General features: G+C 66.3%; 49 protein-coding genes and 1 riboswitch (1 of these 50 running past the window's edge). Of the genes, 22 read left to right on the top strand and 27 right to left on the bottom strand.

The features are described 5' to 3' along the window. The coding region (locus VGV37_RS11790) for a hypothetical protein (RefSeq protein WP_414637979.1) at window positions 1–375 on the bottom strand (375 nt) is incomplete at its 3' end. 312 nt (window positions 376–687) lie between these two features. Between VGV37_RS11790 and VGV37_RS11795 the strand changes: the two genes are divergently transcribed. Both VGV37_RS11795 and VGV37_RS11800 read left to right on the top strand, forming a co-directional pair. Then, window positions 688–1584: a metal ABC transporter solute-binding protein, Zn/Mn family gene (locus VGV37_RS11795; RefSeq protein ID WP_326879871.1), complete on the top strand. Its 897-nt coding sequence runs from the start codon at window positions 688–690 to the stop codon at window positions 1582–1584. 229 nt (window positions 1585–1813) lie between these two features. Further along, on the top strand, window positions 1814–3913 hold the full coding sequence (locus tag VGV37_RS11800) for a TonB-dependent receptor (protein WP_326879872.1): 2100 nt from the start codon (window positions 1814–1816) through the stop codon (window positions 3911–3913). Window positions 3914–3925: 12 nt separating this feature from the next. On the opposite strand, the gene VGV37_RS11805 is transcribed toward VGV37_RS11800, so the two are convergent. From VGV37_RS11805 to VGV37_RS11855, 11 genes are all read right to left on the bottom strand, one after another. Beyond that, complete coding sequence (locus tag VGV37_RS11805) at window positions 3926–4315, bottom strand: hypothetical protein (RefSeq protein WP_326879873.1); 390 nt, start codon at window positions 4313–4315, stop codon at window positions 3926–3928. Between the two features lie 252 nt (window positions 4316–4567). Next, on the bottom strand, window positions 4568–4957 hold the full coding sequence (locus VGV37_RS11810; protein ID WP_326879874.1) for a hypothetical protein: 390 nt from the start codon (window positions 4955–4957) through the stop codon (window positions 4568–4570). A 281-nt stretch (window positions 4958–5238) separates the two neighbouring features. Further along, window positions 5239–5706: a CHAP domain-containing protein gene (locus tag VGV37_RS11815; RefSeq protein ID WP_326879875.1), complete on the bottom strand. Its 468-nt coding sequence runs from the start codon at window positions 5704–5706 to the stop codon at window positions 5239–5241. A gap of 355 nt (window positions 5707–6061) precedes the next feature. Beyond that, complete coding sequence (locus VGV37_RS11820) at window positions 6062–7018, bottom strand: ABC transporter ATP-binding protein (RefSeq protein ID WP_326879876.1); 957 nt, start codon at window positions 7016–7018, stop codon at window positions 6062–6064. After that, the gene (locus VGV37_RS11825; RefSeq protein ID WP_326879877.1) at window positions 7015–8010 is read right to left on the bottom strand and encodes an ABC transporter ATP-binding protein; all 996 of its coding nucleotides are present in this window, start codon (window positions 8008–8010) and stop codon (window positions 7015–7017) included. The genes VGV37_RS11820 and VGV37_RS11825 overlap by 4 nt, the downstream gene beginning before the upstream one ends. After that, entirely contained in the window at window positions 8007–9065 is a 1059-nt protein-coding gene (locus VGV37_RS11830; RefSeq protein ID WP_326879878.1) for an alanine racemase, read from the bottom strand. The genes VGV37_RS11825 and VGV37_RS11830 overlap by 4 nt, the downstream gene beginning before the upstream one ends. A gap of 85 nt (window positions 9066–9150) precedes the next feature. After that, window positions 9151–9528, bottom strand: coding sequence for a RidA family protein (locus VGV37_RS11835; protein WP_326879879.1), 378 nt, complete (start codon window positions 9526–9528; stop codon window positions 9151–9153). Window positions 9529–9547: 19 nt separating this feature from the next. Beyond that, window positions 9548–11149 carry a D-aminoacylase gene (locus VGV37_RS11840; RefSeq protein WP_326879880.1) on the bottom strand — a complete coding sequence of 534 codons (1602 nt, stop codon included), beginning with the start codon at window positions 11147–11149 and terminating at the stop codon, window positions 9548–9550. Between the two features lie 7 nt (window positions 11150–11156). Next, window positions 11157–12011 (bottom strand): ABC transporter permease, encoded by an 855-nt coding sequence (locus tag VGV37_RS11845; RefSeq protein WP_326879881.1) that lies wholly within the window; start codon window positions 12009–12011, stop codon window positions 11157–11159. A gap of 160 nt (window positions 12012–12171) precedes the next feature. Further along, a complete protein-coding gene (locus VGV37_RS11850; RefSeq protein WP_326879882.1) occupies window positions 12172–13113 on the bottom strand; it encodes an ABC transporter permease in 942 nt (313 codons plus the stop codon). A gap of 56 nt (window positions 13114–13169) precedes the next feature. Then, window positions 13170–14705, bottom strand: coding sequence for an ABC transporter substrate-binding protein (locus VGV37_RS11855; protein ID WP_326879883.1), 1536 nt, complete (start codon window positions 14703–14705; stop codon window positions 13170–13172). A gap of 180 nt (window positions 14706–14885) precedes the next feature. Here VGV37_RS11855 and VGV37_RS11860 point away from each other — a divergent pair, with 180 nt between their 5' ends. Continuing rightward, window positions 14886–15689, top strand: a complete 804-nt coding sequence (locus tag VGV37_RS11860; protein WP_326879884.1) for an IclR family transcriptional regulator — start codon at window positions 14886–14888, stop codon at window positions 15687–15689. An 87-nt stretch (window positions 15690–15776) separates the two neighbouring features. Here VGV37_RS11860 and VGV37_RS11865 read toward each other — a convergent pair whose 3' ends face one another. The 3 genes from VGV37_RS11865 to VGV37_RS11875 all read right to left on the bottom strand — a co-directional run bounded on the left by VGV37_RS11865 (window position 15777) and on the right by VGV37_RS11875 (window position 19092). Further along, complete coding sequence (locus VGV37_RS11865) at window positions 15777–17018, bottom strand: Zn-dependent hydrolase (RefSeq protein ID WP_326879885.1); 1242 nt, start codon at window positions 17016–17018, stop codon at window positions 15777–15779. 5 nt (window positions 17019–17023) lie between these two features. Further along, window positions 17024–17677 (bottom strand): CC0125/CC1285 family lipoprotein, encoded by a 654-nt coding sequence (locus VGV37_RS11870; RefSeq protein ID WP_326879886.1) that lies wholly within the window; start codon window positions 17675–17677, stop codon window positions 17024–17026. 68 nt (window positions 17678–17745) lie between these two features. Further along, window positions 17746–19092 (bottom strand): MATE family efflux transporter, encoded by a 1347-nt coding sequence (locus VGV37_RS11875; protein ID WP_326879887.1) that lies wholly within the window; start codon window positions 19090–19092, stop codon window positions 17746–17748. Window positions 19093–19342: 250 nt separating this feature from the next. On the opposite strand from VGV37_RS11875, the gene VGV37_RS11880 reads away from it, so the two are divergent. The 7 genes from VGV37_RS11880 (at window position 19343) to VGV37_RS11910 (ending at window position 29517) form a co-directional block, all read left to right on the top strand. Further along, entirely contained in the window at window positions 19343–21337 is a 1995-nt protein-coding gene (locus tag VGV37_RS11880; protein ID WP_326879888.1) for an APC family permease, read from the top strand. Between the two features lie 179 nt (window positions 21338–21516). Further along, window positions 21517–23166: an MFS transporter gene (locus tag VGV37_RS11885; RefSeq protein ID WP_326879889.1), complete on the top strand. Its 1650-nt coding sequence runs from the start codon at window positions 21517–21519 to the stop codon at window positions 23164–23166. Window positions 23167–23260: 94 nt separating this feature from the next. Continuing rightward, entirely contained in the window at window positions 23261–24484 is a 1224-nt protein-coding gene (locus VGV37_RS11890) for an ABC transporter substrate-binding protein (RefSeq protein WP_326879890.1), read from the top strand. Window positions 24485–24580: 96 nt separating this feature from the next. Then, entirely contained in the window at window positions 24581–25453 is an 873-nt protein-coding gene (locus VGV37_RS11895; protein ID WP_326879891.1) for a branched-chain amino acid ABC transporter permease, read from the top strand. Between the two features lie 8 nt (window positions 25454–25461). After that, window positions 25462–27396, top strand: coding sequence for a branched-chain amino acid ABC transporter ATP-binding protein/permease (locus VGV37_RS11900; protein ID WP_326879892.1), 1935 nt, complete (start codon window positions 25462–25464; stop codon window positions 27394–27396). Between the two features lie 14 nt (window positions 27397–27410). Next, complete coding sequence (locus tag VGV37_RS11905; protein WP_326879893.1) at window positions 27411–28133, top strand: ABC transporter ATP-binding protein; 723 nt, start codon at window positions 27411–27413, stop codon at window positions 28131–28133. A gap of 31 nt (window positions 28134–28164) precedes the next feature. Continuing rightward, window positions 28165–29517, top strand: a complete 1353-nt coding sequence (locus tag VGV37_RS11910) for an OFA family MFS transporter (protein WP_326879894.1) — start codon at window positions 28165–28167, stop codon at window positions 29515–29517. Here the strand turns inward: VGV37_RS11910 and VGV37_RS11915 are convergent. Genes VGV37_RS11915 through VGV37_RS11925 form a run of 3 tightly spaced genes read right to left on the bottom strand, consistent with a single transcriptional unit; the run spans window position 29514 to window position 33099 of the window. Further along, the gene (locus VGV37_RS11915) at window positions 29514–30530 is read right to left on the bottom strand and encodes an ABC transporter ATP-binding protein (protein WP_326879895.1); all 1017 of its coding nucleotides are present in this window, start codon (window positions 30528–30530) and stop codon (window positions 29514–29516) included. The genes VGV37_RS11910 and VGV37_RS11915 overlap by 4 nt on opposite strands. After that, a complete protein-coding gene (locus tag VGV37_RS11920) occupies window positions 30527–32065 on the bottom strand; it encodes an iron ABC transporter permease (protein ID WP_326879896.1) in 1539 nt (512 codons plus the stop codon). Before VGV37_RS11920 ends, VGV37_RS11915 begins: the two co-directional genes overlap by 4 nt. Before the next feature lie 14 nt (window positions 32066–32079). Next, window positions 32080–33099 (bottom strand): extracellular solute-binding protein, encoded by a 1020-nt coding sequence (locus VGV37_RS11925; RefSeq protein WP_326879897.1) that lies wholly within the window; start codon window positions 33097–33099, stop codon window positions 32080–32082. Between the two features lie 204 nt (window positions 33100–33303). Between VGV37_RS11925 and VGV37_RS11930 the strand changes: the two genes are divergently transcribed. Both VGV37_RS11930 and VGV37_RS11935 read left to right on the top strand, forming a co-directional pair. Further along, window positions 33304–34233, top strand: a complete 930-nt coding sequence (locus tag VGV37_RS11930) for an NAD(P)-dependent oxidoreductase (protein WP_326879898.1) — start codon at window positions 33304–33306, stop codon at window positions 34231–34233. Then, a complete protein-coding gene (locus tag VGV37_RS11935; protein ID WP_326879899.1) occupies window positions 34230–34613 on the top strand; it encodes a VOC family protein in 384 nt (127 codons plus the stop codon). The genes VGV37_RS11930 and VGV37_RS11935 overlap by 4 nt, the downstream gene beginning before the upstream one ends. 6 nt (window positions 34614–34619) lie before the next feature. Here VGV37_RS11935 and VGV37_RS11940 read toward each other — a convergent pair whose 3' ends face one another. Beyond that, complete coding sequence (locus tag VGV37_RS11940) at window positions 34620–35393, bottom strand: 5-oxoprolinase subunit PxpA (RefSeq protein WP_326879900.1); 774 nt, start codon at window positions 35391–35393, stop codon at window positions 34620–34622. A 144-nt stretch (window positions 35394–35537) separates the two neighbouring features. On the opposite strand from VGV37_RS11940, the gene VGV37_RS11945 reads away from it, so the two are divergent. Genes VGV37_RS11945 through VGV37_RS11955 form a run of 3 tightly spaced genes read left to right on the top strand, consistent with a single transcriptional unit; the run spans window position 35538 to window position 37779 of the window. Further along, a complete protein-coding gene (locus VGV37_RS11945) occupies window positions 35538–36044 on the top strand; it encodes a winged helix DNA-binding protein (protein ID WP_326879901.1) in 507 nt (168 codons plus the stop codon). Next, window positions 36041–36778 (top strand): 5-oxoprolinase subunit PxpB, encoded by a 738-nt coding sequence (gene pxpB / locus VGV37_RS11950; RefSeq protein WP_326879902.1) that lies wholly within the window; start codon window positions 36041–36043, stop codon window positions 36776–36778. Before VGV37_RS11945 ends, pxpB begins: the two co-directional genes overlap by 4 nt. Continuing rightward, window positions 36775–37779 carry a biotin-dependent carboxyltransferase family protein gene (locus tag VGV37_RS11955; RefSeq protein ID WP_326879903.1) on the top strand — a complete coding sequence of 335 codons (1005 nt, stop codon included), beginning with the start codon at window positions 36775–36777 and terminating at the stop codon, window positions 37777–37779. Before pxpB ends, VGV37_RS11955 begins: the two co-directional genes overlap by 4 nt. Window positions 37780–37785: 6 nt before the next feature. Here the strand turns inward: VGV37_RS11955 and VGV37_RS11960 are convergent, their stop codons facing one another. Beyond that, window positions 37786–38694 (bottom strand): LysR family transcriptional regulator, encoded by a 909-nt coding sequence (locus VGV37_RS11960; protein WP_326879904.1) that lies wholly within the window; start codon window positions 38692–38694, stop codon window positions 37786–37788. Window positions 38695–38797: 103 nt separating this feature from the next. On the opposite strand from VGV37_RS11960, the gene VGV37_RS11965 reads away from it, so the two are divergent. Next, complete coding sequence (locus VGV37_RS11965; protein WP_326879905.1) at window positions 38798–40030, top strand: MFS transporter; 1233 nt, start codon at window positions 38798–38800, stop codon at window positions 40028–40030. 85 nt (window positions 40031–40115) lie between these two features. Here the strand turns inward: VGV37_RS11965 and VGV37_RS11970 are convergent, their stop codons facing one another. The 3 genes from VGV37_RS11970 to VGV37_RS11980 are packed head-to-tail and all read right to left on the bottom strand — an operon-like array spanning window position 40116 to window position 44963. Beyond that, on the bottom strand, window positions 40116–41666 hold the full coding sequence (locus VGV37_RS11970; protein ID WP_326879906.1) for a SpoVR family protein: 1551 nt from the start codon (window positions 41664–41666) through the stop codon (window positions 40116–40118). 11 nt (window positions 41667–41677) lie between these two features. Next, window positions 41678–42979, bottom strand: a complete 1302-nt coding sequence (locus VGV37_RS11975; RefSeq protein ID WP_326879907.1) for a YeaH/YhbH family protein — start codon at window positions 42977–42979, stop codon at window positions 41678–41680. 37 nt (window positions 42980–43016) lie between these two features. Continuing rightward, the gene (locus VGV37_RS11980; RefSeq protein ID WP_326879908.1) at window positions 43017–44963 is read right to left on the bottom strand and encodes a PrkA family serine protein kinase; all 1947 of its coding nucleotides are present in this window, start codon (window positions 44961–44963) and stop codon (window positions 43017–43019) included. A 721-nt stretch (window positions 44964–45684) separates the two neighbouring features. Continuing rightward, window positions 45685–45808: riboswitch (TPP riboswitch) on the top strand. Between the two features lie 77 nt (window positions 45809–45885). Here VGV37_RS11980 and thiC point away from each other — a divergent pair. From thiC to VGV37_RS12000, 4 genes are all read left to right on the top strand, one after another. Further along, the gene (gene thiC, locus VGV37_RS11985) at window positions 45886–47700 is read left to right on the top strand and encodes a phosphomethylpyrimidine synthase ThiC (RefSeq protein ID WP_326879909.1); all 1815 of its coding nucleotides are present in this window, start codon (window positions 45886–45888) and stop codon (window positions 47698–47700) included. 120 nt (window positions 47701–47820) lie between these two features. Next, window positions 47821–48798, top strand: coding sequence for a cation diffusion facilitator family transporter (locus VGV37_RS11990; protein ID WP_326879910.1), 978 nt, complete (start codon window positions 47821–47823; stop codon window positions 48796–48798). Window positions 48799–48915: 117 nt separating this feature from the next. Further along, on the top strand, window positions 48916–49377 hold the full coding sequence (locus VGV37_RS11995; protein WP_326879911.1) for a MarR family transcriptional regulator: 462 nt from the start codon (window positions 48916–48918) through the stop codon (window positions 49375–49377). 11 nt (window positions 49378–49388) lie between these two features. After that, complete coding sequence (locus tag VGV37_RS12000; RefSeq protein WP_326879912.1) at window positions 49389–50876, top strand: class I adenylate-forming enzyme family protein; 1488 nt, start codon at window positions 49389–49391, stop codon at window positions 50874–50876. Between the two features lie 7 nt (window positions 50877–50883). On the opposite strand, the gene VGV37_RS12005 is transcribed toward VGV37_RS12000, so the two are convergent. The 3 genes from VGV37_RS12005 to VGV37_RS12015 are packed head-to-tail and all read right to left on the bottom strand — an operon-like array spanning window position 50884 to window position 53815. Next, on the bottom strand, window positions 50884–52008 hold the full coding sequence (locus VGV37_RS12005) for an NAD(P)/FAD-dependent oxidoreductase (RefSeq protein ID WP_326879913.1): 1125 nt from the start codon (window positions 52006–52008) through the stop codon (window positions 50884–50886). Further along, window positions 52005–52736: a methyltransferase domain-containing protein gene (locus VGV37_RS12010; RefSeq protein ID WP_326879914.1), complete on the bottom strand. Its 732-nt coding sequence runs from the start codon at window positions 52734–52736 to the stop codon at window positions 52005–52007. Before VGV37_RS12010 ends, VGV37_RS12005 begins: the two co-directional genes overlap by 4 nt. Beyond that, window positions 52733–53815, bottom strand: a complete 1083-nt coding sequence (locus VGV37_RS12015) for a type III polyketide synthase (protein WP_326879915.1) — start codon at window positions 53813–53815, stop codon at window positions 52733–52735. The genes VGV37_RS12010 and VGV37_RS12015 overlap by 4 nt, the downstream gene beginning before the upstream one ends. A gap of 226 nt (window positions 53816–54041) precedes the next feature. Between VGV37_RS12015 and VGV37_RS12020 the strand changes: the two genes are divergently transcribed. Continuing rightward, window positions 54042–55034, top strand: a complete 993-nt coding sequence (locus tag VGV37_RS12020) for a hypothetical protein (RefSeq protein ID WP_326879916.1) — start codon at window positions 54042–54044, stop codon at window positions 55032–55034. Between the two features lie 4 nt (window positions 55035–55038). Here the strand turns inward: VGV37_RS12020 and VGV37_RS12025 are convergent, their stop codons facing one another. Next, the gene (locus VGV37_RS12025; RefSeq protein WP_326879917.1) at window positions 55039–55521 is read right to left on the bottom strand and encodes a hypothetical protein; all 483 of its coding nucleotides are present in this window, start codon (window positions 55519–55521) and stop codon (window positions 55039–55041) included. Window positions 55522–55882: 361 nt separating this feature from the next. On the opposite strand from VGV37_RS12025, the gene VGV37_RS12030 reads away from it, so the two are divergent. Then, window positions 55883–57671, top strand: the 5' portion of a protein-coding gene (locus VGV37_RS12030) for an ATP-binding protein (RefSeq protein WP_326879918.1). Its footprint extends 386 nt past the window's final position; the window shows 1789 of its 2175 coding nt (coding positions 1–1789); its start codon is at window positions 55883–55885; its stop codon lies off the right edge, out of view.

Raw genomic sequence — 57671 nt, forward strand, 5'->3', positions numbered from 1 at the left:
CTTGACCAGCTGGGCCAACTGCTTGGCGATGTTCTTGAACTGAACGGTCGCCGACACACGCGACGAAACGGTGGCGCCGCGAGCACCTTCGAGCACACCCTTGAGCTGCTTCAGCAGGCCATCGACGGCCGAGGTCGCGTCCAGGGCGGCTTGAACCGACTGGATCGACTGATCGACGTTGGCCTTGCGGGTGAGGATCTGGCTGGACCGGTCATAGAGCGACTTGGACCGGAAGAAAGCGACCGCGTCGTCCGATGCCGAATTCACCTTCTTGCCGGTGTTCAGCTCGTTCTGGGTCGACGTGAACAGCGACGAGGCGCTGGACAGGGACTGCAGGGTGGAGGTTTGGGTAGCGGTAAGCGTAATGCCAGACATGTGCTTCATCCTTTAAGGAAGTAAAACCGCCGGGTTTCCGACGGAGCCCCTTCTGGGGCACAGTAGTCGCCTTCAAACCGCTCCCTTAGGGATTGGCCATCTCGAAGACGACATCGCACATTACCCCGGGGAGCGGTATCTCGCCACGTCTATCGCTTAAAATGCGAGGGATCTCGGGGTTTAAAACTCCAGCATTCTCCTCACATTTATATAAAATTTTAGCGGTACTTTAGGTCTCCAGGAAACGTGCTGGATTCCAGAGAATGTTATGTTATAACATTAGAAAATTCCATACCCCAGTCGGGAAACGCCATGCGCCTTTTTCTCCTGCTTTTGTCGCTTGCCCCCCTCGCCGCCCCTGCCGCGGAGGCCGCTCCGTTGCCGGTCATCGCGACGACGAGCGTGCTGGGCGACCTGGTCCGCAACGTCGGCGGTGACAAGGTCGTGGTGAAAACCCTGGTGGGTCCCGATGGCGACGCCCACACCTACGAGCCGACCCCGTCGGACGCCAAGGCGATCAGCACGGCGCGACTGGTGGTGATCAACGGATTGGGCCTTGAAGGCTGGCTGACGCGCCTGATGGGATCGACCAACTTCACCGGTACCCGCGTGATCGCGACCGAAGGGATCACGCCGCTGACGATGGAGGAGCAAGACGGCGGCAAGGCCAAGACCGTGACCGACCCCCACGCCTGGCAGAGCCTGAAGAACGGTCAGGTCTATGTCGCCAACATCGCCCGCGGACTGGCGTCGGCCGATCCGGCCAACGCCGCCGCCTATCGGCAGAACGCCGATGCCTATTCCCAGCGACTGGCGGAGCTCGATACGAAGATCCGGGCCGACCTGGCCGGGATCCCGGCGATCCAGCGCCGCGTCATCACGACCCATGACGCGTTCCAATATTACGGCAAGGCCTATGGCGTGGACTTCATCGCGCCGATCGGCCTCACGACTGAGGAAGGGGAGCCCTCGGCCGGCGACGTCGCCAAGCTCGAGCGCCAGATCAAGCAGCAGAAGCTGCGCGCACTGTTCCTGGAGAACATCAGCAACAGCCGGCTGATCGAGCAGCTGGCGCGCGATACCGGCGCGGTGGTTGGTCCGCCGCTGTTCTCCGACGCGCTGTCCAAACCGGACGAGCCGGCGCCGACCTACATCCAGATGTTCGAATATAACACGGCGACGCTGAAGGCCGGGATGCTGAAGAACTAAGGGGCCATTCTTCCCGTCATTCCGGCACAGGCGGAAATCCAGTCCAACGCGAAGCAGCGCAGATAGTTAGCTTCAAGTCGTCATGGCCGGGCATGACGGAGTTGTATCAGCCTACTGGAGTAGAACAGCTAAGCGAGACTGGTACACCCCCCTGCATGGGATGGCGGACGAAAAGAAATGCCCATCTCGCCTCTATAATGTAAAACGTTATAACATTCTGGATACCTTCATGAAATCCCATCGCCTTGCCGGCATCGGTCTGCTGACCGCGGCCCTGGCTTCCCCTGCCCTCGCCGATGCCCCTCCAACCACCGAGGACATCACGGTCATCGGCCAGAAGCTCGACGCGGCGCGCAACGGCATCCAGACCCAGACCGGCGCGTCGACCTATGTGATCGACGCCCAAGCGCTCGACAGCCAACCGGGCGGGACGAACAACCCGCTGAACCAGGTCCTGCTGCAGGCGCCCGGCGTCGCCCAGGATTCGTTCGGCCAGATCCATATCCGCGGCGAGCACAACAATCTGCAATACCGCCTGAACGGCATCATCCTGCCCGAGGGCATCAGCGTGTTCGGCCAGACGCTGAGCCCGCGCCTCGCCGACCAGGTCGAGCTGATCACCGGCGCGCTGCCGGCCGAATATGGCCTGCGCACGGCCGGGATCATCGACATCCGCACCCAGGACGGCGGCGTCGAGCCCGGCGGCTCCGTGTCGATCTACGGCGGCAGCCACGGCACCCTGGAGCCGAGCTTCGAGTTCGGCGGATCGGCGGGCTCGATCCGCTATTTCGTGTCGGGCGACTATCTGCAGAGCGGCCTCGGCATCGAATCGCCCGACGGCCGGTCAGATCCTCTGCACGACCGGACCCAGCAGGGGCAGGGCTTCGGCTATTTCGAGGACATCATCGACCCGTCGAGCAGGGTGTCGCTGATCCTGGGCACGTCACGCGAGCAGTTCCAGATCCCCGACCAACGGGCCCAGGCGCCACAACTGGGTCTGACCGTCAACGGGCAGACCGTTTTCCCCAGCGACAAGCTCGACGAGAACCAGCGCGAACTGACCCGTTACGGCGTGCTGAGCTATCTGCGGTCCCAGGAGAGTTTCGACCTGCAGGTCTCCCTGTTCGGCCGCTCCTCGAGCCTGTCTTTCACGCCGGACCCGCTCGGCGACCTGCTGTACGACGGCATCGCGCAGACCGCCTACAAGCGCGACGTCGCCGGCGGAGTCCAGGCCGAGGGCGCCTATCACCCCAGCGACCGTCACACGCTGCGCGCCGGGATCATCGTCGAGGGCGACCGGGCGACCAGTGCCACCACGTCGCTGGTGCTGCCGACCGACGCCAATGGCATGCAGACCAGCGACCAGCCGCAACGGATCGCGGACGACGGCGGCAAGACCGCCTGGACCTACAGCCTCTACCTGCAGGACGAATGGAGTCTGACCGACGACCTGACGCTCAACTACGGCGGCCGGTTCGATCTGGTCGACGCCTTCACCCATGAGAACCAGCTGAGCCCACGCATCAACCTGGTCTGGAAGCCGACCGGCACGACGACGGTCCATGCCGGATACGCCCGCTACTTCACGCCGCCGCCGTTCGAGCTGGTCGGCGGCGAGACCGTCGCGAAATTCGCGAACACGACGGCGGCCTCCGCGATCGCGACCGATGACGTCTCCCGTGCGGAAAAGGCCAATTATTTCGACCTGGGCATCTCGCAGCGGCTGTTGCCCGGCCTGACCGTAGGGCTCGACGCCTATTACAAGAACGACCGCAACCTGATCGACGAGGGCCAGTTTGGCGCGCCGATCATCCTGACGCCGTTCGATTATGCGTCGGGCCGGCAATATGGCGCGGAACTGTCGGCCTCCTACCGGGAAGGCCCCTGGACCGCTTACGGCAATTTCGCCGCAAATTCGGCCGAGGGGCGGGACATCGTCTCGAGCCAGTTCAGTTTCTCGCCCGACGACCTCGCCTACATCCGCCAGCATTCCATCCATCTGGATCACGACCAGACCTACAGCGCCTCCGCCGGCGTGTCCTATCGGATCGACCAGACGCGGCTCAGCGCCGACCTGCTCTATGGCACCGGGCTGCGCGCCGACGGGGATTTCCCGAACAGCCACAGCCTGCCCGACTATGTGCAGGTCAATCTGGGCGTCGCGCAGAATTTCGATTTGCCGACGGTCGGCGCGCTGGCAGTGCGCTTCGACATCATCAATGCCCTCGACGGAAAGTACGAAATCCGCGACGGCTCCGGCGTCGGTGTCGGCGCCCCGCAATTCGGGCCGCGCCGCGGCTTCTTCGCCGGCTTGACGAAAAGCTTCTGAAGGCGATCGGCGCTACGACCGCGGTCGATTGCTGATCGGATGCTCGGCGTTGAACCGGTCGAGCCGAACCCAGGCGGCGAGCAGCCACTCGTCGGGCTTCGCCGCCGCCTGGGCCAGTCGGGCCAAGGCATCACGATCGGCGGCGACATAGGCGAGCAGGCCAGCCTCAACCCGATCCCGGATCAGATAGGCGCCCAGATGTTCGAGGATGCATTGGTCGGTCTGGCCGGCCAGCGCGAGGATCGTGAAATTGGGCTCCCCGGTGATGTTGAGCCCGATGCTCGCCAGCACCAGCGGATCGCGGGAGGATCGCCGGTTCATGGTCAACCGGATTTGCAAGTCGTCGATCGCCTGCATTTCCCAATAATTGCCGATCGACAGAATCAAATCATCTTTAAACATGACAATTCCTCTCGGCAAATATCGAGACAGCGACCTGCCGTCTCACACTCGCTCAATGAATCGAAGTTATATGTCTCAGGTTGCATTACTATTTGTGGATGAATTTCTTGTATTCAACTTATAATAAATTCCATTGAATCAGATAATTCAAATATTTATTTAAAGACCCTAATAAGACACAGAAAGTACACAGCCGATATCTTCTGATGCATCGGGAGAAGATCGCAATTATCTTGGCGGAACTTCCACACCTCAGGAGTGTGGGCGATGGCCTACAGGATGTTCGACGCTGAACCGATCGATCCTGCGGCGCGCGACGGTCAGCCACTCGGACGGTTGTGCCGCCGCCTGGGCCAACCGCATCAGCGCGTCACGATCGGCAGCGACATAGGCCAGCAGGCCGGCCTCGACACGCTCCCGGATCAAATAGGTACCAAGTCGTTCGAGAATGATTTTTTCGCTTTGCCCGGCCAGTGCCGCCATCGAGAACCCGGGCTCACCCGCGGCATTGAGCCCGATGATGGATTGAATGAGCGGGTCTCGGGAAGATTGCCGGTTCATGATAAGACGAGTCTGCAGGTCGTCGACTTCCTGCATTTCTCGATAATGCTCTATCGCCGAGATCAGTTCTTGTTCGAACATGATCCATCCTTTCGGGAAATCGGCATCATAATACCGTCTCCACCGAATTCTTTCACAACCGAGGCTAAACATTTGCGTTACGTCAAATAAAAATATAAGCAAATTTTCAGAACACTCAACCACAGATAAATATCATTACCAATTGTTACAATTCATTTACTTGAATGCGCAATCTTTGCGTTCAGGAGGCCGCTCGAACAATGCAGGCTGAGGCAGCCCCAAAAGCAAAAAGGGCGCCCCACGAGCGCCCTTTCCTGTTCGATCGAAGCTGGCCGGAACCGCTAGCCCCGGCTCTCCGGCGTACTGTAGATGAAACCACGCACCGGATTGTCGCGGCCATAGTCCGGCGAATCTTTCCAGCGGACGCGCACGTCGCTCCAGTCGTTCTTCTCGGAGACGTCGACGACCGAGACGGCGCGGGAAACTTTGCCCTTGTTGTGCTTGCCGGCGGCCCAATTGGCCTGGTCGACCAGCACTTCGCGGTCTCCGATCAGGTCGACCACGACGGCGACATGGCCGTGCCGCATGTGCTTGGTGCGGTCGAACACCATCACGGCGCCCATGTGCGGCTTGTGGCCACGGGAATATTCACCCGATGCGGAATCCCACCATTTCCACGCGTCGCCGCGCAGGTTGATCTGGGTGACGCTCTTGGCATACGCGACACATTCCATCGCGGACGCGGGAACAGCGGCGGGGATGGTCAGGAGTGCAGTTGCGATGGCGATCGCGGCAACTTCTCGCTTCATGGCCTCTCTGTCACGTTCTCTCGGGTATGCGGACCAGCCGGTCGGCGGCCCGCTTCGGGAAACGCACGGCTGGTATCCCTTTTGGGAATACCCGCCGCCCGTGGCGGAAGGAAGCTGTTGGATACAGAAGACAGCCGCGGATTCCAAGACTTTTTGCCAACAATTTTCGAAGTCTTTGGATTCTCTGGATTTGCGCCCCAGGAAGGACAGCCATGCAGCGGTATCGTGGCACCCTGTGAAACCGATCACACAGAGCGAATCCAGGCTCGTCTTTGCTGCATCGCAACAGGATACCTTCCGGGGATGTGAAGATTTCCCCGGAACCGATCCCCGGCTCCGGTGTTTTTGCGGCGGCTCAGAGTATGTCGTCGCGGATGCAGGCCTTGAGATGTCCGGGCTCGACCTCCGCCAGAGGGGGCACCTGCTCGGCACAAGCGGCGATCGCGTGCGGGCAGCGGGTGCGGAACACGCATCCGGACGGCGGATTGAGCGGGCTCGGCACGTCGCCCTGCAGCGGCACGCGCTGGCTGCGCCGGGTCGGGTCCGGGATCGGCGCCGCCGTCAGCAGCGCCTCGGTATAGGGATGGCGCGGCCGGGCATAGAGCTGGTCGCTGGTCGCGATCTCCATGATCCGGCCCAGATAGAGCACGGCGATCCGGTCGCTGATGTACTGGACCACCGCCAGGTCGTGGGCGATGAACAGCACGGTCAGACCCAACTCCGCCTGCAGGTCCTTCAGCAGGTTGACGACCTGGGCCTGGACCGACACGTCGAGCGCCGAGACCGGCTCGTCGGCGACGATGAAATCCGGCTCGACGGCGAGCGCCCGGGCGATGCCGATGCGCTGGCGCTGGCCGCCGGAGAATTCGTGCGGGAACCGCTCCATGGCGTCGACCGGCAATCCCACCCGTTGCAGCAGGGCGGCGATCCGGTCGCGTCGGTCGGCCTTGCTGCCGATGCCATGGATCACGAACGCCTCGCCGATCGCATCCTTGACCTTGCGGCGCGGATTGAGGCTGGCGTACGGGTCCTGGAAGATGATCTGCATGCGCCGGCGATAGGCGCGAAGCGCCGATCGGTCGAGATGGGTGATATCCGCGCCATCGAAGACGATCTTGCCGGCCGTCGGCTCGACCAGGCGCAGGATGGCGCGGCCGGTCGTGGTCTTGCCGCTGCCGCTCTCGCCAACCAGGCCCAGCACCTCGCCGCGCGCCAGGGTGAACCCCACATCGTCGACCGCCTTGACCGTGGCGCCGCCGCCGGCGGGAAACAGCTTGGTGAGGCCGATGACCTCGAGCAGGGGCTGGCTCATGCGTCCCTCCAGCGGATGCAACGGACCCGATGCCCGTCGCCGGTATCCTCGAGCGGCGGGGGCGCCGTGCGACAGGCGTCGATCGCGAGCGGGCAGCGTGGCGCGAAGGCACACCCCTCGGGCAGGTTGGCCGCACTCGGCACCTGGCCCGGGATGGCGGCCAGCCGCTGGCGGCTGCCCAACACCGGCATGCTGGCCAGCAGCGCACGGGTATAGGGGTGGCGCGGCCGGGCGAAGACGGCGTGGACGTCGCCCTCCTCGACCACGCGGCCGGCATACATGACGGCGACCCGGTCGGCGATCTCGGCCACCACGCCCAGATTGTGGGTGATGAACAGGATGCTCATGCCCAGCTCGGCCTGCAGCCGGCGCATCAGGTCGAGGATCTGTGCCTGGATCGTGACGTCGAGCGCCGTGGTCGGCTCGTCGACGATCAGCACTGCCGGCCCGCAGGCGAGCGCCATGGCGATCATCACGCGCTGGCGCATGCCGCCGGACAGCCGATGGGGATATTCCGCGGCCCGGCGCGCCGGATCGGGGATGCCGACCTTGGTCAGCATCTCGATCGCCCGCTCGTGGGCGGCCCGCTTGCCCAGCCCCTGGTGGCGCCGCAGCGCCTCGCCGATCTGGTCACCGACCGTATAAACCGGATTGAGGCTGGTCATCGGCTCCTGGAAGATCATGCCGATCTCGTTGCCGCGGATCGCCCGCATCGCCGGCTCGCCCAGTTGCGCCAGGTCGCGGGTGACGCCGTCGCGGCCGGTGAGGTTGATGGTGCCCTCGACGATCCGGCCCGGCGGATCGGGGATGAGGCGCATGATCGACAGGCTGGTGACCGACTTGCCGCTGCCGGATTCGCCGACCACGGCCAGGGTTTCGCCGCGATGAAGCGTGAAGGACACGCCATCGACCGACTTGGCCGTGCCGCCCTCGACCTTGAACCAGGTCTTCAGGCCTTCGACCGCCAGCAGGGGTTCGCCGGCCACGGTCATCTGGTGCGGCCGCGCGCGGCGACCGGCAGAGTCGCCTCGACCAAGCCGTTGCGGCTGGTCACCACCTCGTCATGCAGGTTGGTCACGACGCAGACATGGTTCGGCACGATGCGCACCCGCTCGCCGATCGCCGGCTTACGCGCCGAATGGGTCAGGTCGAGGATGCCATGCTCCTCGTTCAGCCGCTCGATGATCGCGTCGGGATATTCCAGGATCAGGCCATAGCCCTCACCGACCGACGGGGCGACCCGGTCGCTCGACAGGCTCTTCGAGCCCGCATCGATGATGGCCCGGTTTTCGGTCGGCCGGCTGACCACGGTCGCATGCAAGTGCAGCGCGCAGTCGTCGAGCGCCGCGACGCCGGCGCCCACCGTCGCCCTGTCGTGATAGATATAGGTTCCGACCCTGAGCTCGGTCAGGCCCTCGATCTCGTGCTGGTGCCAGACATTGGGCGTGCCGCCGCCCGACACGATGCGGATCTCGATGCCCTCGCCGCCCAGCCGCTGCTTGGCCGCCGCCACGAAACGCGCGGTCTCGGCCGAACTCGGATAGGTCATCAGCCCGTCGAAGCGCAGGCCGTCCGTGGCGATGATCGCCTGGGCCAGGGCCAGGGCCTCGTCGACCGTGACGACTCCGGTGCGCTTGCCGCCGGAATCGAATTCGACCAGCACCCCGATCTCGGCGCCGGCCTGCCGCGCGGCGGAGGCCACCGTCTCGAGCGCCACCGGATTGTCGACCACGACGCGCATCGACACGCGCTTCGCCAGCGCCGCCAGCCGCGCCGCCTTGATCGGTCCGATCATCGGATAGGACAGCAGGATGTCGGTGACGCCGGCATCCGCCATGACCTCGGCCTCGCCCAGCTTCTGACAGGTGATGCCGCCGGCGCCGAGCGCCAGTTGCCGAAGTGCGAACTGCGGCAGCTTGTGCGTTTTGATGTGGGGACGCAGCTTCAGACCATGCTGGTCGCAATAGGCCTGCATCTTGGCGAGGTTGCGCTCGACGCGATCGAGGTCGATCACCGGCACCGGGGTTTCGAGCTGGTCGATGTTCATGAGCGTCTCCGTTCGCTTTGTCGTTCCGCCACCTCCCTATCGTCATGGCCGGGGCAAGCCCGGCCATGACGAGAGAAGGCGTTTCCTACTTCGCGGGCAGCGCCGCGACGCAGTCGATCTCGACGTGGATGCCGTGCAGCTGGCAGCCGATGGTGGTGCGGGCCGGCGGGGCCGTCTTGAAGAACTCGGTATAGATCTCGTTGTATTCCTTGAAGCGGGTAAGATCGGCCAGATAGGCGTTGATCTTGACCACGTCCTCGAGGCCGGCGCCGACACCCTTCAGGATCGTCTCGAGGTTGCGGATGGTCTGGCGCACCTGCTCGGCGAAATTATCCGACATCACGCCGGTCTTGGGATCGACGGGGCCCTGGCCGGAGACATAGGCGAAGCCGTTCGCGGTGATGGCGTGGGAATATTGGCCGGCCGGCTTGGCGGCACCCTCGACGATATGGGCCTTGCGCATAACAACTCTCCTGGTGAAATCAGTGACGGCCGAGCACGCGGCCCGGTCGGAGGCCGGTCGGTTTCCCGTCGGCCAGAATGGTCTCGCCCGCGACCCAGACCCGGTCGATGCCGGAGGCGAGTTCGGTCGGGCTGTCGAAGCTCGCCAGATCGGCGAGGTCGGGCGTGAACAGCACGAGGTCGGCGGCGAGGCCGGGGCGCACTAGCCCCCGGTCCATCAGGCCGAAGCGCTGGGCCGCGATCGAGGTCATGCGGCGCACGGCATCTTCCAGGCCCAGCCACCCTTCGTCGCGCGACAGCTTGCCCAGCACGCGCGGAAACGTGCCATAGGCGCGCGGGTGCGGCCGGGTCCCGGGGCGCGGCAGGCTGTCGGAACCCACCATGTGCAGCGGATGGGTGAAAGCGGCGCGCAGGTCGTCCTCGCCCAGCTGGAACATGACGATGGTCGTCTGGCCACCATCGCGGATGACCAGGTCGGCCAGGAAATCGAATGGCTGCAACGCCGCCTCGGTGGCGGCCACGTCCATTGCCTTGCCCTCGAAGCGCTTCAGGTCGGGCTGGCCGACACCCGAGATGCGGACGTTGTTCCAGCCGATCAGCTTGACCTTGGACGGCCAGGTGCCGTTGCGCCCGTCGCCCTCTTCGACCGACTGACGCAGGCCGGCGCGGGTGACCGGGTCCTGCAGCCGGCCGATCAGCGCGTCGATGCCGCCTGATTGCGCGGTCGGCGGCAACAGTTGCAGGATCGTGCTGCTGCCGGCCGGATAAGGATACATGTCGAAGCTGACGTCGACCCCGTCGGCCCGCGCCGCTTCCAACCGCTTGATCGCGCGCGCGACGCCGCCCCAGTTGGGCTTGCCGGCCGATTGCAGGTGGGACAGCAGCCCTTGGGCGCCCGACGATTTGAGCAGGGCCAGGAACTCGTCGACCGCCGGGATCAACTCGGCCTCATAGCTGCGGACATGGGCGGTCAGCACGGCCTGATGGGCGGCGACCGTTTCGGCCAGGGCCACCAGTTCGGCGGTCCCGGCAAAGGCGCTCGGCGGATAGACCAGGCCCAGCGACAGTCCACCGGCGCCGGCGGCCAGGTCGCGCGCCAGCAACCGCTGCATTTCTGTCAGCTCCACCGGCGTCGGCGCCCGCTCGTCATAGCCCATGACCGCAAGGCGCAGCGCGCCATGGCCGACGAGCGAGACCAGGTTGAGTGCGATGCCGTTGGTCTCGAGCGCCATCTTGTAACCGGCGAAATCCGTGAAGATCTCGTCCTCGCCGGTCTCGCCCAGCAGCGCGCCGAAATGCCCGCGCAGCGCGTCGGTCCGGCCCGGTGCCTTGGGGTAGAGCGAAAAACTGCAGTTGCCGACGACGATGGTCGTGACGCCCTGGATCGCCTTTTCCAGCCGCTCCGGCTCGCGCAGGAACATCAGGTCGTCATGGGTATGGGCATCAATGAAGCCCGGCGCCAGGTAGCGGCCAGCGGCTTCGAGCACCTCCACACCGTCGGCGGGCAACCGGGCACCGACGGCGGCGATGCGGCCGCCGCTCAACCGCACATCGCCCAGGAACCAGGGAGCGCCGCTGCCGTCGACGATCCGCGCGCCGCGGATCAGCAGGTCTTTCACCATGGATACCTCACATCAGCCGCTGGAGTTTCGGGTCGAGCGCGTCGCGCAGCCCGTCGCCGACGATCTGCAGCGACAGCACGGTCAGCACGATCGCCAGGCCCGGCGCCAGGATCAGCCAGTCGGCCTGGTTCATGTATTGCTGGGCACCGGCGATCATGTTGCCCCAGGTCGGCGTGGTCGGCGGCACGCCGGCGCCGAGGAAGCTCAGCGCCGCCTCGGTCAGGATCGCCGTCGCGAAGATGAAAGTGCCCTGCACGATCAGCGGCGAGACCAGGTTGGGCAGCAGATGCACCAGCATGATCCGCGCGTCGCTGGCGCCCAGCGCCTCGGCCGCCTCGACGAACTGCAGCTCACGCAGCACGAGCGTGGCGCCGCGCACGATGCGGGCGACCCGCGGCGTATAGACGATGCCCAGCGCCAGCACGACGTTGAACAGCGACGGCCCGAGCCCCGCCAGGAGCGCGATCGCCAGCAGGATGTCCGGAAACGCCATCAGCGCGTCGGTGAAGCGCATCAGCGCGGCATCAAGCCTGCGGACATAGCCCGCGAACAGGCCCAGCAGGGTGCCGAGCACGCTCGCCAGCAGCACGACCATCAGCCCGACCGACAGCGAGACTCGCGCGCCATAGAGCGTGCGGGTCAGCACGTCGCGGCCGAAATCGTCGGTGCCGAACCAATGGATCCCGACCGGCGGCTTCAGGCGATGCACGATGTCCATCTTGGTCGGCGCGTAGGGCGCGATCCAGGGCGCGAGGATCGCCGACCCGACGATGAGTACGATCACGGCCAGGCTCACGACCACGATGCGCCGGCGCAACAGGCGCGCGAACAGCAGGGCGCCGGGGGAGCGGGGCTTGGTCATGAGCGTTCGCCTCCCCTCGTCATCCCCGGACTTGCCCCGGAGATCCACGCGCCGGTCGCAACGCCGCGGCGTCCATCAGGGAAAGTCGAAGCGCGGAGGCGCGTGGATGGCCGGGTCAGGCCCGACCATGACACTGAGTTTGAGGTGCAAGCTGTCATCGCTAATACCTCACCCGCGGATCGACGACCGCGTAGAGCAGGTCGACCGCCATGTTGATGAGCACGTAGAGGCCCGAGATGATCAACAGCGCGCCCTGGATCACTGGATAGTCGCGCCGCAGCACGGCCGAGACGATCAGGTTGCCGACGCCCGGCAGGCCGAACACGGTCTCCGTCACGATGGCGCCGCCGATCAGCGCCGCGATGGTCAGGCCGATCACGGTCAGCACCGGGATGAGCGCGTTGCGGAACGCGTGCTTGATGATGACCGCACCCGGACCCAGCCCCTTGGCCCGCGCCGTGCGCACATAATCCTCGTGCAGCACGTCGAGCATGCTGGTGCGGGTGAAGCGGATGATCAGCGCCGAATTGGGCAGCCCCAGCGCGATGGCCGGCAGCACCAGGTGATGCAGCCGCTCGCCCAGCCCCGCCCCCGGGTTGCCGTAGCCCGCGACCGGGAACCAGCCGAGCCGCACCGCGAAATATTCGATCAGGGTCAGGCCGACCCAGAAGCTGGGCAGGCTGGCGGCCAGCATGGAGATCGCGGTGACCGCCTGGTCGAGCAGGGTGCCGCGCCGCACCGCCGCCAGCACGCCGACCGGCACGCCGATGGTGATGGCGATCGCGATCGACATGCCGGTCAGCCAGCTCGTCAGCTCCGCCCGGTCGAGCATGGCATCGACGACCGGCCGGTTGAGGAAGATGGAATTGCCTAGATCGAACGACAGGATGTCGCGGATATAGAGTACGAACTGCACCGGCAGCGGCCGGTCGAGCCCGAGCTGGGTCCTGAGCGCCGCGACGTCGGCCGGCGTCGCGTTGGATCCCAGCATGACCGCCGCCGGATCGCCCGGCACGACCCGGGCGATGACGAACACGATCGCCGCCACCATCAGCATCACGATCGCCATGCCGGCAAACCGGCGGGACAGGTAGGCGGTCATTCCGTCACCTCGCCTTCACCTTCTCCCGCAAGCGGGAGAGGGTAAATTGCCTTAAGTTATTGCGTGAGCTTCACGTTCCAGAAGAAGGGCCAGCCCATGGGCGTGTAGCCGGTGAGCTTCTGCGACTGGGCCGACAGGCTGTAGAACTCGCCGATCTTGATCGCCGGCGCCTGGGCGTAGAACAGGCCCTGGATCGCCTTCCAGTCGGTGACGCGCTTGGCAGGATCGGTCTCGAGGTTGAAGGCATCGAGCGCCGCCTTCTTCTCCGGGGTGTCCCACCAGCCCGGATATGCCGGGTTCATGATGGTGATCAGCGACGGTTCGGGCACGAAGGCGTGGAAGGTGAAGAACCCGTCCCACTGGGTCGGATCGCCGCGCTTCGACAGGAGCGTCGCCCAATCCAGCACCTGCAGATCGACCTTGAAGCCCGCTTCCTCCAGATTCTGCTGGGCGACCAGGCTCATCTTGTACAGGAAGTCATATTGCGGCGAGGTCAGGATCTTGATCGGTTCGCCCTTGTAGCCGGCCTGCTTCAACAGCGCCTCGGCCTTCTTCGGGTCGTGCTGGTTGTAGCCCTTGACGCTGCCCTCGTCATAGAAGGGTGTGCCCTTGGGATAGATCGAGCCTTCGACCTGGAAGAAGCTCGGATCGCCGAACGCGGCCAGCAGCATGTCCTCGGGGGCCAGCGCCGCCTGGGCCGCCTGGCGGACCAGCGGATTGGCCATCGGCCCGGTCTTCTGATTGAAGATCAAAAGCGCGAAGGCGAACGGCTTGACCGTGATCGGCTTCACCGCCGCCTGGTCCTTGAACTTGGGCGCCAGCTCGGTCGGCAGCGAATCCGCGAACTGATATTGCCCGGCCAGCATGCCGTCGACCCGGGTGGTCGCGTTCGGCACCGGCACGAAACGCAGTTCCTCGATCTCGGCCTTGCGGGCACCGGCATAGCCGCTGGGCGTGCCGGCCGGCGAGGTATAGCCGTCGAAGCGGACCATGCGGATATATTGATCGGGCTTCTGCTCGACGATCTTGTAGGGGCCGGTACCGATGTAGGTCTTGAGCGTATCGCTCGAGGCCGCCAGTGCCTTGGGCATGATCGCCGCGGCGCCGTTCTGGAGAGCCAGCAGCGGCAGCAGCGGCGCGAACGGCTGCTTCAGCTTGATCGTGATCGTCTTGGCGTCCTTGGCCGCGACCTCTTCGACGGCCGGGGCCGCGAGCTTGCCGCGCGGGCTGGCCTTCAGCCAGTGCTGGAGCGAGGCGACCACGTCGTCCGCTCCCATGGCGCTGCCGTCATGGAACTTCACGCCCTGGCGCAGCGAAATCGTGTAGAGTTTTCCGCCGTCCGCGATTTCCGGCAGCGCCGCGGCCAGCAGCGGTGCCGCCTGCCATTTGCCATCGAACGCGTAGAGCGTCTCGAACACGTGCTGGGTGATGATGCTGACCAGATCCGACGTGACCGTCACCGGATCGAGCGGGCCGGGCTCGCCGATCGTGGCGATGTCGATGGCGGATTTGGCGGTCTGCGCCTGAACCGGGCCGAACAGCAAGCTGCTGCCGAGCGCCAAAGCGGTAAAGCCTGATTTGAACGAGAGCATGACTCCCCCTTTCGTCCGCGCGGCATTCGCCGTCGCTTGAGCTCGCTTGTCCGATATATCAGATTTAATTCTTGTATACCGGACAATGAGACCGTAATCTCTTCGCCACGCCCTTGCAACGAATTTGACAGGGCCGACAACCGCTCCGTTACTGGAGCGGCGAAACGGGAGAGCGGAACGATGGCACCGGACGGACAGACCACGGAGATCGATGCAGGCAAGGCCGATGCCCCCGCCTCGACCCGCGCACGCGGCATCGACCGGGCGATCGACCTGCTGGAGTGCCTGCATGCCGCCCGCGGCCCGCTGAAGATCGGCGAACTCGCCCGCCGCATCAACGCGCCGCGCTCGACCGCCTACGAACTGGTCAACCGCTTCATCGAGGCGGGCATCCTGGAGAGCTATGACGAGGAGGGCCGGGTGTTCTTCGGTCGGACCGTGCATTTCTGGGCGACCGACTACCTGACCGTCAACGACCTGACCAAGCGCGCCTGGGAAGAGGTGCAGCGCCTGGCAGAGCTGTCGGGCGAGACCACCCAGTTCTGTACGCTGCAGGGCAACAAATACACGGTCATCCACATGCGGAGTGGCGCCAAGATGTTCCGCATCAGCTCCGACATCGGCATCGAGGTGCCGATTCCCTGGACCGCATCGGGCCGGCTGCTGCTGGGCCATCTCGGCAAGGAAGCCCTGCGCCGCTTCCTGCCGCCGGAGGACCTGACCCTGCCGGACGGACGCCGGCTCGACTTCGACGCATTCCACCGCGAGATCGAGCAGGCCAGTGCCGGCGGCTTCTGCGTCACCACCGGCCTGGTCGACGGCTTCACCCAATGCATGGCGGCGCCGGTCAAGGACGGCAACGGCCAGACCATCGCGACCATCTGTTTCGTCGCGACCGCCGGCAAGACCGAGGAGGAACGCCGCCGCCTGCTCGACCTGCTGGTCGCGAGCGGCCACAGCCTGTCCGCCCCGCAGCGGCGGTAGATCTCTCGGTCATGGCAGGCGCCTGCGCGCGGACGACGGTATAAATCAGCAATGCTTGACCTTCACGCTGAACCGATCAGCCGTGGCTCAGGCCGGTCTGCGGTTGGCGACGCTCAGCACGGCCTGCAGTAGCACGTTGGCGCCCGCGGCCGCATCCGCCTCGGTGATGCTTTCGGCCTCGTTGTGGCTGATCCCGCCTGCACAGGGCACGAACACCATGGCGGTCGGCGTGATCGCAGCCAGGTTGGCGGCGTCGTGGCCGGCGCCGCTGACGATGTCGCGATAGCCGTGGCCGCTCGCGTCGGCCGCCGCGCGCACGGCCGCGATACAGGCGTTGTCGAACCGCACGGCCGGCGCCGCCCAGGTCGTGTCGAACCGGATCTCGATGCCCAGGTCGTGGGCAATCCCGTCGGCGGCCGCGCGGAATGCCGCCTCCATGCGATCCAGCGCCGCGTCGTCCGGATGACGCAGGTCGATCGTGGCCTTGGCCGCTCCGGGCACGACGTTGGTCGAACCCGGCTGGACCTCGACGATGCCGATGGTGGCGACCCCGCCGCCGCCCTCTTCGCGGGCGATCCGGTCGAGCGCCACCGCAAAGCGCGCCAGGCCCTGGAACGCGTCGTGCCGATGGTTCATCGGCGTGGTGCCGGCATGGCTGTCCTGGCCCGCCACCGAGAAATGATACCAGCGGATGCCTTGTACCCCGGTCACCACGCCGATGGTCTTGCCCTCGGCCTCCAGGATCGGTCCTTGCTCGATATGCAATTCGAAGAAGGCGGCGAGCGGATGGTCGCCGCACGGCGTCTCGCCGGCAAAGCCGATCCGTTCCAGCTCGTCGCCGAACCGCTTGCCGTCGCGGTCCGCCCGGTCTAGCGCATAGTCGAGTGCGAAGCGGCCGGTGAATACGCCGGACGCGAGCATCGCCGGGGCAAAGCGCGCGCCCTCCTCGTTGGTCCAGTTGATCAGTTCGATCGGTGCCTCGGTCTCGTAGTTGGCGTCGTTCAGGGTCCGGATCAGTTCCAGGCCGGCCAGTACGCCCAGGATGCCATCGAACTTGCCGCCGGTCGGCTGGGTGTCGAGATGGCTGCCGACCGCCACGGGCGGCAGCGACGGATCGCGGCCCGGCCGGCGTGCGAAGATGTTGCCGACCCGATCGACCGTCACGGCGCAGCCCGCAGCCTCGGCCCAGGCGATCAATTGATGGCGCACCTGGCCGTCGAGATCGGTCAGCGCCTGGCGATTGATGCCGCCCTTGGGCGTGCCGCCGATTTCGGCGGTTTCCATGATGGTGCGCCAGAGGCGGGCGCCGTCGATCCGCAGATTATCCATGAGGGTCAGCTCTTTGGTGTCGGGATGAGGGTGGGTTCGGGGATCGGCAGCACGCTGGGCCCGATCGCCTGCGGCGGTGGGGCAGTGGCGCCACCGTCGGCCCCCGGATAGGTCGTGCGCAGCTGCCGGATCGCATCCGCCGCATCATAGTCGCCTGGCTTCAGGCTGTTCGACAGGGCGACCGCCATCTTGACCTCGACCTGGACCGAGGTCTCCGGCGGATTATAGTAGTTGTTCCAGCCGAACGGCGGCCGGCGCCAGCCCCAATAGGGCCCGGGTCCCCAGCCGGGGCCCCACGGATCGTCGTAGAAGCCCGCCCGCTGCTGGATGTCGGAGCTGGTCTTGGAATCGGCGACCGAGAAGCCCCTGAAGCCCTGGGACTGCGCGATCTGGGCGGCGCGCCAGATCGCCATGTCATAGGCCAGCGACTTGCCCTGCCGCTCGGTCGGGCTTTGATCCATCCGATAGCCGTAGCCTTGCTGGGACGGTGCCACGTAGCTCACCTCGTAGCGCCCATCGGGCAGGCGGATGTCGGAATAGCCGAAGCTGCGCGCGACATCGACCGGCGTCAGCAGCGGATAGCTGGGTCCGGTGGCGCAGCCGGTCAGCAGAATGCCGAGACCGGTAAGAACGGCAAAGGCCGCATGACGAGATGACATGATCGAATTCGTCCCCGGCAAGACGGTTAAGTCCCGATTATGCGACCGCGCCCTGCCCTGGGCGAGCGTTATTCGACGAGTGCCGTCTGCGGCGCCGGGTCGTCCCAATCCGCGCCGATGCGCGGATAGAACCAGGCGAGACAGACCCCGCGCACCGCCATGAACAGGACGAAGGCGCCCCACAACCCGTTGTTGCCGGCGATCGGCATCAGAGCGAAAGCGGCGATGAGGAAGACCGCCAGCGAGATCATCATGCCGTTGCGCAATTCCCGCGCCCGGGTCGCCCCTATGAAGATGCCGTCGAACTGGAAGCCCCAGACCGAGACGACCGGCAGCGCGATCGCCCAGGGCAGAAAGCTGCGCGCGACGGCGCGCACCGGCTCCTGGTTGGTCAGGCCGGCGATGACCGCAGGGCCGATCGCCGCATAGACTGCCGCGAAACCAAAGGCGCCCAGCACGGCCCACAGCATGGAGACGCGGCTGGCCGCGCGCAGCGACGCCCGGTCCCGCGCACCGACGGCGACGCCGACCAACGCCTCGGCGGCATAGGCGAAGCCGTCGAGGCCGAACGTCGTGAAGGTCTGGAAGTTCAGCAGCACGGCATTGCCGGCCAGCACGACGTCGCCCAGGCCGGCACCCAGGCGCGCGAACAGGCCCGTAACCCCGATCAGGCAGGCGGTCCGAAGGAAGATGTCGCGGTTGATCGCGAACAGCCGGAGCAGCGGCGCCCGTTCCCACAAGGCCGAGAGCACCAGCGGCGGCAGCCCGCGCCGGCGCAGATGCCAGAGGACGGCGAGACCGAGCATCAGCCCGATGCCGTCGGCCATGGCCGTGGCGGCGCCGATGCCGTCGACCCCGCGGCCCAGCCCGTAGACCAGCCCGATCGCCAGCACCATGTTGAGGAAATTGAGCACCAGCTGCAAACCGAATCCGAGCTTCGCCCGTTGCAGGCCGAGCAGGCTGCCCAGCACCACGGAATTGCCGAGCGCCGCCGGCGCCGACCAGATCCGGGCATCGCAATAGGCGCGCGCTGCGGCGCCGACGGCAGGGCTGCCGCCCAACAGGTGAAGCGCGCCCCCCAGCAACGGCCCCTGCGCGACCAGGACGGCGAGCCCCAGCAGGAAGGCCAGCAGCAGCGCGCGCAGCGGGATCAGCCTCATCTGCACGGCATCGCCGGCGCCCAGCGCCTGGGCCATCAGCCCGGTCGTAGCCATCCGCAGGAATCCGAGGCCCCAGATCATCGCGCTGAAGATCAGCCCGCCCAGCGCCACCCCGCCCAGGCTCGCCTCGTCCGGCAGATGGCCGGCGACCGCGGTGTCGACCGCCGACAGCAGCGGGACCGACAGGTTGGCGAGCACGATCGGCACCGCGAGCACCACGACGCGCCGATGCCAGCCGGCAGGCGTCCCGGCCATGCGGCCGTCGCCGTTGACTCGTGCCCCCGCTTTCCCCATCGTGCCGCCGCCCTCCTGAAAAAGGGTCGAAACCCGCGCGCCTCGTGGCGCTCGGGCATTTTCCGTCCGAACCTGGGATCACCGCATCGGCGGCGCCCCAAGTCCGCTGCCGATCATGAATGCCTCGAAGCAGGGTCGATCGAAATCTCAACGCAAATGTTTATTGCCCTGATGCCCGGGCTTTTTCCAAACCTGGAATCGGCATGGGGCCATGCGCGACAGGGATTACGGCGTCTTTCGAATGTTCGGTAAAAAGCTCGCCGCCTGGCTGGTCGGCCGTCCGCGCGACGCGCTGGCCCCCGGCGTACGCCATCATATGGCGCTGGCCGCCTTCGTAGCGTGGGTCGGCCTCGGCGCCGACGGCCTGTCTTCGGCCAACTACGGTCCCGAGGAAGCGTTCCTGGCGCTGGGCGGCAATACCCACCTCGCCGTCTACCTGGCGATCGCCACCGCCTTCACCGTCTTCCTGATCTCGCTCGGCTACAACCAGGTCATCGAACTGTTCCCGTCGGGCGGCGGCGGCTACAAGGTCGCGACCACACTGATCGGACCCTATGCCGGCCTCGTCTCCGGCGCCGCCCTCATCGTCGATTATGCGCTGACCATCGCCATCTCGGTCGCGAGCGGCGTCGATGCACTGTTCAGCCTGCTGCCGGTCGAGTACCAGGGCCTGAAGCTGGGCGTCGAGCTGGTGATGACGCTGGTGCTGATGGTCCTGAACCTGCGCGGCGTCAAGGAACCGCTGCACCTGCTGGTGCCGATCTTCATCGGGTTCGTGCTGACCCATGGCGCGCTGATCATCTATGGCGTGCTCTACCATGCGCCGATGATCCCCGACATCGCGCCCGCGACTTGGCGCGAGACCCGGCATTTCGCCGGCGAGATCGGCTGGTTCGGCGTGATCGCGGTGCTGCTGAAGGCCTATTCGCTGGGCGGCGGCACCTATACCGGCATCGAGGCGGTCTCGAACAACGTCAACATCCTGAAGGAACCGCGCGTGCGGACCGGTCGCTGGACCATGGTCTACATGGCGCTGTCCCTGAGCTTCATGGCCGGCGGGCTGATCATCCTCTACGTGCTTTGGGACGTCCGGGCCGTCGAAGGCCAGACGCTCAACGCCGTGGTGTTCGACACCATCCTGGGCACGATCTTCGGTGCGGATTCGGCGCTGGCTCACGGGATCCTGACCCTGGTCCTGGTGTTCGCGGCGGGCATCCTGTTCGTCGCCGCCAACACCGGATTCCTGGGGGGACCGGCCGTACTGGCGAACATGGCGGTCGATCGGTGGGTGCCGCACCAGTTCAGCCAGCTGTCGAACCGCCTGGTCACCCAGAACGGCGTGCTGGTGATGGCGGGAGCGGCGATCGCGACGCTGCTGGTGACCCACGGCGACGTCGACGTGCTGGTCGTACTCTACAGCATCAACGTGTTCGTCACCTTCACGCTGTGCCTGTTCGGCCTATGCGTCCATTGGTGGCGCGAGCGCCGGCGCAATCCCGACGCGCTGAAGCGTCTGGCGCTCGCCGGCGTCGCCTGCTTCGTCACCGGCTCGATCCTGATCGTGACGCTGTCCGCCAAATTCACCGAAGGCGGCTGGCTCACCGTGTGCGTCACCGGCTGCGCCGTCACGCTGGGCATCGCCATCCGTCGGCACTACACGCGAACCGGCCAGGCGCTGGCCAAGGTCGACGCGCTGTTCGCGACCGCCGTGCCGTCGCGACGCGACGCGCCCGAGCCCGAGATGGACAAGAGCCAGCCGACGGCCGTGTTCATGATCGGCCGCTCGCTGGGCGCCGGCATGCACACGCTGCTGTCCCTGCGCAAGCTGTTCCCGCAGCAATTCCGCAACTTCGTCTTCGTGTCGGTCGGCGAAGTCGATTCGGAGAGTTTCCGCGGCGAGGAACGGCTGCACGAACTGCAGACGGAAGTGTCGGCGACGCTCGAGCATTTCGCGGCCTATTGCCGGCAGCGCGGCCTGCCGTCGGCGACGTTCGAAAGCTTCGGTCCCGACATCATCTTCGAGATCAACAAGCTGGTCGATCGGGTCCTGGCCGAATTCCCCAACAGCGTATTCTTTTCTTCGACCCTGATCTTCGATGATGAGAATTGGGCGATTCGCCAACTGCACAACGGAACGGCATTGACCATCCAGCAGCGCTTGCATCGGCGCGGCATCCCCATGGTCATTCTTCCAATGAATCTCTGAGCGGTTAAGCCGTTGCGCCTTCAGCACCGAACGCCTGTTTTACTTATGCTTATGTAATAGGCGTTTCAGGCCCGGATACTCCCCTTGATTTTTGCGGCATTTTGACGCCTGCTATTTGGGAAACCAGCGGGAATGCGAATTTCGCTTAACCCGCCTACATTCCAACGGGGGGATGGCTTATGGCGACCTACGAAATGGCGGGTTCGACACGGACCTTGGCCGGCGGCGAGAAGTTGGTGATCTTCGCCTCTTCGCTCGGCACGGTGTTCGAGTGGTATGATTTCTACCTTTACGGCTCTCTCGCGCCGAACATCGCGAAGAATTTTTTCTCGGCCGTGGCGAACCCGAATACGGCATTCATCTTCGCATTGCTCGCCTTTGCCGCCGGCTTCGCCGTACGCCCGTTCGGCGCGCTGGTGTTCGGTCGCCTGGGCGATCTCGTCGGCCGCAAATACACCTTCCTCATCACCATCCTGATCATGGGCATCTCGACCACGGCGGTGGCATTCCTGCCGGGCTACGCGACGCTCGGCATCGCGGCGCCGATCATCCTGATCGTGCTGCGGCTGCTGCAGGGCCTGGCGCTGGGCGGCGAGTACGGCGGTGCCGCGACCTACGTCGCCGAGCACGCGCCGATGGGCAAGCGCGGGCTGTTCACCGCCTGGATCCAGACCACGGCCACGCTCGGCCTGTTCCTGTCGCTGATCGTCATCATCGGCTGCCGCCTGTCGATGGCGCCTGCCGACTTCGAAAATTGGGGCTGGCGCGTGCCGTTCGGCGTCTCGCTGCTGCTGCTGGCGGTCTCGATGTGGATCCGCCTGAAGCTCGACGAGTCCCCGGTGTTCAAGCAGATGAAGGCCGAGGGCAAGGGCTCCCATGCCCCGCTGACCGAATCCTTCCTGGTCTGGAAGAACGCCAAGATCGTCATCCTGGCACTGCTCGGCCTGACGGCGGGTCAGGCGGTCGTCTGGTACACGGGTCAGTTCTACGCCCTGTTCTTCCTGACCCAGACCCTGAAGGTCGACGCCCAGACCGCCCAGTTGCTGGTCGGTGCGGCGTTGTTGATCGGCACGCCGTTCTTCCTGGTGTTCGGTGCGTTGTCGGACCGGATCGGCCGCAAGCCGATCATCATGGCCGGCTGCCTGCTGGCCGTGCTCACCTATTTCCCGCTGTTCCAGGGCCTGACCCACTACGCCAACCCGGCGCTCGAGACGGCGCAGGCCAAGGCCCCGGCGACCGTGATCGCCGACCCGGCGGATTGCTCGTTCCAGTTCAATCCGATCGGCAACATCAAGTTCACCAACAGCTGCGACGTTGCCAAGGCGGCCCTGGTCGCCCGCAGCGTGCCTTACGAGAACGTGGCAGGCCCCGCAGGCTCCACGGCCCAGATCAAGATCGGTGACACCGTCATCGACGCCTACCCCGCCGCCGAAGCCAAGGACAAGGCAGCCGCCTTCACCAAGTCGTTCGGCGATACGGTCACCGCCGCCGGCTATCCGATCAAGGCGGATCCCGCCCAGATCAACTATCTGATGACCCTGGTGCTGCTGTTCGTCATGGTGCTGTACGTCACCATGGTCTACGGCCCGATCGCGGCCATGCTGGTCGAAATGTTCCCGACCCGCATCCGCTACACGTCGATGTCGCTGCCCTACCACATCGGCAACGGCTGGCTCGGCGGCTTCCTGCCGACGACCGCGTTCGCCATCGTGGCCATGACCGGCAACATCTACTCGGGCCTGTGGTACCCCATCGCGATAGCGGCCTTCACCTTCGTCGTTGGCATCCTGTTCGTGCCGGAGACCAAGGATCGCGAAATCATCGACTGACCGTCGGTAGTGTCGAGACCCCGCCCCCGCCTCGACGCGGGGGCGGTTTTCATAAGAACGCAGTCGACTTCACGAAATCTGGGAGGATTCCCCTTTGTCCCGTCACGTTCCTTGGGCGGCGTCCGCCGCTGCCGCACTCTTCGCCTCGACCGCCTTCACATCCGCCGCATTCGCCGCCGACCCGATCAAGATCGGCGTCTCCGGCCCGTTCACCGGCGGCTCCGCCTCGATGGGCGTCAGCATGCGCGATGGCGTCAAGCTGGCGGTCGACGAGATCAACAAGGCCGGCGGCGTGCTCGGCCGGCCCCTGGCGACGGTCGAACGCGACGACGAGGCCAAGAACGAGGTCGGTGTCCAGGTCACGCAGGAACTGATCAACAAGGAACATGTCGTGGCCACCGTCGGCTTCATCAATACCGGCGTGACCCTGGCCGCGACGCGGTTCTACGAAGAGGCCGAGATCCCGGTGTTCGACAATGTCGCGACCGGCACGGCGGTGACCAAGCAATTCCTGCCGCCCGACTACGAGAACAATTACGTCTTCCGCAATGCCGCGAACGACACGATCCAGTCTGCGATGATCGTCGACCAGGCGATCGACAAGCAGCATTTCACCAAGCCGGCGATCATGGCCGACAGCACCAATTATGGGCAGCTCGGTCGCCAGGATCTGGAAGCGGCGCTGGCCAAGAAGAACATCAAGCCGGTCACCGAGGAGAAATTCAACATCGGCGACGTCGACATGACGGCGCAGCTGCTGAAGGCGAAGTCGGCCGGGGCCGATTCGATCCTGACCTACGGCATCGGTCCCGAACTGGCCCAGATCGCCAACGGCATGGCCAAGCTCGGCTGGAAGGTGCCGATCGTCGGCAGCTGGACCCTCTCGATGGCGACCTTCATCGACAATGCCGGCGCCAACGGCGAGGGAGCGGTCATGCCGCAGACCTTCATCCAGGCGGGCACCACTGCGAAGCGCAAGGCCTTCATCGAAAGCTACCAGAAGGCCTACAACATCGACCGCATCCCTTCGCCGGTCTCGGCCTCGCAAGGCTATGATTCGGTCTATCTGCTCGCCGCCGCCATGAAGCAGGCCGGCACGACCGACGGGCCCAAGGTTCGCGCCGCGCTCGAAGACCTCAAGGAAAAGGTCGATGGCGTCGTCACCACCTACGACCACCCGTTCAGCACGACCGACCACGAAGCCATCAGCAAGAACATCCCGGTGTTCGGCATCGTCAAGGCCGGTCGCGTGGCGTTCTGGTCGAAAGACGACGAGGCGGCGGCCGGCCAGGTCCGCGTCAAGGGCGTCGTCAACTGAGGTTTTAGCGAGGGATCGCCCGCCGCGATCCTTCATCCCCGTTCGCGGCCGGGAATCGTTTCCCGGCCGCACCTGTCTTAGGCACATGGGACGCCCATGGAAATTCTGGCTCAGCTCGTGGTCAGCGGCATCGCCGTCGGCATGATCTATGCGGTGATCGCTTTCGGTTACCAGCTCACCTTCGCCACCTCGCGCACGCTCAATTTCGGGCAGGGCGAGGCGCTGATGCTGGGCGCTTTGGTCGGCCTCAGCCTGACCCAGTGGCTGGGCTTCGTCTTCATGCTGCCGCTGGTCGTGCTGTTCGGCCTGTTCCAGGGCGCCGTGGTCGAATGGCTGGGCGTGCGCCAGTCGATGCGCGCCAAGTCCGAATTCGGCTGGATCATGGCGACCATCGCGTTGGGCATCATCTTCCGGAACCTGGCCGAAAACATCTGGGGCCGCGACGATCTCAAATTCCCTTCGCCGCTGCCCGAGGCGCCGCTGAGTTTCCTCGGCGTCAACATGCTGCCGATGGAGGTGGCCGTCGTGGTCGGCGCGCTCGCCATGATGCTGGCGGTCGAGCTGTTCAATCGCCGCTCGATCTACGGCAAGGCCGTGGTCGCCGCCTCCGCCGACCGGGATGCCGCCGGGTTGATGGGCATCAACACCAACCTGGTCATCACCTTTTCCTACGCCCTGTCGTCGGCCACCGCCGCGGTCGCGGGCGTACTGGTCGGCCCGCTGAAGCCGGTCGGCGCCACCATGGGCGCGGTGCTGGGCCTGAAGGCCTTTGCCGTCGCCATCATCGGCGGCCTGTCCTCCGGCTTCGGCGTGATCGTCGGCGGCCTGATCCTGGGCATCGTCGAGAAGCTGACCGGCTTCTATATCGATTCGGGCTACCAGGATGTGCCCGGCCTCGTGCTGCTGCTGCTGGTGTTGGCGCTGAAACCGGCTGGCCTGTTCGGCAAGACCGCGATCAAGAAAGTCTGAGGACCCGCATGTTCAGCCGCTTCCTGGCGCCCTTGCTGGCGATCCTCGTGGTCCTGGCGATCCCGCAGTTCGTCACCAGTCCCTACTACATCCACCTGTTCGTCGTCATCGCGATCTATGGCGTGCTGCTGCTCGGCCTCGACATCGTCGTGGGCTATACCGGCGAGGTCTCGCTGGGCCACGCCGCCCTGTTCGGCATCGGCGCCTATACGGCCGGCTGCCTGAAATTCCTGGGCGGCATCGGGCTCGAATGGGCGCTGCCGGCCAGCATCGCGGTCACGGCGCTATTCGGCCTGATCCTGGCGCTGCCGGCGCTGCGCGTCACCGGCCCCTACCTCGCCATGGTGACGCTCGCCTTCGGCACGATCGTGCAGATCCTGATCAACGAGGTGACCGCCCTCACCAACGGCCCGATGGGCATCACGATGCGCAAGCCGGTCTGGTTCCACCACCGGATCACCGCCTTCGACTATTATTATTTGGCCGCCGTCGCGCTGGGATTGACCGTCGTCATCATCAATCGCGTGCTGCGGAGCCACTGGGGCCGTGCGTTCGAGGCGCTGCGCGACAGCCCGATCGCGTCGGACTGCATGGGCGTCAGCGTCTATCGCTACAAGGTCTATGCCTTCATGATCTCGGCCGGCCTCGCCGGCCTCGCCGGCGCGCTGTTTTCCTATTCCGAGGAATATATCTCGCCGAATACCTATTCGTTCGAGCTGACGATCCTGTTCCTGCTGGCCGTGACGATCGGCGGTCGCAAGTCGCGCCTCGGACCGGTCGTCGGATCCGTGATCATCGTGTTCCTGCCGAACCTGCTGGCCGACATCGTGCTGTTCCGCGTGCTGGCCGGCGCCATCGCCGTGGCGGCGCTGATCGGCGGTGGGGTGGCCTTGACGCGCCGGACCGCGGAGCCCAAGCGCATCGCCATTCCGGTCGGCCTGTGCCTCGCCTTCTTCGTGGCGAGCCTCGCCCTGACCAGCGTCACCGATTTCCGGCTGACCATCTTCGGCGTGATGATCCTGTTCGTCGTGTTCTACCTGCCCGACGGCATCGTGGGCTACCTGACGGCCGCGACCCAGCGCCGGCGCCCGAAGGCGGCGCTCGTCGTGGCCGGTGCGGCCGACGAGGGCGACGTCTGGGGCGGCTCGGTCCAGGGAACGGTACCGGCCGGCTCGGTCATTCTCCAAGTCGACCAGGTGCAGATGCGCTTCGGCGGCCTGAAAGCGCTCGACCAGGTCGACCTCGCCGTGACACGCGGCAGCGTCCATGGGCTGATCGGGCCGAACGGATCGGGCAAGAGCACGATGATGAACGTGCTGACCGGCATCTACACCCCGACGGAGGGCACGGTCCGGTTCGAAGGCCAGTCGATCGGCGGCCAGAAACCGCCGGTCATCGCCCTGAAGGGCGTCGCCCGCACTTTCCAGAACGTCCAGCTGTTCGGCGAAATGACGCCGCTCGAGAACGTGCTGGTGGGTTTGCACCATACCTATCGGTCGAACTTCCTCGACGTGGTGCTGCGCACGCCGCGCCTGAAGCGCGAGGAGCGGGCGGCCCGGCTGCGTGCAGCCGGCATCCTGCGCTTCGTCGGGCTCGATCCGGCGAACCTGGACCAGGCGCGCAACCTGCCCTACGGCAAGCAGCGCATGCTGGAAATCGGCCGGGCGATGGCGCTCGACCCGCAGGTGCTGCTGCTCGACGAACCCGCGGCCGGCCTGACCGCGCCCGACATCCGCGAACTGATGGCGATGATCCGCAAGATCCGCGACCACGGCATCACCATCCTCTTGATCGAGCACCACATGGACGTGGTGATGAGCCTGTGCGATCGGGTGACCGTGCTCGATTTCGGCCAGAAGATCGCCGAAGGCGGACCGGCCGAGGTCCAGGCCAACCCCAAGGTGATCGAGGCCTATCTTGGCCTCGAAGCCTCGGCCGTCTGACGGGAGGACGAGAGATGCTCCAGGTCGAAGGGCTCGTCGCCGGTTATGGCAAGGTCCAGGTGCTGCACGGCCTGACCCTGTCCGTGCCTGAAGGGCAGTTGGTCACCCTGATCGGCTCGAACGGCGCCGGCAAGACCACGACGCTGCGCGCCATCTCCGGCATGCTGCGTCCGAGCGGCGGCACAATTCGCCTGGCCGGCCAGGATATCGCCGGCCAGCCGGCCCATAAGGTGACGCGCCTCGGGCTCGCCCACTCGCCCGAGGGGCGGCGCGTGTTCCCGACCTTGTCGGTCCGCGACAACCTGCAGCTGGGCGCCTTCACCCGGCTGATCGGCGTCCGGCCCAAGGGCGATGTCGCCGCCGACATCGACCGGATGTACGAGCTGTTCCCGCGGCTGCGCGAACGCCAGGCACAGCTGGCCGGCACCTTGTCGGGCGGCGAGCAGCAGATGCTGGCCATGGCTCGCGCGCTCATGCTCAACCCGCGCATCCTGCTGCTCGACGAACCGTCGATGGGGCTGGCCCCGATCCTGGTGCAGGAGGTGTTCCACACCATTGCCCGCCTCAAGGAACGCAAGGTGACGATGCTACTGGTCGAGCAGTTCGCGGCGGCGGCCCTCGCGGTCGCCGACTATGCCTATGTGCTGGAAAATGGCAGGCTGGCTCATGAAGGCCCGGCGGATCGGTTGCGCGACGATCCGGCAGTACGGGCGGCCTATCTGGGGCAGGCTCACTAGAGGTCCGCCCGACCGGTAGAGGGGCGCGGCGTTGACCGAACTGGTCGAACAGGACAGAACCATCGCCGGCTCCGGCTATTCGCGCTGGCAGGCGCCGGCCGCCGCCCTCGCCATTCACCTATCGATCGGCCAGATCTATGCCTTCAGCGTGTTCAATGAACCGCTGACCCATCTGATCGGCGTCACCCAGGCGGCGCCTGACGACTGGAGCCTGACCACGATCGGCTGGGTCTTCTCGACGGCGATCGGCGTGCTGGGCCTGTCGGCCGCCCTGTTCGGACGCTGGGCCGACCGGGTCGGCCCGCGCCAGACCGCGGTCGCCGCGGCACTCTGCTTCGGCAGCGGCTTCCTGATCGCCGCCTTCGGCGTCGAAGCTCACGTCTATGCGTTGCTGTTCCTGGGCTACGGGGTGATCGGCGGCTGCGGCCTGGGCCTCGGTTACATCGCGCCAATCTCCACCCTCATCAAGTGGTTTCCCGATCGTCCAGGCCAGGCGACCGGGCTCGCCATCATGGGCTTCGGCGGTGGCGCGCTGATCGCCGCCCCGTTGGCCCAGCGACTGATCGGTCTGTTCGCGACCGAGGTCTCGCTCGGCGTCTCCGAGACCTTCGCATGCATGGGCGTGCTCTATACCGGGTTCATGCTGCTGGGGGCTGCGAACCTGAAACAGCCGCCGCCCGATTGGGTCGCACCGCAGCGGCCGCGGGAGACGATCCTCGGCGCGCAGCGCGGGCCGCCCAAGGCCGTGACCGTCGGCATGGCCGTGCGGCAGCGGCAATTCTATCTCATGTCCGCGATCCTGTGCCTGAACGTCACGGCCGGCATCGGCGTGCTGAGCCAGGCGGCGCTGATGTGCCAGGAAATGTTCCCGGAGGTCACGTCGGCCGGGGCCGCCGGCTTCGTCGGCTTGCTGGGCTTGTTCAACATGGCGGGCCGGCTGGCCTGGTCGACGATCTCGGACCAGCTCGGCCGCCGTCCGACCTATGCGATCTTCACCGGCCTCGGCCTGTGCCTGTACGGGCTCATTCCATCGACCGGCCAGGCCGGCAGCATCACGCTGTTCATCGCCGGCTATGCGGTGATCATGAGCATGTACGGGGGTGCCTTCGCGACACTCCCGGCCTATATCCGCGACGTGTTCGGCGCCCACCAGGTTGGCGCCATCCATGGCCGCCTGCTGCTGTCCTGGTCCGTCGCGGGGTTGATCGGCCCGGCGCTGGTCAATTACCTGCGCCGGGCCGAGATCGAGCACGGCGTGCCCCATGCCGACGCTTACTCGCTCGTCATGTACGTGATGGCGGGCCTGCTGGCCGCCGGCTTCGTCTGCAACGCCCTGATGCGACCATTGCCCCGCCCGGTCTGGACGACACGTCCGGACGCCTAGGTCAGCGCGAACGCCATGCAGGCCCCGTTGACCCGTAACGCCAGCGTATCCGCATAGTCGTCGAACGGGTTCAAACGCAGGTCGAGCGTCGTATCGCCGATCGCGACGGTGACCAGCGCGTGGTCGCCGCGGAACACGCTCGACAGCGGCCGGACCGCCACCCCATGGTCCGCCGGTCCCAGCGTGACCTGTTCCGGGCGCAGCATGACCCGGATCGGACCCGATGGCGCGCCGGGCTGCAGGGCCACGGTACCGAGCATGGTCGTCGCCGTGCCGTCCCGGGCAGTGCCGTCCAGCAGGATCGCCTGGCCGGTCAGCCGGGCGACCTCGACATCGATCGGATGGCGATAGAGTACCGTCGGCGCCGCGCATTGCACGATCGAGCCCTGGCGCATCACCGCCACCAGATCGGCACTGGCGAAAGCTTCCTCCGGATCGTGGGTCACCAGGATCGCCGTGGCGGCGCTGGTGCGCAGCAGTGCCACGACATCGGCACAGACGCTGCGGCGCAAGCCCAGTTCGAGCGCGTTGAACGGCTCGTCCAGCAGAATCAGGCCGGGTGCCGGGGCCAGCGCGCGGGCCAGGGCGGTGCGTTGCTGCTGCCCGCCCGAAATCTGGTGCGGATAGCGATGCTCCAGCCCGGCGAGGCCGGTCAGCCGCATCGCCTCGTCGGCGCGCCCCGCCCGGCGCTCGGCACGGGTCAGGCCGAACGCGACGTTGGCGGCGACGCTCAGGTGGGGAAACAAGGTGCCTTCCTGCGGCACGTAGCCGATCCGCCGCCGTTCGGCCGGGACATGTATGCCGGGGCCGTGGAGCACGCGATCGCCGAGTGTGATTCGACCAGAATCCGCCGTCTCGAATCCGGCGATCAGGCGCAGGAGCGTGGTCTTGCCGCAACCCGACGCGCCGAGCAGCGCCACGACCAGGCCGGGCTCGACGGTCAGGTCGACGCCCTTGAGCACGGTGTGATCGCCATGGCTTTTCCGCAGAGCTTCGACACGGAGCAGGCTCATCGCACGTCGTTCAGCCTCAAAGTCCGCATGGTAAAGACATAGACCGGGATGCCGGACACAAGCACCAGGGTGGCGGCGAACGGTGCGGCCGCACCGTAGGCGCGATCGCTGGTGTAGTTCCAGAATTCCGTCGCGAGCGTGACGACGCCGGCCGGCGCCAGCAGCAGGGTCGCGGTCAGCTCGCGCATCAGCTGCAGGGCGGTGAGCGCCAGGGCGGCGCCGATGCCGGGCAGCAGGTTGGGCAGGATGGTCAGCACGAATGCCTGGAACGGCGTCTTGCCCAGGCTGCGCGCCACGTCGCTCAACTCGCGCGGCACCAGTTCCGCCGAGGCCCGGACCGAGGATTGCGCCAGCGGCAGAAACAGCACCAGATAGACCAGCAGCACGAGTCCGCTCGTCTGATAGACCGCCGGCAGGAAGCCGATGGCCGTCGCGACTGCCGCCAGCGCCACGACGATGCCGGGCAAGCCATGGACGATATAGGGCAGCCGGTCGCACAGCATGGCGAAGCGGCCGCGGAAATGGGTGGTGGCGATCACCAGCGGCACGGCGGCGATCGTGGTCAGGACGGCGCCCGGCAAGGCATAGCCGAGAGTGGTCGCCAGCGCCGGCAGCACCCGCTCGATCCCCTGCCCCGCCGAATGGCCCTGCCAGACCCAGAAGCCGAGCGTCACGATCGGCACGCCGAAGCTGAGGATGGTCAGCAGGACGAACCCCAGGATCGCCAGCGGCATGAGCGGCCCCAGCGCGATCGGTACCAGGGCGCGGGCACTGCCCCGGCCGATCCGGGCGACGCGCCGACGGGTGCGCATCCGCGCCTCGGCGAAGGCGACCGGCAGGCAGATCAGCATCAGCACGCCCGATAGCAGGGCGGCGGCCTGGTTGTTGAACTCGGCAGTGTACTGGTCGAAGATCGCCGTGGTGAAGGTCTCGACCCGCAGGAACGACAGGGCGCCGAATTCGGCCAGCATGTGGGCCGCCACCAGCAGCGCGCTGCCGCCGAGCGCCGGCGCGATCTGCGGCAGCACGACCCGGCGGAAGGTACGCCAGCGGCCATGGCCCAGCGAGCGGGCGACATCCTCGAAATTCGGATCCAGGCTGCGCAGGGCGGCCACGACCGGCAAGTAGACCAGCGGCACGCTGTAGAAGGTCAGGATCAGGATGGCCCCCTGGATCTCCTGGAACCAGGGGCCGAGCGACGACCAGGCGAAGCTGGAAACATAGGCCGGAATGGCGAGCGGCAAGGCCACGGCCAGGCGCCACCAGCGCCGTCCCGGCAGGTCGCACCGCTCCGTGCCCCAGGCGGCCGCGATGGCGATGAGGCCGGCCAGCACGGTGACCGAGACGGCGATGGTCAGCGTGTTGAGCAGCAGGTTGAGCGTATAGGGCCGGATCAGGTTCTGCAGAATACCGCCGACGCCGGCCTGCCAACCCTGGACGATCACATAGCCGATCGGCAGGGCCACCAGGACGAACGGGATCAGGCTCGCCATGACGAGCCAGGAGGGCGGCAGCGCCTGCGGCCCCCGGGTCATGGCGAGCCGGCTCGTCAAATCAGTCCGGCCTCGCGTTCCAGCCCATAGGCATCGGCGGCGCTGCCCATGTCGGCGGGCGACACCGGTGCCGTGACGTTCGTCAGCGGCGGCAGCCCGTAGGGCGACGTCAGGCCCGCGAGCACGGGATATTCGGCGGTGGTGGCGATCATCGCCTCCTGCCCGGCTTGGCTCAGCATGAAGGCCAGGAAGCGTTGGGCCGCTGCCTGGTTCCTGCTCGATTTCAGCATGCCGGCGGCCGAGACGTTGAAGATGTTGCCGGCATCGTCGCCCGGGAAGGAATAGAGCGCGGAGTTGAGGTTTTCAGCCCCCTTCTCTTTGGCCAGCGAATACCAATAGTAGTTGTTGGACAGTGCCATCGCGATCTCGCCATTCTCGACCGCGGTGCTGGCGATGCGGTTGCCGTTATAGGACCGGCCGTATTGCTTCAGGCCCTTCAGCCAGGCAAGCGCCGCGTCGCGTCCCTTGATATGGACGATCGACATGACCTGTTCCTGGAAGCCGTCCTGCTTCACATAACCGAACTTGCCGTTCAGCGCCGCCGTGCCGAAATCCATGATCGACTTCGGCAGATCGGCCGGCGCCACCATCTTCTTGTTGTAGGTGATGACGCGGGTGCGGACGCTGGCGCCGATCCAGGTGCCGTCCTTGGCCGAGAACTTGGCCGGAATCAGCTTCAAGGTGGCGGGGTCGATCTGGCCCAGCAGCCCCTTTTCCTGCAGCGAGGCAATCGGCGGGCTCTGCTCGGAGAAGAACAGGTCGGCCGGCGAGCGCGCGCCCTCTTCCGCGATCTGGGCCGCCAGCTCCGGGCTTTCGGCGTTGCGCATGGTGACCTGGATGCCGGTCGATTTGGTGAAGGCCGCCACCAATGCCTCGGTCGTGGCGCGGTGCTGGCCGTTGTAGAGCGTCAGGCCAGCATCGGCGGCCCGGCCGAGCCGTGCCACGCCGGCAACCAGGGACGCACCGGCGAGCGAGACGCCGCCCTGCAGCAAAAACCGTCGATTAAGCTTCGTCATCCGGCCTACTCCTGCAATCGCGAGGCGTTCGCAATATAGCGTCGCGCGCGGTTTGACCAGCCCTATTCCGGTGCAGCGCGCCAGTGTGGGCCGTGACATCTCGATGCAGCACGAGCGACTTATGGTTCGCGCGGCGACCGGTTTTCCGGATCTTGAGTCTCCGGCACGGTATCGTAGACTGCCCTCGAAAGAACGGGGAGCAGCATGCGGATATTGGTAACCGGATCGTCCGGCTGGTTGGGACAGACGCTCGTGCCGCGGCTGCGGCGGGACGGCCATCAGGTCGTCGGCCTGGATCCGGTGCCCTCGGTGCTGACGGAAATCGTCGGGTCGATCGCGGATCGCGCGACGGTCCGCGCGGCAGTCCGCGATTTCGGCATCGAGGCGATCGTCCATTCCGGCGCGCTGCACAAGCCCGACATCGAGACCCACGAGCGCACCGATTTCGTGTCGGTCAACGTCCAGGGTACCCTGAATTTGCTGGAGGAGGCGGTCGCCTTCGGCTCGTCGGTCTCGCGCTTCGTCATGACCTCGACGACGTCGCTGATGATCTCGAAGACGGTCCGCGCCGGACGCGACGGCGGGGCCCGGCAGGCCGCCTGGATCACCGAAGAGACGACCCCGCTCCTGCCGCGCAACATCTATGGCGTGACCAAATATGCCGCCGAGCACATGGTCCGCCTGTTCCATGAGCTGCACGGATTGCCGGTCGTGATCCTGCGCACCTCGCGGTTCTTTCCCGAGGAGGACGACATGGCCCATGTCATCAGCCAGTCGGCCGAGAACACCAAGGCGAACGAGCTGCTGTTCCGCCGCGCCACGGTCGAGGACATGGCGGAGGCCCATGTCGTCGCCCTGGCAAAGGCGCCGGAGCTGGGCTTCGACAATTTCATCATCTCGCCGCGCCCGCCGTTCACCCCGGCCGATTGCGCCGAACTGATCGTGGATGCCCCGGCGGTCGTGCGGCGCCATTTCCCGCAGTACGAGGCGATCTATGCACGCAGAGGCTGGACCATGTTCCAGTCGATCGATCGGGTCTATGATCCGGCGAAGGCGTTCCAGCGCCTGGGCTTCGCCTGCCGCACCGGCTTCGCCGAGAAGCTGGCGGAGCTCGACCGCCAGGATATCCCGTGATCGACCATGTCTCGGTGCCGGTCGGCGATTTGCAGGCAGCGGCCGCGTTCTACGGACCGGTCCTGGAGCCGCTGGGCCTGGTCCTGCTGGTCACACGCGAAGGGACGATCGGCTTCGGCAAGCGCTATCCCGAATTCTGGCTGAACCTCAGGGACCAAATCCCCCGATCGGCCGATCCCGGCGGGCATATCTGCCTGCGCGCGCCGACGGAGGAGGCCGTGCGCGCGTTCCACGCCGCGGCGCTCGTGAACGGCGGCGTCGACCATGGCGCCCCCGGGGAGCGCGCGGCCACCATGGGCCGCTATTACGGTGCGTTCGTGCTCGATCCCGACGGCAACAAGCTGGAGGCCGTCACCTTCCCGAAGGCCGAACCGGCCTGATGCCTGCTATGCGCCCATGACTCTGGGCAATGGCGCGACCTCGGCACCGGCCGACACGAGCGCCGTCTTGATCGCGCCGGCGACGGCGACCGCCGTCGGCTCGTCGCCATGGATGCACAGGGTCTGAACCGGCCGGTCCAGCAGCTTGCCACCCACGGTCAGGATCCGCCCCTCGATCGCCATGCGCACCGCCTGGGCCGCCGCCTCGGCCGGGTCGTGCAGCACGGCACCCGGCAGCTTGCGCGACAGCAGCTTGCCGTCGTCCGCGTAGGCTCGATCGGGAAAGCCTTCGGCGGCAAAGCGCACGCCGGCGACCTCGGCCGCCGCAGCCATCGGCGACCCGGCACCGCCGACCATGATCAGGTTCGGATCGACTGCCTTGACTGCTCGCGCGATGGCGCCCGCGACCTCCGCATCGCCTTCTGCCATGTTGTACAGCGCACCATGCGCCTTCACATGGGCGACCGGCAGCCCGGACCGCGCGGCAATGCCCATGAAGGCGCCGATCTGGTAGGCGACCATGGTCTCGAGCTCGAGCGCGCTCATCGGAATCGGCCGGCGGCCGAAGCCCTGCAGGTCGGCGAAACCCGGATGAGCCCCGACGCTGACGCCGTTGCGCTTGGCGATCTCACAGGTCTTGGCCATGACGACCGGATCGCCGGCATGGAACCCGCACGCGACATTGGCAGAGCTGACGATACTCAACACCCCCTCGTCGGTGCCCATGCGCCAATTGCCGAAACTCTCACCGACATCCGCATTGAGATCGATCAGACGCATGGTCGGTTCCCTCTTCCGCTATCGCCATTCCCGCGCAGGCGGGAATGATTGGAAGAAGCCAGAGTATGTCCCCTTCCAGCGACCCGCAAGTTTATGTTTGCGATTTATCGATAAAATGTAAATATGGACCTTGGAGGGTAAGCCATGAGCAAGCGCGACTATATCGTCTCCTCGGCTCATCTGGCCGATCCGGGTAGCGAGGAACTGAGCGAGTTCGAGTTCGGGCTGATCCTGGCCCATAACGCGTTCGAGCGCTGGATCGTGCGCTGCATGGCGGCCGCCGGCTATCCCGACCTGTCGAAGATCGACATCCTGGTGCTGCACTCGATCCACCATCGCGGCCGGGCCAAGCGGCTGGCCGACCTGTGCTTCGTACTCAACATCGAGGATAGCCACGTGGTGACCTACGCGCTGCGCAAGCTGACCCAGGTCGGGCTGGTCGCCCGTGCCCGCCCCGGCAAGGAAGTGTTCTACGCGACGACCCCGCTGGGCGACGAGGCCTGCGCACGCTATCGCGACATCCGCCAGACCTGTCTGCTGGCCGTGCCGATGCCCCCGGTCGGCGGCACCGGCCTGGGCGAGACGGCCGGCCTGCTGCGCGCGCTGTCCGGCCTCTACGACCAGGCCGCGCGGGCGGCGACCTCGCTATGACCCTGCCCCGGTTCCTGGCCGCCGGCGATGCGGCCCTGGTCGTCGAATATGGCGAGGTGATCGACCCGGTGCTGATCGCCGCGGTGCAGAGGCTCGACCGGCGCCTGGCCGCCGCCCACGTGCCTGGCGTCATCGAAACGGTGCCGAGCTTTCGGTCGCTGATGGTCCACTACGATCCGCTGGCGACCTCGCAGGCCCAGGTGATCGCGGCGATCCAGGGTCTGGAGGCCGACGATCCGACCGCAGCGAGCGAGCCCGGCCGTGCCTGGCGCCTGCCGGTCTGCTACGAAGCGGGTTTCGCGCCCGACCTGGCCGACGTCGCGGCGGCGACGGGCCTCGCGCCCGAAGCGGTGACGGCGGCCCATGCCGGAAATGGCTTCACCGTTGCGGTCGTGGGGTTCCTGCCCGGCTGTCCGTTCCTGGCGGCCCTGCCGGACAATTTCAACCTGCCGCGCCGTACCGCGCCACGCACCCGCGTGCCCGCCGGATCGGTCGCGGTCGCCCAGAAGCTTTCGGTGATCTATCCGACCGAGAGTCCCGGCGGCTGGCACCTGATCGGCAATTGCCCGGTTCCCCTGTTCGATGCGCGCTGGGACCGCCCGGCCCTGCTCGCCCCGGCCGACCGCATCCGGTTCCAGCCGATCGATGCGGAGGAGCATGGCCGGATCCTGGCCGCCGCGCGGGCCGGCGACTATGATCCGCGCCGCGATTGCGTCGATGGAGCGGCGACATGAGCCATCTCACCGTCGACCGCCCCGGCCTGTCGACCACGGTCCAGGACCTGGGCCGTCGCGGCCTGCAGCGCTACGGCGTCCCGGTCTCGGGCGCGCTCGACCCGCTGGCGTTGCGGCTGGCCAATGCGCTGGTTGGCAATCCGGCCGGCACGGCGGCGCTCGAAATCCTGGCACTGGGCCCGACCCTGACCGTCGAGGCGGAATCGGTGCGCGTGGCGCTGGTCGGTTCGGCGGTCGGCCTCATGATCGACGGCCATCCCGTCCCGTCGGGGCAAAGCGTGACAGTGCTGCGGGGTGCGCGGATCTCGGTCGGCGGCTTCACCGATGCGGCGAGCGCCATCCTCGCGATCGAGGGCGGTTTCGAGCTGGCATCCTGCATGGGCAGCCTGTCGACCTATGGGCGCGGCGGTTTCGGCGGCTTCGCAGGACGTGCGCTCAAACCCGGCGATGCCGTGGCGCTGGCCAAAGCGGCGGCAACGACGGCGCCCGAGCGCAAGGCTGAACCAATCGACTACGGCAGCGGCCCGATCCGCGTCGTGCTCGGGCCGCAGGACGACTGGTTCGAACCGGCCGCGATCGAGCGGTTCTTCGCCGAGCCCTACATTGTGACTGCCGAGGCCGACCGCATGGGCATGCGGCTGGAGGGTGCCAGGCTCGCTCACGCCAGAGGCTTCAACATCGTGTCCGACGGCATCGCGCCCGGCCATATCCAGGTGCCCGGCACGGGCCAGCCGATCGTGCTGCTGGCCGATCGGCAGACAGTCGGCGGCTATCCCAAGATCGGCGCGGTCATCGGCGCCGATCTGCCGCGGCTCGGCCGGATGCGCCCGGGAGACATGTTGCGCTTCGCCCGGATCGAGGTCGCCGAAGCGGAAGCGGTCCGGCGCGCCCAGGAGACTACCTTCGCGGCGCTCGTCCAACGGATCGGCCCGGTGATCGTGGTGCCGACGACGGAGCAGTTGCTGGCCGTCAACCTGATCGACGGTGTCGTCGCGGCGTGAGCCGCGTCACGCGAGCAGACGGCCCGGCGCCTGCAACGCTTCGAGCAGCGCGTCGCGAAACACGGCGATCGGGCGGCTGAGCCGGCCCGCCGGCGGCCGGTGCAGCAGCCAGGACCGCACCTGCGGGTGGAAATCGACGCAGTCGATCACCTCGACCGCGTCGCGCCACGGGCTGTCGGCGAAGGCGCCGGGCGTAAGCACGCCGATCCCAAGGCCGCGCGCCACCAGCGACATGCGGAGATCGGCGCTGAGCGCCTCGACCCCGACCTGGAACGGCAGCCGGGCCGCATCGAAGCGATGCCGGATGAAGGCACGGAAGCCGCAGCCATTCTCGTTCATGACCCAGGGATAGCGCGAGAGATCCAGCAGGCTCGCCGGCTTCGGCACGCCCAGGCCGGGCGCCGCCACCAGCAGGACGGCCTGTACGCCCAGCTCCTCGCTGACCAGATCCTCCGGCGGGCTGATGCCATCGGCGAGGCACAGCGCCGCCGCGTCGAGTTCGCTGCGCGCGACCTGTTCCATCAGCCGGGGCGACCAGCCCGAGGTGATGCGCAGCGTCAGCGCCGGAAATTCACTGCGCAGCCGATCGAGCGGCAGCGCCAGGGCGGCGTCGGACAGATAGGGCATGACGCCGATCCGGAACTCGCCCCGCACCTCCGCCCCCGGCGCCACGCCGGCCCGCAGATCGTCGAGCGAGCGCAGCACCCGGCGACCGTGCTCATAGGCCTCGCGGCCCGCCGAGGTCGGCTTCAGGGGTTTCGACTGCCGGTCGAGAAGGGCGGTGGCGAGGCCGTCCTCCAGGTTCTGGATCCGTCGCGTCACTCCAGGCTGCGTCAGGTTCAGCCTCGCCGACGCCCCGACGATCGACCCGGTCTCCACCACGGCGACGAACGCTTCCAGGTCACGGATGTTCATGCTCAACTCGCATAATCATTATATAATACATTGAATTGTAGCATGATGAGCATTTGGAATAAACATATTCATCGATATGCAATGATTTTGATCGAGGACCTCCATGACGACCACGACCGAAGCCATCATCCGCCCAGCGGCCGACGAGCGGGCCGCGGATCTGATCAGCGGCCCGATGACGCTGCTGTTCGCGATCGCCGTCGGGGTGATCGTCACCAACCTGTTCGCCCCGCAGACGCTCGTGGGACTGATTGGCCCTTCTCTGGGCATCGGGGCGGGCGGCAGCGGCCTCGTCGCCACGGCGACCCTGCTGGGATATGCCGCAGGCCTGTTCCTGCTGGTTCCCCTGGCCGACCTGGTGGAAAATCGCCGCCTGATCGTGCGCATGCTCGTCTGCGCCGTGCTGGCCGCCAGCCTCGCGACCCTGGCGCCCACTGCCGGCCCCCTGCTCGTCCTGCTATTCCTGCTCGGCGCCGCATGCTCCGCGATCCAGATCCTGGTCCCGATCGCCGCCGCGATGGCGCCGGCAGACCGGCGGGGCCGGGTGATCGGCGACGTGATGGGCGGGCTGATGGTCGGCATCCTGCTGGCCCGGCCGGTCGCCAGCTTCATCGCCGACGTCTATGGCTGGCGCGCGTTCTACGGTGTCAGCGCACTCGCGATGGCGGCGCTCACCCTCGTTCTGGCACTGCGCCTGCCGCAACGGCGATCGGTCGTCCGTTCCAGCTATCCGGCGCTGATCGCCTCGCTCTGGCACCTGCTGCGCGCCGAGCCGATCCTGCGTCGCCGCGCGCTGACCGCGAGCCTCGCCATGGCGGCCTTCAGTCTGTTCTGGACCGCGGTCGCGTTGCGCTTGTCCCAGCCGCCCTTCGAGTTGAGCCAGCGCGGCATCGCGCTGTTCGCCCTGGCGGGCGCCGGCGGTGCCGTCGTGACGCCGCTGTTCGGGCGCGCCGGCGACCGGGGCTGGACGCGGCCGGCGACGATCGCGTCCCACCTCGTCATGGTCGCGGCCCTGGCGCTGGCGGCCTGGGCCGGATCGGCCGGTAGCGGAACCCCGCTGCTGTCGCTTCTGCTGATGGGCGCCAGCGCCGTGCTACTGGACGTCGGCGTCACCGGCGACCAGACGCTGGGCCGCCGCGCGATCAACCTGCTGCAGCCGGAGGCGCGCGGCCGGATCAATGGCTTGTTCGTAGGCCTGTTCTTCCTGGGGGGCGCCGTCGGCTCCGGCGTTGCGGGTGCCGCCTGGACCTGGGGCGGTTGGCCCACGGTCTGCGCGATCGGTGCCGCCTTCGGCGTGGCGGCCCTTCTGTCGGATCTGGTGGAACGGCGCGGCTGATCAATGTCATGCCGAGGGCTTCGCTCGTTTCAGCTCCACCATCATTTCCGCGCACGCGGAAATCCAGCAAGAGCCGCGTCTACGGCTACGCGCTCGGCGCCAGCGTGTGGGTCTTCAGCACCTGGTCGGTCACCGCATCGCTCTCGATCAGCCGGACCGGATAGCCCCAGAGTTCGACGACGTGGCGCAGGACCGACTGGCTGGTCTTTTCGTCGAGCAGTACGCCGTCATAGACCGCATGGCGCAGGATCAGCGTCCGATCGCCGGCCATATCGAGTTCGACCACCTGGATGTCCGGTTCGCGGCGCGACAGGTCGTAGCTGCGGGCGAGTGCGGCGCGCAGTTCGCGATACCCGGTCTCGTCATGGATCGCATCGACCCGCATGTTGCTTTCGGCGGCATCGTCGCGCACCCGGAACAGGCGGAACTTGCGCATCAGGTTCGGGCTGAGGAACTGCAGGATGAAGCTCTCGTCCCGGTAGTTCGCCCAGGCGTCCCGCAGGGTGCCGTAGGGATCTTTGTTGCCGGCGATCTCGGGAAACCAGTAGCGGTCCTCGTCCGTCGGCTCCAGGCAGATCCGCTTCACGTCCTCCATCATGGCGAAGCCCAGCGCATAGGGATTGATACCGTTGTAGCGCCGGTCGTCGTAGTCGGGCTGGAACACCACGCTGGTGTGACTGTGCAGGAATTCCAGCATCGCGCCGTCGGTCAACAGGCCCTTGTCGTGCAGGCGATGCATGATCTCGTAATGCACGAAGGTGGCGCAGCCTTCGTTCGTCACCTTGGTCTGTTTCTGCGGGTAGTAATATTGCGCGATGTTGCGCACGATCCGGCACAGTTCGCGCTCCCAGCTTTCAAGCTTGGGCGCGTGCTTTTCCATGAAATAGAGCAGGTTTTCCTCAGGCAGACCGAAATGCCGGTTGGTCTCCTGCTTGAGGCGCGCGACTTCCTTGGAATCGAGCCCTTCGAGCGTTTCCCGGGTCGGCACCGTCCGCCACAGATCGTTGAAGGTCTGTTCGGCATGGTCGCGGCGGTCCTGCTCGCGCTTGCTCTCTTCGGCGAGGCTGAGCCCCCGGCGGGCGTAGCGATTGACCGACTGGTCCATCAGCGCGTGCGCCGCATCCAGCACCCGCTCGACCCGGCCGAGGCCGTGCCGCTCCTCGCATTTGGCGACATAGTCCCGGGCGAACGCCAGGTAGTCGAGGATACCGGACGCATCGGTCCATTGCTTGAACAGGTAGTTGTTCTTGAAGAAGTGGTTATGCCCGAACGCAGCATGGGCCATCACCAGCGTCTGCATCGTCATGGAATTCTCTTCCATGATGTAGCAGAGGCAGGGATTGGAATTGATGACGATCTCGTAGGCGAGGCCCTGCAGCCCCTTGCGGTACATCGCCTCGTTGTACGCAAAGCTCTTGCCGAAGCTCCAATGCTTGTACATCAGCGGCAATCCCACCGAGGCATAGGCGTCGAGCATCTGCTCCGACGTGATGACCTCGACCTGGGTCGGGTAGGTGTCGAGCCCCAGGTCCTTGCGGGCGATCAGCTCGATCGCGTCGAACGCGAGCTTCAGCTTGTCGTAGTCCCACTCCGCGCCCTCGAACAGCGGGACGACCTTGTCGATAGTGTCGGACATGAGTCGCTCCCTCACGGTTCCTGGTTGACGATCGCGGCCTTGTTGCGGGCGAACAGGTCGTGGAACACCGGGAAGATCTGCGCCGGATCGCCGACCCGACGCATGGCGAAATTCTCGAAGGCGGGCGCCACTTCGGCGTAGGCCCGCCACAGGTCGGTCTTGTCCATGCGCCGGTCGCCGAAGCTATCGACGCCTTCGCTCACCTCGATATAGGCGAAATACTGGCAGATCGGCAGCAGGGTCGACAGGAACTGCACGCACCGTCCGCTGTCGGCGCCGAAATTGTCGCCGTCTGACGCCTGCGCCGCATAGATGTTCCAGGCGTCGAGCGGGTAGCGCTCCTTGATGATCCGGTCCATCTCGGCGAGCGCGGTCGAGACGACCGTGCCGCCGGTCTCCCGGCTGTAGAAGAACGTCTCCTCGTCGACTTCCTGGGCGGTCGAGGTATGGCGGATAAACACCAGATCGACCGTCTTGTAGCGTCGCACCAGAAAGATGTGCAGCAACATGAAGAAGCGCTTGGCCAGATCCTTCATACGCTCGGTCATGGAGCCGGAGACATCCATCAGGCAGAACATGACGGCCTGGATGTTGGGCTTCGGCACCCGTTCGAACCGGTTGTAGCGCACGTCGATCGGATCGAAATACGGGATCGCCTTGGTGCGCCGCTGGATCGCCTCCAGCCGCTCCTTGGCCGCGCGCCAAGCTTCGTCCGGCCCGGTATGGGCCAGGCGTTCGATCTCGTCCTCCAGTTCCTTGACCTCTTCCGGCTTCGGCCGCTTCAGCGAGATGCGGCGCGCCATACTGTTGCGCATCGTGCGGATGAGGTTGATGTTCGACGGGTTGCCGCTGACCGCGAAGCCGGCGCGGCTCAGCTCCGGAGAGGCGGTTTCAGACAGGCGCTTCTTGACCAGGTCGGGCAGTTCCAGATCCTCGAAAAACAGATCGAGAAATTCCTCGCGCGACAGGGTGAACTCGAAGCCGTCGCTGCCCTCGCCGCTGTCGGCGGGATCGCCGCCCTTGCCGCCTTGGCCGCCCTGCGGTCGTTCGATTTCGTCGCCGACCACATGCTCCTTGTTGCCCGGCACGACATAGTGGCGTTTGCCGCCGCTGGAGCTGTGCCGGAAACTCGGCTCGTCGATCCCCTTGGTCGGGATCGACACTTTCTCGCCGCTTTCGGTATCGGTGATCTTGCGCTTGCGGAGCGCATCCATCACCGCCCCCTTCACCTCGGCGCGCGCCCGTTCGATGAAACGGCGGCGGTTGCCGAGGCTCTTGCCTTTGGGGTTCGGTCGACGGTCGACAATGATCATTCGGTGCCTCGCCCGGCCGGACCGATGGGTCGCCCCATCAGCCGGCCTTGTTCACACGCATGTACCATTCCACCAGGCGGCGGACCTGCCGCTCGGTATAGCCGCGCGCCGTCATGCGATCGACGAACTGCGCGTGTTTGTTGTCGGTATCGGTGTCCTTCTTCGTGCCGAAGCTGATCACCGGCAGCAATTCCTCGACCTGGCCGAACATCCGCTTCTCGATGACCTCCCGCAGCTTTTCGTAGGAGGTCCAGGACGGATTACGGCCGGAATTGCTGGCCCGGGTGCGCAGCACGAACTTGACGACCTCGTTGCGGAAGTCCTTCGGGTTCGCGATGCCGGCCGGCTTCTCGATCTTCGACAGTTCCTGGTTCAACAACTCGCGGTTCATCAACTGGCCGGTGTCCGGATCCTTGTAGTCGCTGTCCTCGATCCAGGCGTCGGCGTAAGCGACATAGCGGTCGAACAGGTTCTGTCCATAGTCGCTGTAGGATTCCAGGTAGGCCTTCTGGATCTCGTGGCCGATGAACTCGGCATAGCGTGGCCCAAGCTCGCTCTTGATGAAGTTCAAGAGCCGCTTTTCATTGTCCTCGGGGAACTGCTCCCGGCGGATCGCCTGTTCCAGCACATACATCAGATGGACCGGATCGGCGCCGATCTCCTGGGTGTCGAAATTGAAGGCCGACGACAGCACCTTGAAGGCGAAGCGCGTCGAGATGCCGTCCATGCCCTCGTCGACGCCGGCGGCGTCGCGATATTCCTGGACCGACTTCGCCCGCGGGTCGCTGTCCTTCAGGCTCTCGCCGTCATAGGCCCGCATCTTGGAATAGAGGTTCGAGTTCTCGTGGGTCTTCAGCCGCGAGAGCACGGTGAAGCGGGCCAGCATCTCAAGCGTGCCCGGCGCACAGGGTGCCCGGCCGAGTTCGCTGGTCTCGACCAGTTTCTCGTAGATTTTGCGCTCTTCGGTCGGCCGCAGGCAGTAGGGCACCTTGATGACCGAAATACGGTCGATGAACGCCTCGTTGTTGCGGTTGTTCTTGAACGTCTGCCATTCCGCCTCGTTCGAATGGGCGAGGATCACACCCTGGAACGGCAGCGCACCGATGTTCTCGGTGCCGATGTAGTTGCCCTCCTGCGTCGCGGTCAGGAGCGGATGCAGCATCTTGATCGGCGCCTTGAACATCTCGACGAACTCGAGCACGCCCTGGGTCGTCCGGTTGAGGCCGCCCGAGAAGGCGTAGGCGTCGGGGTCGCTCTGCGGCAGGTATTCCAGCTTGCGGATGTCGACCTTGCCGACGAGCGACGAGATGTCCTGGTTGTTCTCGTCGCCGGGTTCGGTCTTGGCGACGCCGATCTGGCGCAGGCGCGACGGCTGCATGCGCACGACCGAGAAGCGCGAGAGATCGCCCTCGAACTCCGCCAGTCGCTTGGTCGCCCACGGCGACATCAGGCCGGTCAGGCGCCGGCGCGGAATGCCGTAGCGCTCTTCCAGTTGGCTGCCGAACAGGTCGGGATTGAACAATCCCAGCGGCGATTCGAACAGCGGGCTCGTGTCCTTCCCGGCCTTCAGCACATAGATCGGGAATTTCTCGACCAGCGCCTTCAGCCGTTCGGCCAGCGAGGACTTGCCGCCGCCGACCGGGCCCAGCAGATAGAGGATCTGCTTACGCTCCTCGAGCCCCTGGGCCGCATGGCGGAAGAAGCCGACGATCCGTTCGATCGTCTCTTCCATCCCGTAGAAATCTTCGAAGGCCGGATAGACCTTGATGGTGCGGTTCATGAAGATGCGGCCGAGACGGGCATCCTGGCTGGTGTCGGTCACCACCGGGTCGCCGATCGCCTTCAGCAGGCGCTCGGACGCGCTCGCATACATCATGGGATCGTCGGCGCAGCCGCTCAGATACTCTTCAAGCGACATCTCGACATCTCGCTGGCTCTCATAGAACCGGGCGTAGGAGTTGAAGAGACTGTCATAGGACGGCATGAAATCACCCCCGATGAAGAATTTTTGACCCGCGCTCGAAACATCCGGCGACGCATCGCCTGTCGCGCGTTTGCCCGGCCGATGGCGGCCGGCGAAGATCGGGTTTCAAACACCGCGCCGAAGGCGGCTTATGGCCGTCCGCGGCGCGGGGGCGGCGAGGCGATGCGCCTCGGGGCCGACCCGATGAAAACTTGCAACGATCCCTTCGCGGACCTCGATCCGCGGTAACGCCATTTTCTTTTTGAAACGATCGGGGCCCTGGGGGCCCCCGCTCTTCCGACACGTCCAGTCTCAGCCCGTGCCGATTAAGAATATATTGCGGATGCGCCTGCTGGTCACCCGGCGCCGCCGATTTCCGAACGCGTCGCCGCGTTCCGTTCTCGCCGTACCAGCGCCGACCCTCGAGCATCGCGTGCCTCCGAAGAGAACCCCATTCGCCCAATTACCACCGCGCTCCCAGAGCTTAAGGTGGGTATGTCATCACCAATGTGCAATTAGGAGACCAGCCCGATCGGGGACTGAGAAAAATCGCTTTCACATCGGGACAACGCCTGGAAACCCGGAATGCTTCCATGGTCGCGGCGCCAAATCGAGGCGACTCGGGGATATTTCTTAGGCAGTCGGGCGCAATTGCCTCGACGGCAGCCATAGCACCGCGACCAGGGGTCGCGGGCGTGCCGCCGGCCGTCTTGACTTTCGAACCCATCGGGCAGAGCCTAGCGCACAATCCCAGGGGAGCCTCGTCGAAGGAGGCTGAGACACCGCCGGCCCGTTTCGGGCGATGCGGGAACCCGCTGAACCTGATCCGGATCGTGCCGGCGGAGGGACGGGAAAGAGCCTCGGCATCGGGCTCCCGTGATTCCCAATCCCACCGTCTTCCCGATTCAGATCGCCCGAGTTTTAGGCGACTGGAGACGAGACAATGCCCGAAGGAACCGCTGGCAAGGCGTTCACCGTATCGACGGGGCCGCTGCCCGCCTCACGCAAGATCCATGTGGCCGGCGAGATCCACACGGAAATCCGAGTCGCGATGCGCGAGATCGACCTGGACCCGTCGGCCGGCGAGCCGCCGGTGCGCGTCTATGATCCGTCGGGCGTCTACACCGACCCAGGGGCGTTCATCGACGTCGAGAAGGGCCTGAAGCCGATCCGCCGCGAGTGGATCCTGGGTCGCGGCGACGTCGAGGAATATGACGGGCGCGACATCAAGCCCGAAGACAATGGCCTGAAGCCGGGCGAGGCCAGCAACATGCGGGAATTCCCGCATCTGGCCCGCCGTCCCTTGCGCGCCAAGCCAGGCAAGAACGTCTCCCAGCTGCATTATGCCCGCGCCGGCATCATTACGCAGGAGATGGAATATGTCGCCATCCGCGAGAACATCGGCCGCGCGCGCCAGGAAGGCATCGTGCAGGACGGCGAGAGCTTCGGCGCCGAGATCCCGGACTACGTGACGCCGGAATTCGTGCGCAGCGAGATCGCCCGCGGCCGCGCGATCATCCCGAACAACATCAACCATCCGGAAACCGAGCCGATGATCATCGGCCGGAACTTCCTGGTGAAGATCAACGCCAACATCGGCAATTCGGCCGTGGCGTCCTCGATCGAGGAAGAGGTCGAGAAGATGGTGTGGGCCACGCGCTGGGGCACCGACACGGTCATGGACCTGTCGACCGGGCGCAACATCCACACGACGCGCGAATGGATCATGCGCAACTCGCCGGTGCCGATCGGCACGGTGCCGATCTACCAGGCGCTGGAAAAGGTCAACGGCAAGGCCGAGGACCTGACCTGGGAGATCTTCCGCGACACGCTGATCGAGCAATGCGAGCAAGGTGTGGATTATTTCACCATCCATGCCGGCGTGCGGCTCGCCTATATCCCGCTGACCGCCCGGCGCGTGACCGGGATCGTGTCGCGCGGCGGCTCGATCATGGCGAAATGGTGCCTGGCTCATCACAAGGAGAATTTCCTCCATACCCATTTCGAGGACATCTGCATCCTGCTGAAGCAGTATGACGTCGCCTTCTCGCTGGGCGACGGCCTGCGCCCCGGCTCGATCGCGGACGCCAACGACGCGGCGCAATTCGCCGAGTTGGATACGCTGGGCGAGTTGACCCAGATCGCCTGGAAGCACGACGTCCAGGTCATGATCGAAGGCCCCGGCCATGTGCCGATGCACAAGATCAAGGCGAACATGGACAAGCAGCTGAAGGTGTGCGGCGAGGCTCCGTTCTACACGCTCGGGCCTCTGACGACCGACATCGCGCCGGGCTACGACCACATCACCAGCGGCATCGGTGCCGCCATGATCGGCTGGTTCGGCACGGCCATGCTCTGCTATGTCACGCCCAAGGAACATCTGGGCCTGCCCGACCGCGACGACGTCAAGGTCGGCGTCGTGACCTACAAGCTGGCCGCCCACGCGGCCGATCTCGCCAAGGGCCACCCGGGCGCTCAGCTGCGTGACGACGCCCTGTCGCGGGCCCGGTTCGAGTTCCGCTGGCGCGACCAGTTCAACCTGTCGCTCGATCCGATGACGGCGGAGCAGTACCACGACCAGACCCTGCCGGCCGAGGGCGCCAAGATCGCCCATTTCTGTTCGATGTGCGGACCGAAATTCTGCTCGATGAAGATCACGCAGGAAATCCGCGACATCGCCCAGGAAGGCATGGACGAGATGTCGGACGTCTTCCGCAAGAAGGGCTCGGAGATCTATCTGCCGGCGGCGGTCGACTAGGGACCAGGCCGACCGACGACCCGGGGCGCGGCGATGGTTCGCCGCGCCCTTTTTCCTGATGGCTCCTCGGTCTCGCCGAGCGGCCATAGTCGGCCCTGCCCCGGGGCGAACGGACGGACCATGCCCAGCGACCACGCACAGCACGATCACCACGGTCATTCCCATGGCCACGATCACGGCAGCCAGGACCACGGCCATGGACACCTCGGACACAGCCATGCGCCGGCGAGTTTCGGGGTTGCCTTCGTGGTCGGCATCTCGCTCAATTTCGGCTTCGTGCTGCTGGAGACGATCTATGGCCTGCTCTCGGGATCGATCGCGCTGGTCGCCGATGCCGGCCATAACCTGGCCGACGTGCTGGGCCTGGCGCTGGCTTGGTGGGCGACCCGGCTGGCGCTGAAGGCGCCCAGCGCCCGGCGGACCTACGGCTTCAAGCGCAGCTCGATCCTGGCCTCCCTGGTCAACGCGGTCGTGCTGCTGGTCGGCGTCGGCGGCATCGCGGTCGAGGCGGCGCGGCGCCTGGGCGAGCCCTCGCCGGTCGACGGCCATACGGTCATGTGGGTAGCCGCCGTCGGCATCGCGGTGAATGGCTTCACTGCGTTCCTGTTCATGCGCGGCAGCAAGGGCGACCTCAACATCCGCGGCGCGTTCCTGCACCTGGCCGCCGACGCGGGCGTCTCGCTCGGCGTCGTGGTGGCCGGGCTGGTGATCGGCCTGACCGGATGGCTGTGGCTCGATCCGGTCGTCAGCCTGGCAATCTCGGCGACCATCCTGTTCGGCACCTGGTCGCTGCTCAAGGAGTCGCTCGATCTGGCGCTCGACGCGGTGCCGGTCGGCATCGACCCCGCTGCGGTGGCGGCCTATCTCAAAGAGCTGCCCGGTGTCAGCGAAATCCACGACCTGCACATCTGGGCCATGAGCACGACCGAGACGGCGCTGACCGCCCATCTGGTCCGGCCCGGCGGCGGCCTCGACGACGCCCTGCTCGACCGCGCGGCCGAAACCCTGCAGCAGCGCTTCGGCATCGCGCACGCGACTTTCCAGGTCGAAGAGGGCGACGGGGCCGAATGCCGGCTGGCCCCGCCGAGCGTCGTCTGATCGGCGCCGGTACGGCTTGACCCGGTACGGCTTGACAGGGCAATCGCCACGGTTGTTTGTCTATCAAACAACAAGGTCGCAGGACCGATCGACACTAGGACGGGGCGGAGAAACGAGATGGCCGATACCGCGGTCGCGGAAGGCGGAAACGGCATGCCGGTGCCCGGCGTGCTCGACGGGTTGCTGGGGTATCGCCTGCGACGGGCGCAGGTCGCGGTCTTCGCCGATTTCGCCCAGACCATGGCAGGGTACGAACTGACACCCGGCCAGTTCGGTACCTTGGCGCTGATCGCGGCCAACCCAGGCCTGAGCCAGACCGCGCTCGGCACGGCGCTCGGCATCGATCGCTCCAGCGTGGTTCCGCTGATCGACAAGCTGGAACGGCGCCGGCTGGTCGAACGCGCACCCCATGCGCGCGACCGTCGCAGCCACGCTCTGCGCCTGACCGACGAGGGCGCCGCTTTGTTCGAGACCGCACGCGCCGCGGTGGCACGGCATGAGGCGCATATCTTCGCGTCCTTGGCGCCGGCCGAACGGGAAACGCTCGCCCGCCTGCTCGACCGGGTCTCCGGCGTCTGACGGTCCGACCGATGCTGTTCGGCGATTTGATCGATGGACCGCTCGCCGAGGGGGCCGGGCCGCGTCCGGCCTTGATCGATGAGACCGGCACGCTGTCCTACCGCGATCTCGATCGGGCGGCCAACCGGTTCGCCCATGCGCTGATCGCACATGCCATCGGCGTCGGCGACCGGATCGCGCTACGCGCCCGCAACCGGATCGCTTGCGGCATCATCACGCTCGGCGCCGCGCGGGCCGGGGCGGTCCTGGTCCATCTCTCGACCCGCGCGACGGCCGCCGAGACCGAGGCGGCCCTCGTCCAGACCGGTCCGCGCCTGATGTTCGCCGAAAGCGGGTTCCAATCGGCAAGCGTCCCTGTCGTCGATCTCGATCGGGATGCGCAGGCCTGGCTCGAAACGGGATCGGCCGGCCGGCCGCAACTCGACTTATGTCCGGACGCGCCGCTCGCCCTGTTGTTCACCGGAGGCACGACCGGCGGGGCGAAGGGGGTACTGGTCAGCCATCGCGCCCGGCTGGTCACGGCCGATCTCGCGGCCGACGGCTTCGGCCTCGTGGCGACGGATCGCGTCCTTGTGTCGACACCCCTGTTCCACACGGCTGCCCTGTTCTGCTGGCTGGCCCCCGCGTGGCGACGGGGCGCTGCGGCAATCCTCGGCAGCAAATGGTCCGCCGCCAAGTTTGTCGCCGCCGTCGAGCGCCATCAGGTGACGGCAGCGTTCCTGGTACCGACCCAGATCGGTGACTTGCTTGAGGACCCTGGTGCCACGACCGAGCGCCTTGCCTCGCTCCGGCTCGTCTGCCACGCCGGTTCGCCGATGCCACCCAACCTCGCCGATCGGCTTGCCGCCCTGTTGCCGATGGTGGAGGTCGTCGAGCATTACGGCCTGTCGGAAACCGGCCTGCTGACCGTGCGGCGCGGCAGCGATCCGGCCGACCGGCGTGCAAGCGTCGGGCGCGCACCGCCGCCGGTCGAGCTGGCGGTGCGCGGACCGGACGGCACGTTCCTGCCGTCGCATTTGGTCGGCGAGATTGCAACACGCGGCCCGCATCTGCTGGGCGAGCTGGTCGGCGGCGATCCGGCAACGCCGCTGTTCCCCTGGCACGACGGCTGGCTTGCCACCGGCGACCGCGGCGCGCTCGATCCCGATGGCTTCCTGACCCTGGTCGCGCGTTCCAAGGACATCATCGTGTCCGGCGCCGAAAATCTGTATCCGGGCGAGATCGAGGCCGTATTGCTGCGCCATCCGGCGCTCGCGGAATGCGCCGTGTTCGCCGTGCCGGACGATCGCCTGGGCGAGGTGCCGGTCGCCCAGGTGGTCCTCCGTCCGGGCATGGCGGCGACCGAGGCGGAATTGATCGAGCTGGCCCTGTCCGTCCTGCCGCGACACAAAAGCCCGCGCCGGGTGCTCTTTGCCCCGTCCCTGCCCCGCTCCGCCGTCGGCAAGGTGCTGAAGTCGCAGCTTTCGGCCGACTATCTGCGGGATTTTTCGCGGCATTGATCCGACCTCAGGGCTGCACCGACAGCAGGGGCGCGGGGACACGGGTGGCGCTGGCGACGAGGCTCATCAGTCCGGGCATCAGCCGTGCCGCCAGGAGCAGTCCGCCCTGGCCGCCCGGGCGGACCAGCGCGTGGGACAGCAGGGTCGCGCGCCGAACCTGACGGCCGACGTCGGCCGCCAGACGGGCCTGGAACTCGGTCGAGGGGCGGCCGGCAAGCAGATGGCCGGCGGCGAGTGCCGCGCTGTGCAGCGCGATCGACATGCCATCGCCAGCGAAGGACGGGATGACGGCGGCCTGATCGCCCAGCCGCCACAGCCCGGGCCAGTCCGCCTGTGGCCGCGCCACATAGCCGTAGGGAATGGTCGCGATCGCCAGCGGTCGCGCCTGCTCGTCGACCGCTCCGGCGAGGCGACGGCCCAGCAGCGGCACCGCCCGGACCACATGATCGAGCAGCGCCGGCCAGCTGCCGCCGAGCGCCGTCAGCCGGCCCTGGCGGACCACCAGGCACAGGTTGGCGAGCCCGGCCTCGATCGGCTCCAGCCCGGCATAGCCATCGGAGAACAGCAGCAATTCGACATGGCCGGCCAAGGCCCCCGCCTGGTGCGGCGCGAGGCGGAAATGGCTCTTGAAGCCCACCAGATCGTTTTGCCGCCCGGGCGGGCGCCGATGGCCGCGCAGATCATGCTTGCCGGTCGCCAGGGCCGCCTGGACGCCGGTCAGCGCGGTGCCATCGTCCAGCCGGGCCACGAAGCCGCCGCCGATAGGCTCGAGCGTCTGGACCCGCCGGCCGCGCCGGACCGTGACGCCGCACGAGGCCGCCCGGGCGAGCAGAGCCTCGTCCAGTACGCGGCGCGACAGGCTCATGGCGACAAAGGGCAGGTCCACGACCGCCTCGTGCCGGCGCCCGGCGAGCCGGACGCGATCGATCGGCACGGCCCCCAGCGCCGCGACATCGAGGCCGAGCGCTGCCAGATAGACGATCGCTTCCCGCGACAGGAATTCGCCGCACACCTTGTCGTGCGGCCCAGCCTCGCGCTCGACGACGGTTACCCGCCAGCCCGCGCGGGCCAACGGAATGGCGACGGCGGCGCCGGCCAATCCGCCGCCGACCACGAGCAGGTCCCGGGTCATTTCCGCCGGCCGACGCACAGGCGGAACGGCACGTGCCAGGCCACGTCGGCAGCGTCAGCGGGAACCTCGGCGCGCGCCAGCAGCCGACGCCAATCCGCGGCCACGAAGGCGCGCGTGATCGAGATCGGGCCGTCGTTCTGGACGAACCGGTGCCACCCGGCGAGCTTGGACCACAGCCGGAACACATGGTAGGGCAACGGGTGGCGATGCAGGTCGTTGACGAACCAGCCGACCCGCGACGTCGTCTCCATCCACCGAACGAAGCGCACGACCTGGTCGTCGGTCAGGTGATGGGTGAACAGGCTGCTGATCACGATGTCGACCGGCTGGTCCGGCCGATACTCGAACAAGTCGGTCGTGATCCACCGGATCGGCCAGTCCGGGGCCGTCGCCTTCAGCGCCGCCGCGCGGGACCAGGGATTGAGGTCGATGCCGGTCAGCTCGACCGCGATGCCGCGCCGCACGGCCCAGCGATCGATCTTGCGCAGCATGTCGCCATAGCCCGATCCGCAATCGACGATGCGCAGCGGCTCGGTCGGGCGGCGGTCACGCACCAGGCGGTCGAGCCAGAGAAAGGTCGGCCGGTAGGCGTTCGTCACCCGATTGACCTTGGCCAGATCGACCAGGCAGGCCTCGAACTCGGCCACGCCGCACTCCTCGGTATCCATCAACTCCAGCGCGGGCGAACGCCGGCCGAAGTCGAGCGGCACCGAGGCGGGCGCGGTCATGCCGCGTGGAACAGCAGGGTCTCGGCGGTCAGCCCCGGCCCGAAACCCAGGGCGATGCCGCGCTGGCCGGTCACGGCCTCGGCCATCAGCCGCTCCAGCACGAACATGATCGTGGCCGACGACATGTTGCCGAATTCGGCCAGCACCCGGCGCGACGCATCGAGGGTGCCCGAGGCAAGTTCGAGCGCGCTCTGCACCGCATCGATCACCGTCCGGCCGCCGGGATGGACCGCCCAGAGTTCGATCTCGGCCGCCACGGCGCCGTCGAGGATTTCGGGCAAGACGGGGCGCAGCCCGTGCGAAATGGCGCCCGGCACCTTGCCGGACAGATACATGTCGAACCCCTGGTCGCCGACCTGCCAGGTGATGAGATCGGCGGTATCCGGCAGCAGCACGGTGCGGAACCGGTCGAGCGCCAGTCCGCCAGGTTCGCCGGTGACCCAGGCGGCGGCGCAACCGTCGGCGAACACCAGGAAGGACAGGATCTGCTCGAGATCCGACGTCTCCTGAAGGTGCAGGGTGCAGAGTTCCAGATTGACGATCAACACGCGGGCATCCGGGTCCGAGCGAACGATGTGGCGTGCCAGCTTCAGGGCATTGAACGCGGCATAGCAACCCATGAAGCCGACCATGGTGCGTTCGACGGATGGTTCAATCCCGAGCGCTGCGGCCAGCTCGAGATCGAGCCCCGGCGCATAGAGGCCGGTGCAGGACGTCACGATCAGATGGGTCGTCCCCTGCACCGCCGGCCCCAGGCCCAGACGGCCGACCGCCGTGAGGGCCAGCGGCAACGCCTCGGCCTGGAAACGCCGCATCCGCGCCGAGGTCGACGGAAAAGACCCGCGTCGAAAGAAACCGTGGGCATCGACCGAGGGCGATGATGGGTCGGTGGCCGGCGCCAGCACGGAATAGCGATGGTGAATGTCGGCCCGGTCGGCCATGCGGCGGAACAGCTTCTCGTGCCGGGCATCGGCCAGCAGTGTGCTGGCGAACCGCACGAACGCATCATGGACGTCATGCTGCGGCACGGCCGACGCGACCCGGTTCAGAAATGCTTGTCGTTGGGATTGACCTGCCATCACACTACTCGCTTCCTGACCCACGCCCGGACGGTCGCCCATCTTCATCACAGCCGACGGGCCGCCAGGGCTCAACAGATCGTGATACTGTCTCGGTTCGACGTTTCGGAAAGGAACGAACCGCTGGATTTCTCGTCCTCCCATCCCGCACGATCGAACGGCGCTTGCCAGGGCAATGGGCAGGACTCAATGTAAGCCTGGATTATTCCTCGGAGTCGTAAACCGCATGTCAGCCGACGAGTTGCCGCAAAACCCTCCGTCGCAGGAACGCAGCACTCATTTCGCGTTCGAGCATTCGGTGTTCAAAACCACCAACACCCGCTTCGTCATGGCAAATGACGGCGAACCCTCGCTCGTGGTCGAGCTGGCCGAGCTGGCGGCGGTGATCCCCCTGAAGTCGCTGCGGATCGAGTTCGAGCTCGACAAGAGCATCGACGGGCCGATGCTCGACAAGGTCGTTGCCGGGCTGAAGTTCGTCAAAACCATTCGACCCGGCGACTCGATCCCTCGCGAAATCCTCGACGGCACGGCTTCGTGGTCGGTCGAGGACAGGCATATCGAGATCGCCAAAGGGCGCATCACGATGCAGATCTCGTCCTGGCTGACCGGGGCCGAGACGGTGATCGTCGACCAGGAAGCGCTTATGCAGCTGGCCGAGGACCCGGCGATCAAGCAGCGCGTCAACGCCGCCTTTTCCGACATCGCGGTCAAGATCGGCCTGCCCCCCGAACGCAAGCAGGAGGTCATCGACCGCGTCGACCAGCTGGCGCGCGAATTGTCCTACATCGAGGCGCTGCGCGAACGCTTCGGCACCATCAGGCAAATCGGCGAAACCATCACCGCGTTCCAGAAGATCTATCGGCGCGACCGTACCGTGATCGAGGATCTGAGCCGGATCACCAACCTGATCCGCCGGCCATTGACCGAGCTTCAGGGCATCTTCGACCAGGTCGACGGCATGTCCGGCGAAATCGTCAGTCTGCTGCGCAACCTGGTCCGCCAGATCGAATTCATCCGCGAAAGCCGCGACGAACTCCATCAGCGCATGATGCTATGGGACGAAATCATCGTGAAATTCGCGACCATCCAGGTCGACCGCTCGCCGGACAACGAGGCGCTGATGAAGGAACTCTATCGGTTCCTCGCCCGCAACTTCATCGTCGAGAAGCCGTGGGAACTGGTCAGCTCCGCCTTCGCCCGGCAGCCCGACAAGAGCTGAGATCCTAGAACAGGTCGTCGATGGCGCTCTGGTCCATGATGCCGTCGATGCCGTGGATGATCGCGGAACCGGTATCGACCATCTGCTGCAGCATCATGGAATAGTTGATCGCCTGATCGGCCAGCATCTCCGCGTCGCCCTGGTCGCGCGCATCGGCCAGGACCATCTTCGCCTCTTCGACCGTGTCGTGCATCCGCTGGATCGTCCGCTCGAAATGCTCGCGCGCCGAAGGGGGCGAATACGGATAGGCCTCGATCGCGAGCGACGCGAAAGCAAGCCCGCTCTCGGCAAAATGCTGTTCGTAGGTCCTGAACTTCCAGCCGGTGACCTCGTCCAGCATGTCGGGCATATCGCCCAGCATGCCCAGCAGCATGATCACTTCATTGAAGAGATTGAAATAATCCGTCGACAATAAAGTGCCCGGGTCGATCGTCGTCCCTTTGACCCGTTCGCGGTACTGCTCCAGCATCACCCAGCCTTCATCCAAAAGCCTTCGCATTTCCACAGGCGCGATGCCGGACGGAAACGCCATATTCCAGCCTGTGCGCATCCGTGTCGACGTTGCGCACGGTCTCATGAAACGACGAAGGCGCCTGTCCAACGGTTAATTTCGGCACGCCCTCGCACCATTATTTTGCGAGGCCGCATTGCCCCACACAAGGATTAAGCGGGAATTAACCAAAATTTTCGATGAACGCCCGAAGCGGGCGCCGTCGTAACCAATTATTGAGCAATCTCGCGCCAGGATGCGGCGCCATGGACTCCGCACGCACTTCCAGATCCGCACGTTTGCCGTATCGATGCCGGGTTCGTCCTTGCCGCCGTGACTGGCCGAAGGCTGAAACCGCATGCTGAGCGACGACGCCTCCAGCGGTACGTTCGGCGCGAGCTGGCTCTCGGGCCAGGCCGGACGCACGCGCGCCGCCGTGCTCGCGGGCGGCGGCATCGCGAGCCGGCTGACCTTCGCGATCATCTTGTTTTCGATGCTGGTCACATTCCTGACGACCGCCACCCAGCTGGTCATCGAATATAACATCGACCTGCGCGGCATCCGGGAGCGGTTCGTCGAGATCCGCACCTCGCAATTGCCGATCCTGACCAACAGCGTCTGGATCCTCGACGATGCGCTGATCCGCACGCAGCTCGACGGGCTGGCGCGCCTGCCCGACATCGAGCGCCTGTCGGTCGAGGTCAACGGCAAGGTCAAATGGTCGTCGGGCTCGACGCGCGCACGCTACCCGCTGTCCGATCGCGTGCCGCTGATCCAGCAGAACCGCGACAAGTCGGTTGAGATCGGCGTGCTCGAGGTGACGGCCAGCCTCGACAACGTCTATCGCCGCCTGGTCGACAAGGCGCTGTCGGCCCTGCTGGAAAACGCCATCAAGACCGCGGCCATCGCAGGCTTCGCGCTCGTGCTGTTCCAGCTGACGGTCACCCGTCACCTGCACCGGATGGCGGAATATGCCCAGCGGCTCGACATCGCGGACGACGATACGCCCGACCTGCAGCTGGAGCGGACGCGCCGCCGGCGCGCCGACGTGCTGGACCAGCTGGTCCAGTCGATCAACACCATGCGCACGAACCTCTCGACCGCCTATGCCACGTCCAAGCGCGACGAGGAGCGCATCCGGCGCGAGAACCAGCATCTGGCCGACCTGTTGCGCGACGATACGATGCGCGGCGTCCAGGTCATCGACGTGTTCCAGACCGTGACCGAGACCCTGGTCATCGGGCTCGACGTTTCGCGGGCCGGCGCCTGGCGGATCGACGAGGTCGGCGGCGAGATGCATTGCCTTGACAGTTTCGAGCCCGACGGGTTGCGCCATACCACCGGCAAGAGCTGGCCGCTGGCCGCCATCCCGGAATACCTTTCGCTGCTGCATCGGGACAAGGTCGTCGCCATCAGCGACATCTGGACCGACCCGCGCAGCCGCGAGATCCTGGTCGGCCACGACATGGCGCCGCCCTATCGCTCGGCCATCGACGTGGCCCTGCAGATCGACGGCAAGCTGGGCGGTATCCTGTCGGTGCAGCACCAGGGCGACAAACGCGAATGGACCGCCGACGAGATCGGCTTCGTCGGCGCCGTCGCCGCCGTCGCCTCGGCCGCGATCGAGGCGCGCGATAAGCGCATCGCCCAGCACGAGCTGTCGCAATACAAGGACCATCTCGAAGACATCATCGCCACGCGCACGGCGGAGCTGACCGACGCCAACGTCGAGCTGAACCGCACGCTCGAAGTGCTGCAGACGACCCAGGCCGAACTGGTCGAGCGCGAGAAGTTCGCGTCGCTCGGCACGGTCGTGGCCGGTGTCGCGCACGAGGTCAACACGCCGATCGGCGTCGGCGTCACAGCGGCCAGCGCGCTCAAGCAGGCGACGGTCCGGCTGCAGCGGAAAGTCGAGGCCGGTGAGCTGAAGAAATCCGACCTCATGAGCTACGTCGAGGTCGCCGCCCGTTCGGCCGACATTCTGGAAGCGAACCTCGGTCGTGCCGCCGAGCTGGTGCGCTCGTTCAAGCAGGTCGCGGTCGACCAGTCGAGCGAGGCGATCCGCGTGGTCGAACTCGGCCAATATATCCACGACGTGATGACCAGCCTGCGGCCGGAACTGCGCAAGGCCGGCCACGACGTCACGG

The organism is Aliidongia sp., from assembly GCF_035943795.1.
GTDB lineage: Bacteria > Pseudomonadota > Alphaproteobacteria > ATCC43930 > CGMCC-115725 > Aliidongia.

Bases quoted from the DNA above. Each gene is read 5' to 3' on its own strand.
- VGV37_RS11795 (WP_326879871.1), top strand. From the start codon at position 688: ATGCGCCTTTTTCTCCTGCTTTTGTCGCTTGCCCCCCTCGCCGCCCCT.
- VGV37_RS11800 (WP_326879872.1), top strand. From the start codon at position 1,814: ATGAAATCCCATCGCCTTGCCGGCATCGGTCTGCTGACCGCGGCCCTG.
- VGV37_RS11805 (WP_326879873.1), bottom strand. From the start codon at position 4,315: ATGTTTAAAGATGATTTGATTCTGTCGATCGGCAATTATTGGGAAATG.
- VGV37_RS11810 (WP_326879874.1), bottom strand. From the start codon at position 4,957: ATGTTCGAACAAGAACTGATCTCGGCGATAGAGCATTATCGAGAAATG.
- VGV37_RS11815 (WP_326879875.1), bottom strand. From the start codon at position 5,706: ATGAAGCGAGAAGTTGCCGCGATCGCCATCGCAACTGCACTCCTGACC.
- VGV37_RS11820 (WP_326879876.1), bottom strand. From the start codon at position 7,018: ATGAGCCAGCCCCTGCTCGAGGTCATCGGCCTCACCAAGCTGTTTCCC.
- VGV37_RS11825 (WP_326879877.1), bottom strand. From the start codon at position 8,010: ATGACCGTGGCCGGCGAACCCCTGCTGGCGGTCGAAGGCCTGAAGACC.
- VGV37_RS11830 (WP_326879878.1), bottom strand. From the start codon at position 9,065: ATGAACATCGACCAGCTCGAAACCCCGGTGCCGGTGATCGACCTCGAT.
- VGV37_RS11835 (WP_326879879.1), bottom strand. From the start codon at position 9,528: ATGCGCAAGGCCCATATCGTCGAGGGTGCCGCCAAGCCGGCCGGCCAA.
- VGV37_RS11840 (WP_326879880.1), bottom strand. From the start codon at position 11,149: ATGGTGAAAGACCTGCTGATCCGCGGCGCGCGGATCGTCGACGGCAGC.
- VGV37_RS11845 (WP_326879881.1), bottom strand. From the start codon at position 12,011: ATGACCAAGCCCCGCTCCCCCGGCGCCCTGCTGTTCGCGCGCCTGTTG.
- VGV37_RS11850 (WP_326879882.1), bottom strand. From the start codon at position 13,113: ATGACCGCCTACCTGTCCCGCCGGTTTGCCGGCATGGCGATCGTGATG.
- VGV37_RS11855 (WP_326879883.1), bottom strand. From the start codon at position 14,705: ATGCTCTCGTTCAAATCAGGCTTTACCGCTTTGGCGCTCGGCAGCAGC.
- VGV37_RS11860 (WP_326879884.1), top strand. From the start codon at position 14,886: ATGGCACCGGACGGACAGACCACGGAGATCGATGCAGGCAAGGCCGAT.
- VGV37_RS11865 (WP_326879885.1), bottom strand. From the start codon at position 17,018: ATGGATAATCTGCGGATCGACGGCGCCCGCCTCTGGCGCACCATCATG.
- VGV37_RS11870 (WP_326879886.1), bottom strand. From the start codon at position 17,677: ATGTCATCTCGTCATGCGGCCTTTGCCGTTCTTACCGGTCTCGGCATT.
- VGV37_RS11875 (WP_326879887.1), bottom strand. From the start codon at position 19,092: ATGGCCGGGACGCCTGCCGGCTGGCATCGGCGCGTCGTGGTGCTCGCG.
- VGV37_RS11880 (WP_326879888.1), top strand. From the start codon at position 19,343: ATGCGCGACAGGGATTACGGCGTCTTTCGAATGTTCGGTAAAAAGCTC.
- VGV37_RS11885 (WP_326879889.1), top strand. From the start codon at position 21,517: ATGGCGACCTACGAAATGGCGGGTTCGACACGGACCTTGGCCGGCGGC.
- VGV37_RS11895 (WP_326879891.1), top strand. From the start codon at position 24,581: ATGGAAATTCTGGCTCAGCTCGTGGTCAGCGGCATCGCCGTCGGCATG.
- VGV37_RS11900 (WP_326879892.1), top strand. From the start codon at position 25,462: ATGTTCAGCCGCTTCCTGGCGCCCTTGCTGGCGATCCTCGTGGTCCTG.
- VGV37_RS11905 (WP_326879893.1), top strand. From the start codon at position 27,411: ATGCTCCAGGTCGAAGGGCTCGTCGCCGGTTATGGCAAGGTCCAGGTG.
- VGV37_RS11915 (WP_326879895.1), bottom strand. From the start codon at position 30,530: ATGAGCCTGCTCCGTGTCGAAGCTCTGCGGAAAAGCCATGGCGATCAC.
- VGV37_RS11920 (WP_326879896.1), bottom strand. From the start codon at position 32,065: ATGACCCGGGGGCCGCAGGCGCTGCCGCCCTCCTGGCTCGTCATGGCG.
- VGV37_RS11925 (WP_326879897.1), bottom strand. From the start codon at position 33,099: ATGACGAAGCTTAATCGACGGTTTTTGCTGCAGGGCGGCGTCTCGCTC.
- VGV37_RS11930 (WP_326879898.1), top strand. From the start codon at position 33,304: ATGCGGATATTGGTAACCGGATCGTCCGGCTGGTTGGGACAGACGCTC.
- VGV37_RS11940 (WP_326879900.1), bottom strand. From the start codon at position 35,393: ATGCGTCTGATCGATCTCAATGCGGATGTCGGTGAGAGTTTCGGCAAT.
- VGV37_RS11945 (WP_326879901.1), top strand. From the start codon at position 35,538: ATGAGCAAGCGCGACTATATCGTCTCCTCGGCTCATCTGGCCGATCCG.
- pxpB (WP_326879902.1), top strand. From the start codon at position 36,041: ATGACCCTGCCCCGGTTCCTGGCCGCCGGCGATGCGGCCCTGGTCGTC.
- VGV37_RS11955 (WP_326879903.1), top strand. From the start codon at position 36,775: ATGAGCCATCTCACCGTCGACCGCCCCGGCCTGTCGACCACGGTCCAG.
- VGV37_RS11960 (WP_326879904.1), bottom strand. From the start codon at position 38,694: ATGAACATCCGTGACCTGGAAGCGTTCGTCGCCGTGGTGGAGACCGGG.
- VGV37_RS11965 (WP_326879905.1), top strand. From the start codon at position 38,798: ATGACGACCACGACCGAAGCCATCATCCGCCCAGCGGCCGACGAGCGG.
- VGV37_RS11970 (WP_326879906.1), bottom strand. From the start codon at position 41,666: ATGTCCGACACTATCGACAAGGTCGTCCCGCTGTTCGAGGGCGCGGAG.
- VGV37_RS11975 (WP_326879907.1), bottom strand. From the start codon at position 42,979: ATGATCATTGTCGACCGTCGACCGAACCCCAAAGGCAAGAGCCTCGGC.
- VGV37_RS11980 (WP_326879908.1), bottom strand. From the start codon at position 44,963: ATGCCGTCCTATGACAGTCTCTTCAACTCCTACGCCCGGTTCTATGAG.
- thiC (WP_326879909.1), top strand. From the start codon at position 45,886: ATGCCCGAAGGAACCGCTGGCAAGGCGTTCACCGTATCGACGGGGCCG.
- VGV37_RS11990 (WP_326879910.1), top strand. From the start codon at position 47,821: ATGCCCAGCGACCACGCACAGCACGATCACCACGGTCATTCCCATGGC.
- VGV37_RS11995 (WP_326879911.1), top strand. From the start codon at position 48,916: ATGGCCGATACCGCGGTCGCGGAAGGCGGAAACGGCATGCCGGTGCCC.
- VGV37_RS12000 (WP_326879912.1), top strand. From the start codon at position 49,389: ATGCTGTTCGGCGATTTGATCGATGGACCGCTCGCCGAGGGGGCCGGG.
- VGV37_RS12005 (WP_326879913.1), bottom strand. From the start codon at position 52,008: ATGACCCGGGACCTGCTCGTGGTCGGCGGCGGATTGGCCGGCGCCGCC.
- VGV37_RS12010 (WP_326879914.1), bottom strand. From the start codon at position 52,736: ATGACCGCGCCCGCCTCGGTGCCGCTCGACTTCGGCCGGCGTTCGCCC.
- VGV37_RS12015 (WP_326879915.1), bottom strand. From the start codon at position 53,815: ATGGCAGGTCAATCCCAACGACAAGCATTTCTGAACCGGGTCGCGTCG.
- VGV37_RS12020 (WP_326879916.1), top strand. From the start codon at position 54,042: ATGTCAGCCGACGAGTTGCCGCAAAACCCTCCGTCGCAGGAACGCAGC.